52 protein-coding genes, 2 tRNA genes and 1 riboswitch are annotated in these 57,671 nt (G+C 44.1%); of the genes, 27 read left to right on the top strand and 27 right to left on the bottom strand.

Annotated elements, in window-relative coordinates; genetic code table 11:
• The first annotated feature begins 208 nt into the window (after positions 1 to 208).
• Positions 209 to 631, top strand: a complete 423-nt coding sequence (locus tag R7Q46_RS10285; RefSeq protein WP_005380804.1) for a hypothetical protein — start codon at positions 209 to 211, stop codon at positions 629 to 631.
• Positions 632 to 745: 114 nt separating this feature from the next.
• Here the strand turns inward: R7Q46_RS10285 and R7Q46_RS10280 are convergent, their stop codons facing one another.
• The 11 genes from R7Q46_RS10280 to moaA all read right to left on the bottom strand — a co-directional run bounded on the left by R7Q46_RS10280 (position 746) and on the right by moaA (position 10,847).
• Positions 746 to 1,693, bottom strand: coding sequence for a glutathione S-transferase family protein (locus tag R7Q46_RS10280; protein ID WP_213886606.1), 948 nt, complete (start codon positions 1,691 to 1,693; stop codon positions 746 to 748).
• A gap of 167 nt (positions 1,694 to 1,860) precedes the next feature.
• A complete protein-coding gene (gene oppF, locus R7Q46_RS10275) occupies positions 1,861 to 2,874 on the bottom strand; it encodes a murein tripeptide/oligopeptide ABC transporter ATP binding protein OppF (RefSeq protein WP_005387265.1) in 1,014 nt (337 codons plus the stop codon).
• Positions 2,853 to 3,824 carry an ABC transporter ATP-binding protein gene (locus R7Q46_RS10270; RefSeq protein ID WP_005380792.1) on the bottom strand — a complete coding sequence of 324 codons (972 nt, stop codon included), beginning with the start codon at positions 3,822 to 3,824 and terminating at the stop codon, positions 2,853 to 2,855. Before R7Q46_RS10270 ends, oppF begins: the two co-directional genes overlap by 22 nt.
• Before the next feature lie 27 nt (positions 3,825 to 3,851).
• Positions 3,852 to 4,754 carry an oligopeptide ABC transporter permease OppC gene (gene oppC / locus R7Q46_RS10265; protein WP_017633861.1) on the bottom strand — a complete coding sequence of 301 codons (903 nt, stop codon included), beginning with the start codon at positions 4,752 to 4,754 and terminating at the stop codon, positions 3,852 to 3,854.
• Positions 4,755 to 4,769: 15 nt separating this feature from the next.
• On the bottom strand, positions 4,770 to 5,690 hold the full coding sequence (gene oppB, locus R7Q46_RS10260; RefSeq protein ID WP_005380786.1) for an oligopeptide ABC transporter permease OppB: 921 nt from the start codon (positions 5,688 to 5,690) through the stop codon (positions 4,770 to 4,772).
• Between the two features lie 128 nt (positions 5,691 to 5,818).
• Positions 5,819 to 7,495, bottom strand: a complete 1,677-nt coding sequence (locus R7Q46_RS10255) for an ABC transporter substrate-binding protein (protein WP_017633862.1) — start codon at positions 7,493 to 7,495, stop codon at positions 5,819 to 5,821.
• 531 nt (positions 7,496 to 8,026) lie between these two features.
• Positions 8,027 to 8,482, bottom strand: a complete 456-nt coding sequence (moaE, locus tag R7Q46_RS10250) for a molybdopterin synthase catalytic subunit MoaE (RefSeq protein WP_017821374.1) — start codon at positions 8,480 to 8,482, stop codon at positions 8,027 to 8,029.
• 1 nt (position 8,483) lies between these two features.
• Positions 8,484 to 8,741, bottom strand: coding sequence for a molybdopterin synthase sulfur carrier subunit (gene moaD / locus R7Q46_RS10245; RefSeq protein ID WP_005388938.1), 258 nt, complete (start codon positions 8,739 to 8,741; stop codon positions 8,484 to 8,486).
• Positions 8,738 to 9,217, bottom strand: coding sequence for a cyclic pyranopterin monophosphate synthase MoaC (gene moaC, locus R7Q46_RS10240; RefSeq protein ID WP_005380779.1), 480 nt, complete (start codon positions 9,215 to 9,217; stop codon positions 8,738 to 8,740). Before moaC ends, moaD begins: the two co-directional genes overlap by 4 nt.
• 26 nt (positions 9,218 to 9,243) lie before the next feature.
• Entirely contained in the window at positions 9,244 to 9,756 is a 513-nt protein-coding gene (gene moaB / locus R7Q46_RS10235) for a molybdenum cofactor biosynthesis protein B (RefSeq protein WP_005388935.1), read from the bottom strand.
• A gap of 101 nt (positions 9,757 to 9,857) precedes the next feature.
• Positions 9,858 to 10,847 carry a GTP 3',8-cyclase MoaA gene (gene moaA, locus R7Q46_RS10230; RefSeq protein WP_017636052.1) on the bottom strand — a complete coding sequence of 330 codons (990 nt, stop codon included), beginning with the start codon at positions 10,845 to 10,847 and terminating at the stop codon, positions 9,858 to 9,860.
• Positions 10,836 to 10,970: riboswitch (molybdenum cofactor riboswitch) on the bottom strand. Its footprint overlaps the gene before it by 12 nt.
• A gap of 175 nt (positions 10,971 to 11,145) precedes the next feature.
• Here moaA and R7Q46_RS10225 point away from each other — a divergent pair.
• Positions 11,146 to 12,042: a YvcK family protein gene (locus R7Q46_RS10225; RefSeq protein ID WP_171342879.1), complete on the top strand. Its 897-nt coding sequence runs from the start codon at positions 11,146 to 11,148 to the stop codon at positions 12,040 to 12,042.
• Positions 12,043 to 12,179: 137 nt separating this feature from the next.
• On the opposite strand, the gene luxU is transcribed toward R7Q46_RS10225, so the two are convergent.
• The 3 genes from luxU to uvrB form a co-directional block, all read right to left on the bottom strand.
• Positions 12,180 to 12,524, bottom strand: coding sequence for a quorum-sensing phosphorelay protein LuxU (gene luxU, locus R7Q46_RS10220; protein WP_017636054.1), 345 nt, complete (start codon positions 12,522 to 12,524; stop codon positions 12,180 to 12,182).
• Positions 12,521 to 13,927 carry a quorum-sensing sigma-54 dependent transcriptional regulator LuxO gene (luxO, locus tag R7Q46_RS10215; protein ID WP_169644366.1) on the bottom strand — a complete coding sequence of 469 codons (1,407 nt, stop codon included), beginning with the start codon at positions 13,925 to 13,927 and terminating at the stop codon, positions 12,521 to 12,523. Before luxO ends, luxU begins: the two co-directional genes overlap by 4 nt.
• A 291-nt stretch (positions 13,928 to 14,218) precedes the next feature.
• Positions 14,219 to 16,249, bottom strand: a complete 2,031-nt coding sequence (gene uvrB / locus R7Q46_RS10210; protein WP_017636056.1) for an excinuclease ABC subunit UvrB — start codon at positions 16,247 to 16,249, stop codon at positions 14,219 to 14,221.
• A 559-nt stretch (positions 16,250 to 16,808) separates the two neighbouring features.
• Between uvrB and R7Q46_RS10205 the strand changes: the two genes are divergently transcribed.
• The 11 genes from R7Q46_RS10205 (at position 16,809) to R7Q46_RS10155 (ending at position 28,008) form a co-directional block, all read left to right on the top strand.
• Positions 16,809 to 16,884: transfer RNA gene (locus R7Q46_RS10205), tRNA-Asn, on the top strand.
• 350 nt (positions 16,885 to 17,234) lie between these two features.
• Entirely contained in the window at positions 17,235 to 19,532 is a 2,298-nt protein-coding gene (pflB, locus tag R7Q46_RS10200; RefSeq protein ID WP_318077485.1) for a formate C-acetyltransferase, read from the top strand.
• Between the two features lie 306 nt (positions 19,533 to 19,838).
• Positions 19,839 to 20,417 (top strand): electron transport complex subunit RsxA, encoded by a 579-nt coding sequence (gene rsxA / locus R7Q46_RS10195; RefSeq protein ID WP_005380762.1) that lies wholly within the window; start codon positions 19,839 to 19,841, stop codon positions 20,415 to 20,417.
• Positions 20,418 to 20,420: 3 nt separating this feature from the next.
• On the top strand, positions 20,421 to 21,017 hold the full coding sequence (gene rsxB, locus R7Q46_RS10190) for an electron transport complex subunit RsxB (protein ID WP_005380760.1): 597 nt from the start codon (positions 20,421 to 20,423) through the stop codon (positions 21,015 to 21,017).
• A gap of 8 nt (positions 21,018 to 21,025) precedes the next feature.
• Positions 21,026 to 23,890, top strand: a complete 2,865-nt coding sequence (gene rsxC, locus R7Q46_RS10185; protein ID WP_318077484.1) for an electron transport complex subunit RsxC — start codon at positions 21,026 to 21,028, stop codon at positions 23,888 to 23,890.
• Positions 23,890 to 24,936, top strand: a complete 1,047-nt coding sequence (gene rsxD / locus R7Q46_RS10180) for an electron transport complex subunit RsxD (RefSeq protein WP_033907336.1) — start codon at positions 23,890 to 23,892, stop codon at positions 24,934 to 24,936. Before rsxC ends, rsxD begins: the two co-directional genes overlap by 1 nt.
• A 7-nt stretch (positions 24,937 to 24,943) precedes the next feature.
• The gene (rsxG, locus tag R7Q46_RS10175) at positions 24,944 to 25,576 is read left to right on the top strand and encodes an electron transport complex subunit RsxG (protein WP_005380747.1); all 633 of its coding nucleotides are present in this window, start codon (positions 24,944 to 24,946) and stop codon (positions 25,574 to 25,576) included.
• Positions 25,576 to 26,268 (top strand): electron transport complex subunit E, encoded by a 693-nt coding sequence (locus R7Q46_RS10170; RefSeq protein ID WP_005380745.1) that lies wholly within the window; start codon positions 25,576 to 25,578, stop codon positions 26,266 to 26,268. Before rsxG ends, R7Q46_RS10170 begins: the two co-directional genes overlap by 1 nt.
• A 64-nt stretch (positions 26,269 to 26,332) precedes the next feature.
• Positions 26,333 to 26,974, top strand: a complete 642-nt coding sequence (gene nth, locus R7Q46_RS10165; protein ID WP_005380743.1) for an endonuclease III — start codon at positions 26,333 to 26,335, stop codon at positions 26,972 to 26,974.
• A gap of 32 nt (positions 26,975 to 27,006) precedes the next feature.
• Entirely contained in the window at positions 27,007 to 27,423 is a 417-nt protein-coding gene (gene gloA, locus R7Q46_RS10160; protein WP_005380739.1) for a lactoylglutathione lyase, read from the top strand.
• Positions 27,424 to 27,573: 150 nt separating this feature from the next.
• The gene (locus tag R7Q46_RS10155; protein WP_005384886.1) at positions 27,574 to 28,008 is read left to right on the top strand and encodes a DUF2753 domain-containing protein; all 435 of its coding nucleotides are present in this window, start codon (positions 27,574 to 27,576) and stop codon (positions 28,006 to 28,008) included.
• A 120-nt stretch (positions 28,009 to 28,128) separates the two neighbouring features.
• On the opposite strand, the gene motY is transcribed toward R7Q46_RS10155, so the two are convergent.
• The gene (gene motY, locus R7Q46_RS10150) at positions 28,129 to 29,010 is read right to left on the bottom strand and encodes a flagellar protein MotY (RefSeq protein ID WP_318077483.1); all 882 of its coding nucleotides are present in this window, start codon (positions 29,008 to 29,010) and stop codon (positions 28,129 to 28,131) included.
• Between the two features lie 341 nt (positions 29,011 to 29,351).
• On the opposite strand from motY, the gene rnt reads away from it, so the two are divergent.
• Positions 29,352 to 29,996: a ribonuclease T gene (rnt, locus tag R7Q46_RS10145; RefSeq protein WP_005384888.1), complete on the top strand. Its 645-nt coding sequence runs from the start codon at positions 29,352 to 29,354 to the stop codon at positions 29,994 to 29,996.
• 28 nt (positions 29,997 to 30,024) lie between these two features.
• Entirely contained in the window at positions 30,025 to 31,350 is a 1,326-nt protein-coding gene (locus tag R7Q46_RS10140; protein WP_017821192.1) for a Na+/H+ antiporter family protein, read from the top strand.
• 77 nt (positions 31,351 to 31,427) lie between these two features.
• On the opposite strand, the gene R7Q46_RS10135 is transcribed toward R7Q46_RS10140, so the two are convergent.
• The 4 genes from R7Q46_RS10135 to R7Q46_RS10120 form a co-directional block, all read right to left on the bottom strand.
• On the bottom strand, positions 31,428 to 32,057 hold the full coding sequence (locus R7Q46_RS10135; protein ID WP_137282276.1) for a DsbA family protein: 630 nt from the start codon (positions 32,055 to 32,057) through the stop codon (positions 31,428 to 31,430).
• Positions 32,058 to 32,193: 136 nt separating this feature from the next.
• Positions 32,194 to 32,769, bottom strand: a complete 576-nt coding sequence (locus R7Q46_RS10130; protein ID WP_065274720.1) for a hypothetical protein — start codon at positions 32,767 to 32,769, stop codon at positions 32,194 to 32,196.
• A 193-nt stretch (positions 32,770 to 32,962) separates the two neighbouring features.
• On the bottom strand, positions 32,963 to 33,538 hold the full coding sequence (locus tag R7Q46_RS10125) for a hypothetical protein (protein WP_065274721.1): 576 nt from the start codon (positions 33,536 to 33,538) through the stop codon (positions 32,963 to 32,965).
• 417 nt (positions 33,539 to 33,955) lie between these two features.
• Positions 33,956 to 34,291: a Grx4 family monothiol glutaredoxin gene (locus tag R7Q46_RS10120; protein WP_017635833.1), complete on the bottom strand. Its 336-nt coding sequence runs from the start codon at positions 34,289 to 34,291 to the stop codon at positions 33,956 to 33,958.
• A 285-nt stretch (positions 34,292 to 34,576) separates the two neighbouring features.
• Between R7Q46_RS10120 and sodB the strand changes: the two genes are divergently transcribed.
• From sodB to R7Q46_RS10105, 3 genes are all read left to right on the top strand, one after another.
• Positions 34,577 to 35,161 (top strand): superoxide dismutase [Fe], encoded by a 585-nt coding sequence (gene sodB, locus R7Q46_RS10115; protein ID WP_167415367.1) that lies wholly within the window; start codon positions 34,577 to 34,579, stop codon positions 35,159 to 35,161.
• A 154-nt stretch (positions 35,162 to 35,315) separates the two neighbouring features.
• Positions 35,316 to 35,819, top strand: coding sequence for a VC2046/SO_2500 family protein (locus R7Q46_RS10110; protein ID WP_033907342.1), 504 nt, complete (start codon positions 35,316 to 35,318; stop codon positions 35,817 to 35,819).
• A 134-nt stretch (positions 35,820 to 35,953) separates the two neighbouring features.
• Positions 35,954 to 36,697 (top strand): SDR family oxidoreductase, encoded by a 744-nt coding sequence (locus R7Q46_RS10105; protein ID WP_005380732.1) that lies wholly within the window; start codon positions 35,954 to 35,956, stop codon positions 36,695 to 36,697.
• A 143-nt stretch (positions 36,698 to 36,840) separates the two neighbouring features.
• Here R7Q46_RS10105 and adhE read toward each other — a convergent pair whose 3' ends face one another.
• On the bottom strand, positions 36,841 to 39,543 hold the full coding sequence (gene adhE / locus R7Q46_RS10100) for a bifunctional acetaldehyde-CoA/alcohol dehydrogenase (protein WP_005380731.1): 2,703 nt from the start codon (positions 39,541 to 39,543) through the stop codon (positions 36,841 to 36,843).
• Positions 39,544 to 40,193: 650 nt separating this feature from the next.
• On the opposite strand from adhE, the gene R7Q46_RS10095 reads away from it, so the two are divergent.
• Positions 40,194 to 40,832: a YchE family NAAT transporter gene (locus R7Q46_RS10095; protein ID WP_005380729.1), complete on the top strand. Its 639-nt coding sequence runs from the start codon at positions 40,194 to 40,196 to the stop codon at positions 40,830 to 40,832.
• Positions 40,833 to 40,867: 35 nt separating this feature from the next.
• Positions 40,868 to 41,731 carry an ion transporter gene (locus R7Q46_RS10090; protein WP_005380728.1) on the top strand — a complete coding sequence of 288 codons (864 nt, stop codon included), beginning with the start codon at positions 40,868 to 40,870 and terminating at the stop codon, positions 41,729 to 41,731.
• 57 nt (positions 41,732 to 41,788) lie between these two features.
• Here R7Q46_RS10090 and asd read toward each other — a convergent pair whose 3' ends face one another.
• Positions 41,789 to 42,904, bottom strand: a complete 1,116-nt coding sequence (gene asd / locus R7Q46_RS10085) for an aspartate-semialdehyde dehydrogenase (protein ID WP_005380727.1) — start codon at positions 42,902 to 42,904, stop codon at positions 41,789 to 41,791.
• 431 nt (positions 42,905 to 43,335) lie between these two features.
• Between asd and nhaC the strand changes: the two genes are divergently transcribed.
• Positions 43,336 to 44,769 (top strand): Na+/H+ antiporter NhaC, encoded by a 1,434-nt coding sequence (nhaC, locus tag R7Q46_RS10080; protein WP_005380726.1) that lies wholly within the window; start codon positions 43,336 to 43,338, stop codon positions 44,767 to 44,769.
• Between the two features lie 90 nt (positions 44,770 to 44,859).
• On the opposite strand, the gene R7Q46_RS10075 is transcribed toward nhaC, so the two are convergent.
• From R7Q46_RS10075 to yejK, 3 genes are all read right to left on the bottom strand, one after another.
• Complete coding sequence (locus R7Q46_RS10075; protein ID WP_158156751.1) at positions 44,860 to 46,023, bottom strand: chemotaxis protein; 1,164 nt, start codon at positions 46,021 to 46,023, stop codon at positions 44,860 to 44,862.
• Between the two features lie 104 nt (positions 46,024 to 46,127).
• A complete protein-coding gene (locus R7Q46_RS10070) occupies positions 46,128 to 47,456 on the bottom strand; it encodes an Hpt domain-containing protein (protein WP_213872122.1) in 1,329 nt (442 codons plus the stop codon).
• 82 nt (positions 47,457 to 47,538) lie between these two features.
• Positions 47,539 to 48,537 (bottom strand): nucleoid-associated protein YejK, encoded by a 999-nt coding sequence (gene yejK, locus R7Q46_RS10065; RefSeq protein WP_005380723.1) that lies wholly within the window; start codon positions 48,535 to 48,537, stop codon positions 47,539 to 47,541.
• Between the two features lie 85 nt (positions 48,538 to 48,622).
• Here yejK and R7Q46_RS10060 point away from each other — a divergent pair, with 85 nt between their 5' ends.
• The 3 genes from R7Q46_RS10060 (at position 48,623) to R7Q46_RS10050 (ending at position 50,926) form a co-directional block, all read left to right on the top strand.
• Positions 48,623 to 48,850, top strand: coding sequence for a YejL family protein (locus R7Q46_RS10060; RefSeq protein WP_005380722.1), 228 nt, complete (start codon positions 48,623 to 48,625; stop codon positions 48,848 to 48,850).
• 22 nt (positions 48,851 to 48,872) lie between these two features.
• Complete coding sequence (locus R7Q46_RS10055) at positions 48,873 to 50,681, top strand: DUF3413 domain-containing protein (RefSeq protein WP_005380721.1); 1,809 nt, start codon at positions 48,873 to 48,875, stop codon at positions 50,679 to 50,681.
• 154 nt (positions 50,682 to 50,835) lie between these two features.
• Positions 50,836 to 50,926: transfer RNA gene (locus R7Q46_RS10050), tRNA-Ser, on the top strand.
• Between the two features lie 194 nt (positions 50,927 to 51,120).
• Here the strand turns inward: R7Q46_RS10050 and R7Q46_RS10045 are convergent.
• Positions 51,121 to 52,044 carry a histone deacetylase gene (locus R7Q46_RS10045; protein WP_238970013.1) on the bottom strand — a complete coding sequence of 308 codons (924 nt, stop codon included), beginning with the start codon at positions 52,042 to 52,044 and terminating at the stop codon, positions 51,121 to 51,123.
• A gap of 271 nt (positions 52,045 to 52,315) precedes the next feature.
• Here R7Q46_RS10045 and R7Q46_RS10040 point away from each other — a divergent pair, with 271 nt between their 5' ends.
• The gene (locus tag R7Q46_RS10040) at positions 52,316 to 53,005 is read left to right on the top strand and encodes an SDR family oxidoreductase (RefSeq protein WP_238970014.1); all 690 of its coding nucleotides are present in this window, start codon (positions 52,316 to 52,318) and stop codon (positions 53,003 to 53,005) included.
• A 183-nt stretch (positions 53,006 to 53,188) separates the two neighbouring features.
• Positions 53,189 to 53,395 carry a hypothetical protein gene (locus tag R7Q46_RS10035; protein WP_005380717.1) on the top strand — a complete coding sequence of 69 codons (207 nt, stop codon included), beginning with the start codon at positions 53,189 to 53,191 and terminating at the stop codon, positions 53,393 to 53,395.
• Positions 53,396 to 53,439: 44 nt separating this feature from the next.
• Here the strand turns inward: R7Q46_RS10035 and R7Q46_RS10030 are convergent, their stop codons facing one another.
• Positions 53,440 to 55,407: a DNA topoisomerase III gene (locus R7Q46_RS10030; protein WP_137282282.1), complete on the bottom strand. Its 1,968-nt coding sequence runs from the start codon at positions 55,405 to 55,407 to the stop codon at positions 53,440 to 53,442.
• Between the two features lie 103 nt (positions 55,408 to 55,510).
• Positions 55,511 to 56,059 carry an NAD(P)H nitroreductase gene (locus tag R7Q46_RS10025; RefSeq protein ID WP_005380711.1) on the bottom strand — a complete coding sequence of 183 codons (549 nt, stop codon included), beginning with the start codon at positions 56,057 to 56,059 and terminating at the stop codon, positions 55,511 to 55,513.
• Between the two features lie 173 nt (positions 56,060 to 56,232).
• Here R7Q46_RS10025 and R7Q46_RS10020 point away from each other — a divergent pair, with 173 nt between their 5' ends.
• Complete coding sequence (locus R7Q46_RS10020) at positions 56,233 to 57,549, top strand: MFS transporter (RefSeq protein WP_025767195.1); 1,317 nt, start codon at positions 56,233 to 56,235, stop codon at positions 57,547 to 57,549.
• Positions 57,550 to 57,671: the final 122 nt, after the last annotated feature.

Below are 57,671 nucleotides of genomic sequence, written 5' to 3'. Positions count from 1 at the left end.
TTTCTCCCTATCGCCCCCCATACCTAATCGACATTGCTCGTGCTTGTTCTTACACCGATTGACCCACTCCCAAAAAATGCATTGGCTCCAAAGCAGCACGGTCCTGTTCAATTTATCGACATTATTTACGTTTTAGCTAAACTTTTTTGCTAGGAAATACGTAAAAGCTACTGCAATGCAAAAACTCATTGACTGCTAAGGAATATATATGAAGGATTTCATCAATACATCACTGATAAAGTTTGGTTTAGCTGCGTTTCTGATTAGTTTTTCTTCATTCAGCTTTTCCGCCCCGAGTATTAAAGGCGTCGATCAAGATATGTCCGGAGGAACGGTGACCGCTGAAATGGCTCATGCTGATGACAATGGGTGGATGGTTGTCCACCGAACAGACGAATCAATGAAGCCTGGTCCTGTTATCGGCTACGCTCCGTTAAAAATGGGAAAGAATGAAAACGTAAATGCAATTTTGATGGAACCAGTAGAATCAGGCGATATGCTGATGTTAATGGTCCACGGAGAGAAAGGTGGCATGAAGACTGGCGTGTTTGAGTATACGCTCGGCGCTAAAGAGGACGGTCCTGTAAAAGTGGACGGAAAGCTAGTGATGGACATCGTACGCGCTAAGTAAGGTGGCGATGAATGAAAAAGTAAACTTCCTACTCCAGGTATTTAGATGACACAAAAGTACTTAACGGCATTACTAACCGTTAAGTACTTTTTCATTTGCGATGGAAGCAGCAAACTAGCCAATACTTTCTCTTCCATGAGGAGTATTTAAGTCTAAATCAGGCCCTTTGGGTACAACTTGCGTCGGATTAATCCCAGTGTGGCTGAAGTAGTAGTGGCGTTTAATGTGATAGAAATCCGTCGTTTCTTCGACGCCTTCGACTTGATATAACTCTTTTAAGTAGCCTTGTATATTTTCGTAGTCTGCGATGCGCTGCTTGTTACACTTGAAATGCCCCACATACACCGCATCAAAACGAATAAGAGTCGTAAACAAACGCCAATCAGCCTCAGTAATTGTGTTCCCTGCTAAGTAACGATGCGTCGCTAAGTGAGCATCGATTTTATCTAACGCATTAAACAAAGAATCAAACGCTTCTTCATACGCCTCTTGTGTAGTCGCGAAGCCACAACGATACACTCCGTTGTTGACATTCGGATAAACAAAATCGTTCCACTCATCAATAACGTGTTTTAGATGATCTGGATAGTAGTCGTCGTGATTCCCTGTTAACGCATTGAATTCCGAATTGAACATGCGAATGATCTCTGACGACTCGTTTGACACAATAGTATTGGTCTTTTTATCCCAAAGTACAGGCACGGTTACGCGGCCCGTGTAATCGGGTTTGGCCTGCGTGTAAATTTGATACATGCGCGTGTGACCAAACAATGGCTCAGGAAGCCCCATTTGCCAACCTTGGCTGAGCATATCAGGGCAAACGACCGTGACATCAATATGTGGTTCTAAACCTTTCAGCTTGCGGAAAATGAGGGTTCGATGTGCCCACGGACAAGCAAGAGAGACATACAAATGGTATCGACCGGACTCTGGTGTAAACTCCGCATCAGGGTCGTTTTTAACCCAGTTACGGAATCCGGCATCTTCGCGCACAAATTTGCCACCATTTGATTTTGTGTCATACCAGACATCTTGCCAAACACCTTCAACCAACTTACCCATGATTGCTCTCCTCTCGTTCTGTTTGTGTCTATATTAGCGTTTCCTATCAAACAGAGAATCATCGAACTTAGGACATCATGTTCAAGAAATTCGAATGTATAAATCAGACACATAAAAAAAGCGCGACCCGATGAAGGTGTCGCGCTTAAGCCCGTCACAGGCTGAATTTATACACTAACGTGTAAACAAGATACCGCGTGAACGTCATTACCTAAAATGGTTGGCTTTGTCTTCGCACACTCTTCGGTTGCTTGTGGGCAACGAGTTCGGAATACACAACCCGACGGTGGGTTGATAGGTGAAGGAAGATCACCCTCTAGCATTTGGATTTTCTTATTGCGCTCAATATCCGGGTCCGGGATCGGAACCGCAGACATCAGCGCACGCGTATATGGGTGCTTAGGATCAGCAAACAGAGCCTCGGCCTCGCCAAGTTCCACGGCATTACCTAAATACATAACTAAAACGCGATCTGAAATGTGTTTAACGACAGACAAGTCATGCGCAATGAATACCAGAGAAAGCCCTAACTCTTTTTGAATCTCTTTAAGCAGGTTAACAACCTGAGCTTGAATAGATACATCAAGCGCCGATACTGGCTCGTCACAAATGATCATCTTAGGCTTAAGGATAAGCGCACGCGCTATCCCGATACGCTGACACTGACCACCCGAGAACTCGTGTGGGTAACGGTTAATCACGTTAGGTAATAGGCCAACTTTCGCCATCATCTCTTTAACGCGATCTTTCACTTCCTGCTTAGACAGTTCTGGATAGAATGTCTCAAGAGGTTCAGCAATGATATCACCAACAGTCATACGCGGATTCAGCGATGCCAATGGGTCTTGGAAAATCATCTGAATTTCTTTACGCGTCTCACGGCGCTGAACGCTTTTCATTTTAGTAAGGTCTTGACCCAACCAAACTACTTGGCCGTCAGTAGCTTCAACCAGACCAATGATGGCACGAGCAAACGTCGATTTACCACAACCTGATTCACCTACTACACCAAGCGTTTCCCCTTCGTATAGTCGAACGTTCACGCCATCTACCGCTTTCAGGCTCGAAGGCTTTGACCACGGCCATGCCGACTTTGAGGCAATGCTGAAGTGAACTTTCAGCTCAGAAATGTCCAGAATTAGTTTTTTGTCTACTGCGTTCATTTGTTCCAAGCCTCCCATTCAGAAAAACATGCACGCTGACGACCATCACCAAATGGTGTCAGAATTGGCGCCTCGCGCTTACAACGATCCATCACACGGTGACAGCGCTCTTGATAAGGGCAGCCCGGCGGTAGACGAAGCAAGTTTGGTGGATTGCCAGGAATGGTCGGCAGAATTTCACCCTCGGTATCGAGGCGAGGAATCGCCTTCAGCAGACCCTCCGCATAAGGATGGCTTGGATTATAGAAAATTTCGTTTACGTTGCCGTACTCCATGGTACGGCCTGCATACATCACCAGCACCTTGTCACACGAACCTGCAACCACACCAAGGTCGTGCGTGATCATGATGATCGCTGTGTTGAACTCAGATTTCAGCTCATTCAACAAGTCCATGATCTGTGCTTGTACCGTCACATCAAGTGCTGTTGTTGGCTCATCGGCAATAAGCAGTTTAGGACGACATAACAACGCCATCGCGATCATTACACGCTGACGCATACCGCCTGAAAACTCATGCGGGTACATCGTGATACGCTTACGTGCTTCAGGGATTTTTACCGCTTCTAGCATGCGTACTGATTCTTCAAATGCTTCCGCTTTGCCCATGCCTTTGTGCAGCATAAGCACTTCCATCAACTGATCACTCACTTTCATGTAAGGGTTCAGTGATGTCATTGGGTCTTGGAAGATCATTGCGATCTGTTCCGCACGCACTTTGTTCAGTTCTTTTTCTGGTAAGTTTAGGATTTCTTTGCCTTCAAACTTTGCGCTACCAGAAATAATACCGTTCTTAGCCAAAAGGCCCATGATTGCGAATACGGTTTGAGATTTACCTGATCCCGACTCTCCAACGATACCTAAGGTTTCGCCTTGGTTGAGAGAGAAGTTCAAATCGTTTACTGCGGTTACGATACCATCTTGCGTGGTGAATTCGACGCGCAGATCTTTGACATCTAATAAGCTCATCATTGCTTCCTTAATCTTATCTTTTAATTATCTGTCTTTTGGATCCAGCGCATCGCGCAGGCCGTCACCAACGTAGTTGAAGCAGAATAGCGTCACAACCATGAACACTGCTGGGAATGCCAGCTGCCAGATTGCTACTTCCATTGTCTGTGCACCTTCTTGTAGAAGAGCGCCCCAACTTGTCATTGGTTCCTGAACACCAAGACCAAGGAATGATAGGAATGATTCCGTTAGAATCATACTTGGGATAAGCAGCGTAGAGTATACCGCTACAATACCCAGTACGTTCGGTACGATATGACGAGTAATGATTTTCCAGTTGCTTACACCACACACATGTGCCGCTTCGATAAACTCCTTGCTACGTAGACTAAGAGTCTGACCACGTACGATACGCGCCATATCTAGCCATGCGATAGCACCAATCGCAACGAAGATCAGCATGATGTTACGACCGAAGAATGTTACCAGTACAATCACCAGGAACATAAACGGTACCGCGTATAAAATTTCTAGAATACGCATCATTACGCGGTCAACTTTACCGCCGATGAAACCAGATGCTGCGCCGTAGAGCGTACCAATCAGTACCGCTACAAATGCACCCATAACACCTACCATCAACGAAATACGACCTCCAATTAGCGTACGCACGTATAAATCACGGCCTAAGCTGTCAGTACCAAACCAATGGTCAGCATTCGGTGCAACGTGCATCGCGTACCAGTCAGTATCATCAAATGTGTACGGTGCGATCATTGGCAGGATAATAACCGCCAACGTCATTAGAACAAGAAGGAATAAGCTCACCATCGCCGCTTTGTTGCGCATGAAACGGATACGAGCATCTTGCCAAAGACTGCGACCTTCAATCTCCAAGTTTTCGGAGAATTTCTCAATCGCTTCTAGGTTTTCTTTTTTCGTTAACATAACCAAACGTCCCTGTTAGTAGCGAATTTTCGGGTCAATCATTGCAAGTAAAATATCTACAATCGCGTTGAATAGAATGAATAGGAAACCAATCAGAATGGTTACCCCCATTACTAGCGAGTAGTCACGGTTAAACGCAGCGTTAACGAATAGTTTACCAATACCAGGCAGACCAAAAATGGTTTCGATAACAACGGAACCGGTGATGATACCTACGAAAGCTGGACCCATGTAAGAAACAACAGGGAGAAGTGCCGGCTTAAGAGCGTGTTTGATAATGATATAACGGTAACTTAGACCTTTAGCACGTGCCGTACGAATAAAGTTACTGTTTAGGGTTTCGATCATCGAACCACGCGTAATACGAGCAAAGGTAGCAACATACAGTAGCGACATACCAATAACAGGAAGCACTAAATACTGCCAGCTACCATCTTGCCAACCGCCCGCAGGGAAGATATTCCAGTGAAGCGAGAATATGTAGATAAGCGCAGGCGCTAATACGAAGGATGGCATTACGACACCAAGCATCGCAGTCGACATAATGGTGTAATCAATCCAAGTATTTTGCTTGAGCGCAGCAATGGTACCGACGGTAACCCCCATTATCAAAGTAAAGATAAAGGCGATGAAGCCCACTTTAGCCGAAACAGGTAAGGCAACCGCGATCAGCTCGTTTACTGAGTAATCAAGGTATTTAAATGACGGTCCGAAATCACCTTGGATAACATTGGTCAAATACGTGGTGTATTGTTCAAATACAGGTTTATCCAAGCCATATTTAGCTTCGATATTTGCCATTACTTCGGGTGGCAATGGACGCTCTGTCGAGAAAGGGTTTCCCGGTGCAAAGCGCATAAGAAAGAAAGATACGGTGATCAAAACCAACATTGTTGGGATCGCCTCAAATATCCTTTTTGCGATGAATTTAAGCATAAACTCACTCTTTCAGTCTGTGACAGTTAAATTAAAGAAGTCGTCCAATTCTTTTGGACTAAAGATAGGCCCTACATGCAATTTCTCACATGTAGGGCCTCATTTTTATAGTTCTATCGAGTTACGAATTACTCTGTGATGTAGAGATCTTTAGAGTAAATCTTGTCTTCCGCGTTATTTACTGGGAAGCCACCAACTTTCGGTGATAGTAGACGTGATTTCACGTACTGGTAGATAGGTGCGATTGGCATATCTTTTGCCATCAACTTCTCTGCTTCTAGGTAAAGTGCTTGGCGCTCTTCGTCAGAAGTTGAAGCAAATGCTTTGTTCATGATCGCATCGTACTCTTTGCTGTCGTAGTGAATACCACCAGTAGTGTTATTACTCATCATCAGCGTTAGGAAAGATGAAGCTTCGTTGTAGTCGCCACACCAACCTGCACGAGCAACCTCAAAGTTGCCAGAATCTTTGGTAGATAGGTAAGTTTTCCACTCTTGGTTTTCTAGCGTAACGTCTAGACCAAGTGTCTTCTTCCACATTGAACCCAGTGCAACCGCAAGTTTCTTGTGGTTCTCTGATGTATTGTATAGAAGGTTAAATTCAAGAGGGTTGTCTGCGCCGTAACCCGCTTCTTCCAATAGACGCGCAGCTTCTGCGTTACGCTCTTCTTGCGTCATTTTGCCGTATGCAGGAATTTCTGGGTTGAAACCTGCCGTAATTTCAGGTGTTAGGAAGTAAGCTGGCTTTTGACCTTGACCTAAAATCGCATCGGTCACAATGTTACGGTCAATCGCATAAGAAATCGCTTTACGCACACGAACATCATCAAACGGCTTTTTCTTCGTATTGAAGATATAGTAGTAAGTACATAAGTTACCGGTTACAGACACTTCTTGTGGGTGCTCTTTCTTCAGACGCTTGAAGTGCTCTGTAGGCAGCTCGTTCGTGAAGTCGATTTCACCCGCTAGGAAGCGGTTCATTTCCGCTACTTGGTTCTCGATTGGTAGGAAAGTAACTTGGTCAAGCGTCGTGTTTTCGTTGTCCCAGTACTGTTCGTTACGTTTTAGAACCAAACGCTCGTTTACAACCCAGTTGTCAACAACATAAGCACCGTTACCTACAAAGTTCTCTGGCTTCGTCCATTGATCGCCGAACTTTTCAACAGTTGCTTGATGAACAGGTTTCACTGTCGTGTGGCCCATCATCATTACAAAATATGGTACTGCAGTATCTAACTCAACCACTAACGTGTGATCGTCAACCGCTTTAACACCTAACTCGCTCTTATCTTTTTTACCCGCAACAATGTCTTTTGCGTTCTTCATCTTGGTGTATTCCATGTACCAAGCATATGGAGAGGCGGTTGCTGGATCGACTGCGCGTTGGAAGCTGTAAACGAAATCACCTGCAGTGACAGGATCACCGTTTGACCATTTTGCGTCTTCACGTAAGTGGAAAGTGTATGTTTTGTTGTCTTCAGTTTCCCAAGATTCTGCAACACCAGGGATAGTGTTACCGTCCGCATCTTGGTTTACAAGGCCTTCAAGAAGATCGCGAATCACGTGGGATTCTGGAACACCTTGAGATTTATGAGGGTCTATTGTCGCAACTTCTGTACCGTTACCACGCACCAATTCTTGAACAGCAGCAAGTTTTGGCTCTTTAGAATCAGATTTAGCTTCAGGGGCTGGAGCCGGAGCAGGCTCAGCAGCTTGTTTCTCCGCAGGCTTTTCACCACAACCAGCTAGAGCGAGAGAAAGACCAGCACCAATAAATAAAGCGCGCGTGATTTTATTCTTATACATGCGTAAAACTCCAAATTTTTTCGTTAGCATCCATGACTTCTTTGTAAGGGCCTGGAACGGTCAGAGTTTTAGATTTTTTTAGTGCACTTTCTGAGCACAAAAGTCTAAAACCTTACAAAGACTGCGGCACACATTAGCAATCATTGAAGTAATTTGCCATAAAAATGTAGCAAAAAAACCAATAATGCTGACTAAACCACACATATCTAGCAGTAAACTCTAACCCCAAAGCATTCACCAGCCAAATAAAGACCAGAAGCGACATTTAACAGGCGAAACTTTCGATTAATCTGAGTTTAAACCATTTACTAGCATCTTATGCTAGATATTTACACATCATTTAACATTTATGACAAATCAAGTCTAACAAATAATTGTTTATATATTGGGCAAAAAACTTTTATTGTGAAGAATATCACCAGACAAAAGATAGGAAATATTGAAACAAAGTGAGCAATACAATGAAGATAAATACAAAAAAAGCTAAGTACCATTAGCACTTAGCTTTTTTCACTAGAATGCGGGTTAGTTCTATTTTTCCCAACGCTGTGCAGCTTGATGATCGGTGTCGCGCGACTCAACCCAACGATCTTCATTCGTCGTACGCTCTTTTTTCCAAAATGGAGCTTGGGTTTTCAGATAATCCATGATGAACTCGCACGCATCAAATGCCGCGCCGCGGTGCGCACTGGAAACGCCCACAAATACAATTTGATCACCGCTATCCATGTCTCCGACGCGATGAATCACGCGTACACCTAATAGTGGCCAGCGAGACTCAGCTTGATCGCAAATGTCGCTCAAGCTCTTCTCTGTCATCCCCGGATAGTGCTCTAGATGTAAACCAATGACATTATCCCCAAGGTTCATATCTCGAACTTTACCAACGAATGTAACGACAGCGCCGGCAGCCGTCCCTTCAGATAGACGTTGATATTCTTGCTCAACCGAAAAGTCTTCAATTTGTACAGAAACACGAGAATCCATCTTAACCCCCAGTTACCGGCGGGAAAAACGCAACTTCGTCACCTGCTTTTACTTGTGTATCCAGAGGGACGATGGATTGGTTCACTGCAGCAAGTAGCTTTCCTGGCTCGAGCGCTAAATCCCACTTGCCATCTTTCTTAGTGCCTTCTTCCACTAGATGTGCACGAATTGATTCAACCGTTTCAAACGGCCCGTCTAACTCGACACTGTCGATGCCAATCAGCTCGCGAGTTTGAGCAAAGAAAAGTACTTTAATCATGATTCCACCTTAAAGTGACCAGATTTACCACCCGTTTTCTCTAGTAGACGAACTTGACCAATGACCATGTCTTTTTGTACTGCTTTACACATATCGTAAATCGTTAGAGCAGCAACGGAAGCTGCCGTGAGCGCTTCCATTTCCACACCAGTTTTACCCGCAAGTTTACATACTGATTCGATGCGAACTTTGTTTTCTGCTTCGATAGCTTCCAGTTGAACTTCAACTTTAGAGAGTAGTAGCGGATGACAAAGTGGAATCAAATCCCAGGTTTTCTTCGCAGCTTGAATACCAGCAATACGAGCCGTCGCAAATACATCACCTTTATGGTGCTGGCCAGAGACAATCAGTTGAAGTGTTTCTGGTGCCATGTGAACAAATGCTTCAGCACGAGCTTCACGAACCGTCTCCGTTTTTGCTGACACGTCAACCATGTTTGCTTCGCCAGAAGCATTGATATGTGTAAATTGGGTCATTGTTTTTCCTTCGCTTTTAGGAAAGGTTATACAGATAGGTGTGGCATGAAGTTACAAGGGCGATGACTTGCATCCAACTGCTGTTTAATAATTTTTGTCCAGCCTGTGCGGCACGCACCAGTTGAACCTGGCATTGCGAAGATCACGGTGTGGTTAGCAAAACCAGCAATCGCACGAGACTGAATCGTAGACGTACCGATCTCTTCGTACGACACCATACGGAACAACTCACCAAAACCTTCAACTTCTTTATCAAATAGAGGCTTAAGTGCTTCTGGCGTGCTATCACGTGAGGTGAAACCTGTACCGCCAGTAATCATGATCGCTTGTACGCTTTCATCAGCAATCCATTGAGAAACAATCGCGCGGATCTTGTACATGTCATCAATAACAATTTGCTTGTCTACTACGTTGTGACCCGCTTCTTGAGCATGTTCAGCAAGGTAACGACCAGAGGTATCGTTTTCTTCAGTACGAGTGTCAGATACCGTTAGAACGGCAATATTTGCAGGTTGGAATTTGCTTTCAGCGTGACCCATTTGTTCACCTATTCTCTTAATTAGCTTTGATACGCTTGGTATCGATTCGGAAAAAGTTAGAGCCAGCTTATCACTAAGCTCACTCTAAAAATTGAATGAAGTTAGCCGCCGATAGACGCGAGGTGTGGCGTCATACCAGTATTGCCATCATGCAAGAAATGGCTTACCGACTTGGTTTGTAACTGAGCCTGGATACGTTCAATAAGCTCACTCTCTTGCTCATCACGTTCCAAAAGATCACGCAATTCTACACCGTGGTCTCCAAACAGACATAGGTGCAGCTTACCCATCGCAGAAACGCGCAGTCGGTTGCAGCTTTCACAAAAGTCTTTTTCATAAGGCATGATAAGACCTATTTCACCCTTGTAATCAGGATGAACAAATACTTGCGCAGGACCATCATTATGCGAGCGCACTTTCAGCAACCAACCATTTGCAATTAGCTGGTTACGAATTGCCACTCCGGATACATGGTGCTTATTAAATAGCTCATCCATCTCACCCGTTTGCATCAACTCAATGAAACGCAGTTGGATTGGACGATCTTTTATCCAGTTAAGAAACGCTGGCAGCTCGTGATGGTTCAGATCTTTCATCAACACCACATTAACTTTTACTTGCTCATAACCGACCTCGAACGCACGTTCGATACCATTCATGACTTCAGTAAACTTATTTTCACCTGTGATTTGATGAAACATACGCGGGTCAAGGCTATCCACACTGACATTAATGTGGGTTAAACCCGCTTCACGCCAGTCTGCGACTTGTTTTGCCATGCGGTAGCCATTGGTTGTCGTTGCAACTTTTTGAATGCCAGGCGTCGCCGCTACTGAATGGATAATGTCGGTAAAATCTTTGCGTAAGCTAGGCTCACCACCAGTGATGCGCACTTTTGACGTGCCACAATCAGCGAATGCTTTTACGACCCGTTTGATTTCAGGGAGAGATAAAAAAGACGAGTTTTTATTGCCCGAAGGCTTATAGCCATCAGGAAGGCAATAGGTACATTTGAAATTACACACGTCGGTCACAGACAGACGCAAGTAATAAAACTTACGATGAAATTTGTCTTCGAATTGTTGCGCCACGGAACACCTTTCCAAACACGGGAGGCATGGCCATTTCCAATCATGCCCTTGTGACAGTATGCCACTGGCTCAAAACGCTTATCCAAGGACTTAGCAATAGTGAGCTCGGAGTTATGGCAACCAGAGATATGAAATCTCTGATAGCTTTGCGGTGTAAAATACTTAATATTTGTAATGGAATCCAGACTTGAGTGATAAAAAACTCTCTAGAGACACAATTTACCGCTAAGTGAGTACCTTTAAGACACTCCTTAAGATAAATTGTAGCCGTTTTTTATTAGATTATTAGAAGAACATAATGAATATCTACACAGATAAAAAAGTGGTCGCTGTTGGCGGTGGTCATGGCTTAGGTCGAATGCTGGCCGCATTACGAGATTTTGGCAGCAATGCAACTGGGATTGTTGCCACGACTGACAATGGTGGTTCAACAGGAAGAATTCGTCACTGCCAAGGAGGAATCGCTTGGGGAGACACACGTAACTGTATTAATCAGCTCATTACAGAGCCTTCGATCAGTTCTATGATGTTTGAATATCGCTTCAAAGGCACTGGCGAACTTGATGGTCATAATCTTGGTAATTTGATGCTTACTGCACTCGATAACTTATCGGTCAGACCTTTAGATGCCATTAATCTGATTCGCAATATGTTAAAAGTCGATGTTAACATCCTTCCTATGTCCGAACACCCTTCCGATCTTTCCGCGTTATCCGTAGATGGGAAGTGGGTTACGGGAGAAACAAATGTCGACGAAATGAAAGCAGACTTGCGACGTTTGGATCTTTCACCAGAAGTGCCTGCTACCAAAGAAGCCATCACAGCTTTGGCGGAAGCGGACGCGATTATTCTTGGCCCTGGCAGTTTTTTAACTAGTATCATGCCTCCTTTATTGCTGCCTGAACTCGGCAAAGCGATTGCAGCAAACACAAAAGCAAAAGTCATTTTTGTTGCTAACCTGAGTCCAGAATACGGCCCAGCGGGACGAATGACGATGGCTCAAAAATTAGAATGGTGTGAACGTGCCTGTCAAGGAAGAAAAATAGACGTGGTTCTAGCAGAGAAAACCGAGCAAGACATCTTAAGTCAATGGAATGTAGTGACGGAGTCACTCGCCTCCTCTAACCGAGACTGGCGTCACGATAGAAACAAGCTCAAACTAGCGATTGAAAATCAGCTACAACTTTCTATTTAAGAGCACGTTACCTGGCTAGCGCCCTCTTTTAAGGTGTTTATTGATAATGAAAACCCTTCTGTCATCGAAGGGTTTTAGTTCAGGCATCCAGTAAAAACAGATGTTTACTAAGAAAAAATGGTTAATAGAAAAAATAGCTACTGTCGCCAAGAGCGATAAGCATCTCGAGTTTCGTGCAAAAGATCGAACATAGCCTCTAACTCCTCAGACTCCGCAGTCAACTCACCGGCTTTCGCTTTTTTGTCTATGGACATAGCCAGTTCACAAAGGCGATCTGCCCCAAAGCTCGCAGCACTACTTTTCAACGCGTGGCTGATTTCTTTTGAGTAAGCTAATCGCTCTGCCCCCTGCAGTTGGGATAAGTTCTCGATATAGGTATCCATTTCTCCTAGGAAGATATCGAACAGTACAGGTACGTTGTCACTGCCAATTTCCATCGACAGTTCATCTATTTTTTGCTGATTTAATACATTTACACTCATACTTTTTGCCGCTCTTCCTTGCCGTTCCATGCCTGTAACTTGCGGTAAATCGTCGACGGACTGACATCAAGGTATCCCGCCGCTCGAGGAATATTGCCATCACATGCTTCAATCGCTTGCTCGATTGCCATTTTTTCCGTCATCCATAATGGCATAATCTCAGATGCGGTCATCGCTTTCGGCTCAATTAATTTAGTCACAGACGACGGACGGTCAAGCGGTTGATTCAACGGTGGCGGTAACATGTCCAACGTAATCTCTTTACCGTTGTTTAGAACAACGATATTGCGTAGCACGTTTTGTAACTGACGAACGTTACCCGGCCACTCATAGTTGTTGAATCGCTCGATGACATCAGGCGCAAAACGTATGAAGCTTTTTCCTTCTTCGTGTGACATGTAACCTAACAGTGAGTATGCAATTTCAATAACATCTTCGCCTCGTTCGCGTAAAGGCGGTAAATGCAAAGGAATGACATACAAACGATAGTACAAATCTTCACGGAATCGACCTTCTTGTACCTCTTTCCAGGGATCACGGTTAGTGGCACAAACAAAGCGCACATCCACGCTCTTCATTTTTGAGGAACCCACTTTTTGGAATGTGCCCGTTTGAATAAATCGTAGCAACTTGGTTTGTAAATCCAAGTCCATCTCACAAAGCTCATCTAGAAAAAGTGTGCCGCCATCCGCTAACTCAGCAGCACCTTGACGATCATTCGCAGCACCAGTAAAGGCCCCTTTTACGTGACCAAACAATTCACTCTCAATCAAATCTTTTGGAATTGCAGCACAGTTAATTGCAATAAAAGGTTTGTCACCACGTTTACTTGCTGCGTGAATAGCCTCGGCACACACCTCTTTACCAGTACCACTTTCACCAGTGATAAAAATACTCGCTTTACTGCTCGCAGCTGAATCTATCGTACGGTAAACCTGCTGCATGGTTTGGCTACTGCCGATAAACCCCTGATAGCTCTGATTACCTGGATTATCGGCTTCATTTTTTAGCTTAGTCGCTTTACGAATGGCATTGTTAACCGTGACACGTAAACGGTCTGCTTCACACGGTTTAATTAGAAAGTCTTGTGAGCCATGACGCATGGCCTCGACAGCGGTATCGATAGAACCGTGAGCGGTCATAAAGATTATAGGTACGTCGGGATGACTCTTTTTAACGGCATGTAAAACGTCCATCCCCGTCATATCTGGCAGACGGAGATCGAGTAAAATAAGATCTGGAATTCGATGATTTAGGCTCTCAATGGCATCCCTACCTGTGCCGACAATATTGATATCTATGCCAAGCGGTGTCAGGTATGAGCGGTACAGAGCCGCAACAGATGCGGTGTCCTCGACCATTAAAAGGTAACGAGACTTTGGGCCTTCGGGTTTTTGTTGCATAACCTAGCTATTATTTTGTTGTGTTTTAAACAATAATCGCATTACGCTTTGCATTTTGCAAATGACATTAGCTAAATTATGGGCAAAGGAAAAAATTCAAAAATAATATCAATTATTTAAAAAGTGGCACAAACCATGCTGTAACGATAGTGACCCCTCGGGTCACCTAGCCAACTGACGTTGTTAGTGAACGATATGTTCACAAAACAAGCCAATAGACCCGACTGCCTATTGGCTTCTTTTTTTTACAAGCGACCTAAAATGCTTGGATAGCTAAATCGGTAAGTTTGTTCAACTATTTGCGATGAACTGCGCTCGTAGTTTTTCAATCTCATCACGCTTTTGTGCCGCTAACTCAAATTCTAAATCTTGCGCATGCTGATACATCGCCGCCTCCAGTCGACTGATTTCTTTTTCTAGCTGCTGAGGGGACAGTGCCTCGTAAGTTTGCGAAGGCTCCGCCACTTTCGATAATGGTACCTGTTTAGTGTTACGCTGGCGTTTAGACTTAGTGATATCGCCAAGTTCCATGATGTCTTTGATATTTCGTTTGAGCGCTTGTGGCGAAATACCCATTTCTTCGTTGTACGCTTCCTGCTTCTCGCGACGACGGTTAGTTTCATCCATCGCCTTTTTCATTGAGTTGGTGATTCGGTCAGCGTATAGAATCGCCTTACCTTCGATGTTTCGCGCAGCACGACCAATGGTCTGAATGAGTGAGCGTTCAGACCGCAAGAAGCCCTCTTTATCCGCATCCAAAATTGCAACTAACGAGACCTCTGGCATATCCAGGCCCTCTCTCAATAAGTTTATTCCCACCAGCACGTCAAATTCCCCAAGACGAAGGTCACGGATAATTTCCACACGCTCAACAGTATCAATGTCTGAGTGTAAATAACGTACCTTAACATCATGTTCGTGAAGGTATTCGGTGAGATCTTCAGCCATTCGTTTGGTCAGTGTTGTAACCAGAACTCGTTCATCTTTAGCTGCGCGAATACGGATCTCAGACAATAGGTCGTCGACTTGGGTCGCTACTGGGCGAACTTCCAACTCAGGGTCAAGCAAGCCTGTAGGACGAACGACTTGATCCGCTACATCACCCGCCGATTTTTCTAGTTCGTAATTTCCGGGCGTAGCAGAGACGAAAATCGTTTGTGGCGCTAGTGCTTCAAACTCCTCAAACTTCAGTGGACGATTATCCAAAGCTGAAGGTAACCGGAAACCAAACTCCACCAGCGTTTCTTTACGCGAACGGTCACCTTTATACATGGCACCTATCTGCGGTACTGTCACGTGAGATTCATCGATGATCAACAAGCCATCATGAGGTAAGTAGTCAAACAGGGTTGGTGGCGGCTCACCTTCCGAGCGTCCACTGAGATAACGAGAATAGTTTTCGATACCGGAGCAAAAGCCCAACTCATTCATCATTTCGATATCGAATTGAGTGCGCTGGCTAATTCGCTGCTCTTCCAGTAGCTTGTTGTTATCTAGAAGCTGCTTTTTGCGCACTTCTAGTTCGACTTTAATATTTTCAATCGCTTCAAGAATGCGATCTCTTGGCGTCACATAGTGCGTCTTGGGATAGATGGTATAGCGCGGCAAGTCTCGTTGTTTCACCACGCCTGTCAATGGGTCGAACACACTGATGCAATCCACCTCATCGTCAAACATCTCAACGCGCACAGCGTCTTGGTCTGATTCAGCAGGGAATATATCAATCACTTCGCCACGTACACGGAACTGCCCTCGCTCAAAAGCAACATCATTGCGCGAGTATTGGAGCTCCGCTAGGCGACGAAGCATATCACGCTGATCAATCACATCTCCACGTCGCAAATGAAGCATCATTTGTAAGTAGGATTCCGGATCACCCAAACCATAGATAGCTGAAACCGAAGCAACGATAATAGCGTCTTTCCGTTCCAATAAAGCTTTAGTGGCAGACAGTCGCATTTGCTCAATGTGGGCGTTAACCGAAGCGTCCTTTTCAATGAAAGTATCTGTTGTGGGAACGTATGCTTCAGGTTGGTAGTAATCGTAGTAAGAAACAAAATACTCAACCGCATTATTAGGAAAGAATGACTTCATCTCACCATATAACTGAGCAGCAAGCGTTTTGTTTGGCGCAAGTAATATTGCAGGTCGTTGGGCTTGAGCAATCACATTCGCTAGTGTGAAGGTTTTACCTGAGCCTGTGACCCCCAACAAGGTTTGATGTGCTAGCCCAGCATCGAGCCCCTCAAGCAACTGATTGATCGCTCCTGGTTGATCGCCCGACGGCTGATAATCGGAGACCAATTCATAGACTTTACTCATACCCTTCCTCAATTTTACTGCGCTTTGGCTGTATATATATACACCTTAGCTAATGAAATCTACGTCTATCGAGAATTTAACCATCATTGTTAATAAATTTTCTTGTTTGTCTAGAATGCTATAGCCATACAAAAGTGACTCTGATATAGTACTTCGCCCTAGTTGAAGAGCTACACACATTCTTTACATTATAGTTTCCACAACTTTTCCCCAAAAATTAGCTTAAAACTTTCTTATCCCCAAAAGATTGATTTTTATCCACTTTGAATACCTTTTGATTAACATCGATAAATCTCTGTTTTATTTGCTTATTTTACTCATAACTCCGACTAAAAATTCATTAAATAAAAACTTAGTTGCATATCAATTTTCTTTACCCAGATCTCATCAACATACTTATCCACAAATTTAGTGGATAACTAACCTCGAGCCTTTACTGGCAAGCCATACAGAAAAGTAAAGCCCTTAACTCAATATTTTTTGCTAAAAATGTATTTTTTTACTGTTGACAGTAGTTTGAGTGCTCGGTAAGATTCTTCCCGCTTTCAAGCAAAGCAATTCCTCCTTAGCTCAGTTGGTAGAGCGACGGACTGTTAATCCGCAGGTCGCTGGTTCGAGCCCAGCAGGAGGAGCCAGATTATAGAAAAGCCGTGTCGCAAGACACGGCTTTTTTGTATCTTAATCACCATGAAATCTAAGCCAATCTAGGCGCCATAAAATCACACCGAAATAAGTTCAAATTACAGAACTCATAACATTGTCATAGATAGTGTTCTCACAGCACCACACATTTAATTCTGTCTCTTTTCTAGTAAAACACAATCGTAAATATTTGAATCTATTATTAATGCAATTTAATCATTGAAAAAATGAAAAGCATTCATTTTACTCATACCAAATAAATCCATACGATTAAAAGGGTTAAGAATGGTTCCGTCCTACTCGTCGCCTCCATTCTAATTATCAATAACTTAGGGATTTACTTATGACTATTCCGACAACTGACATGCTAGATGCATGGGCTGGATTTACTGCTGGTGAATGGCAAAACTCTGTCAACACTCGTGACTTCATCCAAAAAAACTATACACCCTATGAGGGAGACGAGTCTTTCTTAGCCGAGGTTAGCAAATCCACTTCAGCATTATGGAACCAAGTGCTTGAAGGCATAAAACAAGAAAGCCGCACACACGCCCCTATTGATTTTGACACAGACTTGCCCTCAACAATCACTTCCCACGATGCAGGCTACATCAACAAAGATCTGGAAAAGATCGTTGGCTTACAAACTGATCAACCGCTAAAACGTGCAATCATCGCCAATGGCGGGATTCGCATGGTAAAAAACTCGTGCGAAGTTTATGGCCGCGAATTGGATCCAACGGTTGAAAAGATCTTCACTGAATACCGTAAAACTCACAACAAAGCGTGTTTCGACCTTTACACCAAAGAAATTCTAGCCTGTCGTAAATCAGGCATCATCACGGGTCTTCCTGATGCCTATGGCCGTGGTCGTATCATTGGTGACTATCGCCGTCTCGCCCTATACGGTATCGACTTCTTAAAAGCAGACAAAAAAGAACAATACAACTCAACACAAACGTTCTTAGAACAAGGCAACGATCTTGAGAAAACACTTCGTCTTCGCGAAGAAATAGCTGATCAAGTTCAAGCGCTTGAAGACATTCATCAAATGGGTCTGAAATACGGCATTGATATGTCGCTACCTGCAAAAACAGCACAAGAAGCGATCCAATTTACCTACTTTGGCTACCTAGCGGCGGTTAAATCGCAAAACGGCGCAGCAATGTCACTGGGCCGTACTTCGACTTTCCTAGACGTCTATCTAGAACGCGATATCGCAAACGGTTTGATTGATGAATCACAAGCGCAAGAAATGATTGACCACTTCATCATGAAGCTACGCATGGTTCGCTTCCTACGCACACCAGAATACGATTCATTGTTCTCTGGCGACCCAATCTGGGCAACCGAAGCCATGGCTGGTATGGGCGTTGATGGCCGTACGCTAGTATCTAAAACGACATTCCGGTACTTACATACACTACATACTATGGGCCCTGCTCCTGAGCCAAACATGACGATTCTTTGGTCAGAGCAATTACCTGAAGCGTTCAAGCAATACGCTGCAAAAGTGTCGATTGATACCTCTTCGGTTCAATACGAAAACGACGATCTAATGCGTCCTGATTTCAACAATGACGACTACGCGATTGCATGTTGTGTGAGCCCGCAAATTGTTGGTCAGCACATGCAATTCTTTGGTGCACGTGCCAACCTTGCAAAAGCGCTGCTTTACACCATCAATGGTGGTATCGATGAAAAATCGAAAGCGCAAGTGGGTCCGGTAGTGGACAAAGTTCAAGATGAAATTCTCGACTTTGACGCTTTGATGCCTCGTTTCGACAACATGTTGGAATGGTTAGCAACGCAATACGTCACAGCGTTGAACATCATCCATTACTCACATGACCGTTACAGCTACGAAGCGTCACTGATGGCATTGATGGATCGCGACGTGCACCGCACGATGGCGTGTGGTATTGCAGGTCTGTCTGTTGTTGCAGACTCTTTAGCAGCAATTAAATACGCAACCGTGAAACCCGTTCGTGATGAAGATGGCATCGCCGTTGATTTTAAAATCGAAGGTGATTATCCAAAATTTGGTAACAACGATGCCCGTGTTGATGACATCGCTTGTGATCTAGTTGAGCGCTTCATGAAGAAAATTCAGAAGATGCACACCTACCGCGAAGCAGTGCCAACTCAATCGATTTTAACAATCACATCTAACGTGGTTTACGGTAAAAAAACGGGTAATACACCAGATGGCCGTCGCGCAGGTATGCCTTTTGGACCGGGTGCAAACCCAATGCACGGTCGTGATGAAAAAGGGGCGGTTGCGTCTCTGGCATCGGTTTCTAAACTACCGTTCGCTTACGCTAAAGATGGTATTTCTTACACTTTCTCAATTGTGCCTAACGCATTGGGTAAAGATGACTTGAGTCAGAAGAAGAACCTAGCTGCGCTAATGGATGGTTACTTCCATCACGAAGCAAGCAACGAGGGCATTGCGATTGAAGGTGGTCAACACCTTAACGTCAACGTTCTGGACCGAGAGATGTTATTGGATGCGGTTGAACATCCAGAGAAATACCCTCAGTTGATGATTCGAGTGTCTGGTTATGCGGTACGTTTTAACTCTCTAACGACAGAGCAACAGCAAGACGTCATCACTCGTACCTTCACAAGTAAGATATAAACACAGTCTATCAAGCACTCAGAAAGTTTAAATAATTAGCTTGTTAATATGCATTGCCCGCCTCTCTTTTCTACCTGGGAGAGGCGGGCTTTTTTTTAAAATCACACATTAGATGAAAATTAATAGGTAGTATCCTTTCGCTAACAATACATTCAGCAAACGATTCAATTTCTTATTGATTCATCAAAATACATCAATTAGACGACTATTTTTCCATCGTGTATGTAAAACCACATCGTTCACTGGTTGTTATTGGTGTCACAAAACACGATAATATCAAGATCGGATTTTAAGAACGTAATAACTATGACCGAATATGTTTTGTTGTTGGTCGGCACTGTGCTGGTGAACAACTTTGTACTGGTGAAGTTTTTGGGCCTATGTCCTTTTATGGGTGTGTCCAAAAAACTGGAAACAGCAATAGGTATGGGCTTAGCGACAACTTTTGTGCTAACGCTCGCGTCAGTGTGTGCGTATTTAGTGGAAAGCTACATCCTTCGTCCACTGGGTATTGAGTACCTTCGAACCATGAGTTTTATTTTGGTGATAGCCGTTGTGGTGCAGTTCACCGAAATGGTTGTGCACAAAACCAGCCCGACGCTTTATCGCTTGCTTGGCATTTTCTTACCGCTGATCACAACAAACTGCGCAGTATTGGGCGTGGCACTTCTTAACATTAATGAAAACCATAACTTTATTGAATCGATCATCTACGGCTTCGGCGCCGCTGTTGGTTTCTCATTGGTGTTGATACTTTTTGCATCCATGCGAGAGCGCATAGCCGCCGCCGACGTTCCTGTACCTTTTAAAGGTGCATCAATAGCAATGATTACAGCAGGTTTAATGTCACTCGCCTTTATGGGCTTTACAGGTTTGGTGAAGTAAGCGATGAGTACGATTTTAATTGCGATTATCGCGTTAGCGGTTCTGGCTGCGATTTTCGGCGCGATACTTGGTTTTGCTTCTATTCGCTTTAAAGTTGAAGCGGACCCTATTGTGGATCAAATCGACGCCATTTTACCGCAAACTCAATGCGGTCAATGTGGCTACCCTGGTTGCCGCCCTTATGCTGAAGCAATTGCAAATGGCGACCACATAAACAAATGTCCCCCTGGTGGTCAGGCAACAATCGAAAAGCTCGCCGACTTAATGGGTGTTGAGCCAGAAGAATCTGCGCACGATCTCGACAGCAAAATTCCAACCGTTGCGTTTATTCATGAAGACATGTGTATTGGCTGCACTAAGTGTATTCAGGCGTGTCCGGTGGATGCAATTGTAGGCGGAACAAAGGCGGTCCATACCGTAATCAAAGATGAATGTACGGGCTGTGACTTGTGTGTTGCCCCATGTCCGACTGATTGTATTGAAATGATTCCTGTGGCAACGACCACAGAAAGCTGGAAGTGGCAACTTCACTCCATTCCGGTACTTAACATTACGGATGCTGCCGACAATGCAGCGAACGTGAAAGATTCAATTAAGTAAGGTTTCACATGTTGTCTTTGATTGAACAAATTCGTACAGGCGCGCTTTGGGATTTCCCAGGTGGTGTGCATCCGGCAGAAAATAAAAAGCAGTCCAACAAAACTGAACTCGCTCATGCGGCTATCCCGTCAGAAATTGTATTGCCGCTAAAACAGCACATTGGTAAAGCGGGTAACCTACTGGTTGCCGAAGGTGACTACGTATTAAAAGGTCAGCCATTAACGCAATCGGAGACCGGCTTTACGGTTCCAGTGCATGCTCCAACATCAGGTACGCTCACCGCGATTGAGCCACGAACTGTCGCGCACCCTTCTGGGTTAAGTGAGTTGTGCGCAGTCATCACGCCTGATGGGAAAGATGCATGGTGTGAAAGAAACCCCGTCGCAGATTACCAACAAGAAACCCCTGACGCACTGATTGATATTATTCGTCTCGCTGGTATTTCTGGTATGGGTGGCGCAGGCTTCCCTACTGCAAAAAAAATCCAATCAGGTTTTGCTCGTACCGAGATTCTTATCGTTAATGCAGCAGAGTGCGAGCCATACATCACGTCTGATGACAAGCTCATGCAAGAACATGCCGAAGAGCTTATTCAAGGTATCGAAATTGTCGAACATATCCTGACACCAAAGCTCACGATTATTGGCATTGAAGACAACAAGCCAGAAGCAATCAAAGCGCTAGAAGCTGCGGCTATAAACAAAGATATCGTTATTCGCGTTATCCCGACTAAATACCCTTCTGGCGGTGAAAAACAGCTGATCAAAATTTTAACCAATAAAGAAGTACCAAGTGGCGCGATTCCAGCCGATATTGGTATTTTGGTTCAGAATGTTGGTTCTCTTTACGCTATAAAACGCGCAGTCATCGACGGTGAACCGATGATAAAGCGCATCGTGACTCTCACTGGTAAAACCTTCAAACAACCACGCAACGTTTGGGCATTGTTAGGGACACCAGTACAAGCACTGTTGGATGAGTTTGGCTATAAAGCAGATAAGAAGTTACAGCGTTTAATTATGGGTGGGCCAATGATGGGCTTTACCCTTCCTCACTCCCAAGTGCCGATTACCAAGACAGCAAACTGTATCCTTGCTCCGACTCGTCGTGAGATCTCTCCGCACCAGTATGAGATGGAATGTATTCGCTGTAGCCAATGTGCAGAAGCGTGCCCTGCTTCGCTGCTGCCTCAACAACTGCAATGGCATGCAAAAGCTGAAGAGTATGACAAACTCGAAGAATTAAACTTAAAGGATTGTATCGAGTGCGGCGCTTGTGCGTTTGTATGTCCAAGTGAAATTCCGCTCGTACAGTACTACCGCCAAGCGAAAGCAGAAATTAGAACTAGAACACAAGAAGCGGAAGCTGCAGAGCGAGCAAAACTGCGTTTTGAAGAGAAAAAAGCGCGTATGGAACGCGAAAAAGCAGAACGTGAAAATCGCTTCAAGAAAGCTGCCGATCAGCGCCGTAAAGAGATGAAGTCTTCTGGCGGCGATGATGCGATAGCAGCAGCAATCGCACGAGTGAAAGCTCAAAAGACAGAAACCACAGAAAAAACAGAGCCAGCAGTAAAACCAGCCGTAGCGGCAGCCATTGCCAAAGCGAAGGCGAAACAAGCGGCAGCAGCTAAAGCAGGCTCTAGTGAACCTGATAACTCAGAAATGGCAAAACTGCGCGAAGAGCGCAAACGTCTTGCTCGCGAACGGAAAGCGCAAAAAGAACAAGGCGAAACGCCAGACAATAACGCTGATGATAAAAAGTCGGCAGTTGCGGCCGCCATCGCCCGAGCTAAAGCGAAAAAAGCACAACAAGAAGATTCAACTGAATCTGTAGAATCGGAAACGTCTGCACAGCAAGACAGCGATCCGAAGAAAGCCGCGGTTGCTGCTGCCATTGCACGTGCCAAAGCACGTAAAGCGAAGCAAGCAGACTCAACTGAAGCGGAAGAAGCTGACGCACCTGCTGAGCAAACCGACGATCCGAAAAAAGCCGCAGTTGCCGCTGCAATTGCTCGAGCCAAAGCGCGCAAAGCTAAGCAAGCAGACTCAACCGAAGCGGAAGAAGCTGACGCACCTGCCGAGCAAACCGAAGATCCGAAAAAAGCCGCCGTGGCTGCTGCGATTGCACGTGCCAAAGCACGTAAAGCGAAGCAAGCAGACTCAACTGAAGCGGAAGAAGCTGAAGCACCTACTGAGCAAACCGACGATCCGAAAAAAGCCGCCGTGGCTGCTGCGATTGCACGTGCCAAAGCGCGAAAAGTGAAGCAAGCAGACTCAACTGAAGCGGAAGAAGCTGACGCACCTGCCGAGCAAACCGACGATCCGAAAAAAGCCGCAGTTGCCGCTGCCATTGCACGTGCCAAAGCGCGCAAAGCGAAGCAAGCAGACTCAGCTGAAGCGGAAGAAGCTGAAGCACCTGCCGAGCAAACCGAAGATCCGAAAAAAGCCGCCGTGGCAGCTGCCATTGCACGTGCCAAAGCACGTAAAGCGAAGCAAGAAACGCAAACTGAGCCTGTTGAAGAAGCAACTTCTGAAGAACCAGAAGTGGATCCGAAGAAAGCCGCGGTTGCCGCAGCAATTGCGCGCGCGAAGGCTCGTAAAGCGAAACAAGCAGACTCAACTGAAGCGGAAGAAGCTGAAGCACCTGCCGAGCAAACCGAAGATCCGAAAAAAGCCGCCGTGGCAGCTGCCATCGCTCGAGCCAAAGCGCGCAAAGCGAAGCAAGAAACGCAAACAGAGCCTGTTGAAGAAGCAACCTCCGAAGAACCAGAAGTGGATCCGAAGAAAGCCGCGGTTGCCGCAGCAATTGCGCGCGCGAAGGCACGCAAAGCGCAACAAGAAGCTAATAAAAATAATACTGAGGAGAACGAGTAGTGTCGTTTTTTATTGCCAGTTCACCGCATACCCACAGTCGTCGTAATACGCCAGACTTAATGAAATGGGTGGCACTTTGCGCACTTCCAGGTTTAGTAGCTCAAACCTACTTCTTTGGCTGGGGTACGCTGATTCAGCTGATTTTTGCCATTGCAGTCGCTGTATCCCTTGAAGCCTTAGTCATGATCTGTCGTAAACGCTCACCAATGAGAGCGCTACGTGATAACAGTGCAATAGTTACCGCTTGGTTGTTAGCCGTTGCTATACCACCATGGTCTCCGTGGTGGATTATGGTGATCGGGCTTATTTTTGCGATAGTAATCGCTAAACACCTCTATGGTGGCCTTGGACAAAACTTATTCAACCCTGCAATGGTCGCTTATGTGGTCTTGTTGATCTCTTTCCCAGTACAAATGACGAGTTGGAGTGCACCGACATCACTCATACCTGATCATGTAAATTTTGCAGATACACTCTCTTTAATTTTTACGGGCTATGATTACGACGGCTTATCACTTCAGCAAGTTCGCTCAGGTGTTGACGGTGTGACAATGGCGACACCACTTGATGCATTTAAGACTGGCATTCTTACAGGTGCCACTCCAAGCGAAGTAATGTCGCAGCCGATATTTGATGGCTTAGGTGGTATTGGTTGGCAATGGGTAAACCTTGCTTACCTTCTTGGCGGCATAGTCATGATCAAAAAGCGTATCATCCAATGGTATATTCCAGCAGGTTTCCTTGCGAGTCTGACTCTGTTTAGCCTAGTGTTCACGTTGCTGACGCCAGGGGAAACTGCGTCGCCAATTTTACACTTGTTATCTGGTGCAACCATGCTTGGCGCATTCTTTATTGCAACCGATCCCGTTTCGGCGTCTACCACCGTCAAAGGACGTTTAATCTTCGGTGCGCTTATTGGTGCTTTGGTTTTTATCATTCGCAGTTGGGGCGGTTTCCCAGATGGTGTTGCATTTGCAGTGTTGCTTGCAAATATGTGTGTGCCACTGATCGATTACTACACCAAACCTAGAACTTACGGTCACTGAGGTAAACATGTTAACCGCTATTAGAAAAAATGGTCTGACACTCGCGATATTTGCATGTGCAACAACCGGATTAGTCGCCCTTACTCAGTACCTAACAAAAGACCAAATCAAGGTACAAGAGCAAAAACAATTACTTTCTGTTTTGAATCAAGTCATTCCAGAAAACATGCATGACAACGCACTCACGCAAGCTTGTACAATGGTCACGTCTCCAGATCTGGGGACATTACGTGCGATGCCAGCCTACCTCGCCACGAAGAATGGTGAACCAACAGCAATCGCAATAGAATCTATCGCGCCAGATGGCTACAATGGTGAGATAAAAGTGATTACTGGGATTGATAATCAGGGCAATATTTTGGGGACACGCGTCCTAAACCACCAAGAAACCCCTGGTCTGGGCGATAAAATCGATCTTCGTGTCACCGACTGGATCCTGAGCTTTACAGGAAAACAAGTCACGGAAAACAATTGGAATTCTTGGAAAGTTCGTAAAGATGGCGGCGATTTCGATCAATTTACTGGTGCAACGATCACGCCAAGAGCCGTCGTAAAAGTGGTGCGAAATACCGTTAACTACGTAAACCAATCTCGTGAAGACATTCTTAGCCAGCCGTTAGGCTGTGAAGGAGAGCAGTAATGAATGAGAATAAATTACTGATGAAAAACGGTATGTGGAGTAATAACCCCGCTCTCGTACAACTGCTGGGCTTATGTCCACTGCTAGCGGTTTCTTCCACGATAACCAATGCATTAGGTCTTGGTATTGCAACCTTACTCGTGCTAGTTGGATCCAACGTAACAGTTTCTCTTATCCGTAACTATGTGCCAAAAGAGATCCGTATACCTGTATTCGTTATGATCATTGCCTCACTCGTTACCTGCGTTCAGTTGTTAATGAATGCCTATGCGTACGGTTTGTACCTGTCTCTAGGTATCTTTATTCCTCTGATTGTAACGAACTGCATTATTATTGGCCGAGCAGAAGCTTACGCGTCAAAAAATGATGTTGCACCCGCTGCGCTAGATGGTTTGTGGATGGGCCTTGGTATGACGAGCGTCTTGGTTGTTTTAGGTGCCATGCGCGAATTAATTGGTAATGGCACACTATTCGACGGAGCAGACCTTCTCCTAGGAGACTGGGCTTCAGCTCTACGGATTCAAGTTTTCCAATTTGACAATAGCTTCCTGTTAGCGCTTCTCCCACCTGGTGCATTTATCGGTGTTGGGCTGTTGATAGCGCTCAAAAATGTCATAGATAATTCAATTCAGGCACGTCAACCAAAAGAAGAAAAACCAACCATAGAACGTGCTCGCGTCACTAACGCATAACAAGATAAGGCTCTGTCATAGGAGCCTTTTTCATAAACCGCAGAGACGGTATTGGAAGTCAGCAATGAACAAAATAAAAAGAATCGAAATTCTTGAGCGATTACGAGAAAACAATCCGAATCCTCAAACTGAGCTTAACTGGAGCTCCCCTTTTGAGCTGCTAATCGCTGTATTACTATCAGCTCAAGCAACCGATGTAAGCGTCAATAAAGCCACCGACAAGCTTTTCCCTGTAGCGAATACACCTCAAAGCATTCTTGATTTGGGAGTCGATGGCTTAAAAGAATACATAAAGACAATCGGTTTGTTTAACTCAAAGGCAGAAAACACAATCAAGACTTGTAAGATCTTGTTGGAAAAACACAATGGTGAAGTTCCTGAAGATCGTGCAGCGTTAGAAGCGCTGCCAGGCGTAGGTCGCAAGACCGCAAACGTCGTGCTCAACACCGCTTTTGGTTGGCCAACTATTGCCGTCGATACGCACATTTATCGCGTGTCGAATCGCACTAAATTTGCGATGGGAAAAACGGTTGATGATGTCGAGCAGAAGCTATTAAAAGTTGTGCCAAAAGAGTTCAAACTCGATGTGCACCACTGGCTCATTCTTCATGGTCGTTATACGTGCGTAGCAAGAAAGCCTCGCTGCGGTAGCTGCATTATCGAAGATTTGTGCGAATATAAAGAGAAAGTATACCCAGATAGCTAACGCTATTTGTAAATCAAAGCTAGGAGCAAAAAATGTCAAACGGTCGAATTCTCCACACTATGCTTCGCGTAGGTGATCTAGACAAATCCATCAAGTTTTACACTGAAGTTATGGGCATGCAGCTGCTTCGTACTAACGAAAATAAAGAGTACGAATACACGCTAGCGTTTCTTGGTTATGGTGACGAATCCCAAGGTGCAGTGATCGAACTGACTTACAACTGGGGTAAAACTGAGTATGACCTAGGTACTGCTTTTGGTCATATCGCCATTGGTGTTGATGATATCTACACAACTTGCGACGCTATCAAAGCGGCGGGCGGTAATGTGACGCGTGAGCCAGGTCCAGTAAAAGGCGGAAGCACGCACATTGCATTCGTAAAAGACCCAGATGGTTATATGATTGAGCTTATTCAAAACAAGCAAGCTTCAGCAGGTCTTGAAGGCTAAGCGGCACTTCTAATAATCACTTGTACTGCAAGTTGAACTCCGATTACAGGCAGGTCTGCGATCTGCCTGTCCTTTTATAAACAAAACTCTTTACTTGATAATAGTTATCGTTTAGATTTGTACGCAACTTCGATATGCGGGATTACGATAATGATCAGTGAATGGGAAAAACACACACTTCTAGCCGATACGGCACTTCAACTAGATGACCCTGTTCGCAGCATTCTTCATTACCAGCAAGCCCTAAGCCTGAGTGAAGATATCAGCGAATGTGTGGAAATTGAGGCGGACGAGCGATTATTAATTTCTGTGATTTCTTGTCATAACTTAGCTCAGTTCTGGCGTTGGGCTGGAGATACTGACTATGAACTCAAATACCTTCAACTGGCCTCTGAGAAAGTCTTAACACTTATCCCACAATGCCCAAATAAAGAGTGTGCAAGCTTTATCGACTCGATAGGATGCTGTACTAAGGCGTTGATAGACTTTATGAAGCGTCACCCTAATCCGGCTATTGCCAAACAGGTTGAAAAAATAGATACCGCAACCAATTGCGAAGTCATTGCCAAATTCCGCTTAAACTAACATTCAAATTATACAGTAGGAATCACCGAAAGGTGCTTGGCAAAATACCACTAAAATATTATTAACAACGTCAGTAAATCAAAAACGCCGAAGCTTTCAGCTTCGGCGTTTTTATAAGCATCACACTTGGGTTCGCCCTAGAGATATCACGACTCGGCGGTTTTTGTCTTTTCCTATTGGCGAACCGTTATCTGCAATAGGACGACGCTTGCCGTACCCTTGCACTTGAATTCGATCTTCCGGTAGCCCTAGAGACTGAAAATAATCACGAAGTGACTCTGCACGTCGCTCTGATAAACTTTGACTCGCACTTTTACCATCGGTTGAATCTGTGTACGTCGCCACCAGCACGAGATCGATATCTTGATTATGTCGGATATAATCTGCAATTTGTGATAAACGCTTTTTAGAAGCCTTGGTTAACTGATCACCTTGTCTTTCGTAGTGCAAAATCGTAAAAGCAATGTCCTCGAAACGGTATTTCAATAAGTTGGAAATACAGTCGCTAAACGCGTTGTACTTGTTTTGAAACAGTACTGATGACAATGCGACTTCAATTCTCTGATCTCGGCTCTGCCAATCTTGGTAACTAAAAGTCGGATAACGGCCTTTTTCCAGCTCAGACAAAATGCCCCATGCTGTTTGCCCTCCGACATAACCATCAAACTGTTTAAAAAACTTTAGGTTTGTAATTCGATCGGCGTGTTCACCTGGTCGCCAAGGTGGCGGCATAGAAATGAGACTGACGTTACGTGTTTCTCCCATCGGGCGACGCATTTTTAACTCAAAGTCTAAATTGATTTTTTTATTTGCACGAGATGAAAATACCGCATCTCCAAAGCTTGGAATGGGGTGTACAAGCTGACATTCTAATGGTGTATTGACCACCATTTCCCATTGAGATTGCTGTGGAGTTGCAGCATAACGTTTGCCCATCAAAGCGAAGCTGCTTGTGCTAAACAACGAAAATACAACACCACTGGTAATCAGCCATTTCTTCATCTAATACTGTCTCTTAAACGGCAGTCTGTTGCCGTCAATTTGCATCAATAAAACCACTTCAACCAGCATGCAAAAATCTCGCCAATATAGGGTTATCTGTCACACTGCCATTAATGTGAGCCACCGTGTTACAATCACCTTAACCGCCACTTAGCGTTTTACTTCCTCATGTTTTATCGGTTTACATGATGCAAAGTATGGCGAATAAACGTCTACATAATATGCAATACAAACTTATTGATTGGATGCAAAATAGAATTCCGGTTTTCTCTTAAATTGCGGTTTTTCTCATCGGTATAATCTGCAATAATGCAGCCTTCGTCACACAAAAATAAGCCAACATGACACTAGAAAATGAAGCTCTAACCTTGAAAAAACGCTTTCGTGGTTATTTCCCTGTGGTAGTAGACGTTGAGACCGCTGGTTTCAATGCTCAAACTGATGCACTTTTAGAAATCTGTGCCGTTACGTTGAAAATGGACGAACATGGCGTGTTGCATCCGGCCTCCACCATTCATTTTCATGTGGAACCATTTGAAGGCGCTAACTTAGAAAAAGAAGCGCTTGAATTCAATGGTATTCGTGACCCTTTCAGCCCTCTTCGTGGTGCTGTTTCTGAGCAAGAGGCGCTAAAGGAAATTTATAAGCTTATTCGCAAAGAACAAAAAGCCGCAGATTGCTCACGTGCAATTATGGTTGCTCATAACGCAGCATTCGACTTGGGTTTTGTAAATGCAGCAAATGAACGCTGTAAACTAAAAAGAGTCCCTTTTCATCCCTTTGCTACTTTTGATACGGCTACATTAAGTGGCCTTGCTTATGGCCAAACAGTTCTCGCTAAAGCATGCAAAACAGCCGGGATGGAATTTGATAACCGTGAAGCACACTCTGCGCTTTACGATACACAAAAAACAGCAGAATTATTCTGCGGTATTGTCAACAAATGGAAGGCCCTCGGCGGTTGGCCGCTTGTCGACGAAGAATAATAAGTAAACACAACATATTAGGAAAAGTATGAATCCTGTCGTTATATCAGTGTGTGTCATGCTCGTGTTAGCATTGATGCGCGTAAACGTGGTGGTTGCCCTCACGTTTAGTGCCATCGTAGGCGGCCTAGTCGCAGGCATGAGCCTTGGGGATACGGTTGCCGCATTTGAAAGTGGTCTAGGTGGCGGTGCAACTATTGCGCTAAGCTACGCCATGTTAGGTACTTTCGCTGTTGCCATCTCGAAATCAGGCATCACGGATCTACTGGCCAAAAGTGTTATCAAGCGCTTAAATGGTAAAGAAAACTCGGCGTCAACTACCGGGTTAAAGTACGCGGTGTTAGTCGCGCTCGTTCTTGTCACTATGTCATCTCAGAACGTAATTCCGGTCCATATCGCCTTTATTCCAATTTTGATTCCACCTCTTTTGGGCGTATTTGCGAAACTTAAGCTCGATCGACGTTTGGTCGCGTGTGTTCTTACCTTCGGTTTGATCACACCTTACATGATCTTGCCTGTTGGTTTCGGCGGTATTTTCTTAAACAACATTCTGTTAAAGAACCTACATGACAACGGTTTGGAGAATGTGGTTGCAAGCCAAGTCCCAACCGCCATGTTACTGCCTGGTGCAGGTATGCTGTTTGGTCTATTACTGGCTATCTTTGTTAGCTATCGTAAACCGCGTGTCTACAAAGAAACTGAGTTGACTGTCGTTGACGAAACCGATCATGTCATCAATAAAAAGCACATCTTGGTTGCGGCACTTGGTATTGTCGCTGCATTGGGTGTTCAGCTTTACACGGGTTCAATGATTATCGGTGCTCTAGCTGGCTTTATGGTGTTTACTTTCGGCGGCGTTATTGCATGGAAAGAGACGCACGACGTGTTCACTAAAGGTGTACACATGATGGCAATGATTGGCTTCATCATGATTGCAGCGGCAGGTTTTGCAGCAGTAATGAAGCAAACTGGCGGTGTTGAAACACTAGTACAATCGCTATCAACCAGCATCGGTGACAATAAGCCTTTAGCTGCACTACTGATGCTGATCGTTGGTCTGTTGGTAACAATGGGCATTGGTTCATCGTTCTCTACGATTCCAATTCTTGCAACTATCTATGTGCCTCTTGCGCTAGCATTTGGCTTCTCGCCGATGGCAACGATTGCACTGGTAGGTACTGCGGCGGCGTTAGGTGATGCAGGCTCTCCAGCTTCTGACTCTACATTAGGCCCTACATCTGGTCTAAATGCCGACGGTCAACATGAGCACATTTGGGAAACAGTCGTTCCAACCTTTATCCATTACAATATCCCTCTAATCATCTTTGGTTGGATTGCAGCAATGGTGCTTTAATACTATTGTTTGGATGGATATACATTAGTTACGAAAAAGCCGCTCAATGAGCGGCTTTTTGTTATTCATAACTGTGGTTATTGCGCTGGCATATTGTCAATAATACGCTCACGAATCAGCTTCAAGGTTGGTTCTGTCGACAGGTAATCGATGGCAATCGGAAAATAAGCGTCGTTAATTTTAAGAACCAAGCTAGGGTAAGAGCTCACACCTAGGCTCTTTGCAAGGCTCAATTGATCTTCGAACACACCTTCTAAGAAAGAGCCATCCATGTCATTCTTGAATTGCTGAACATTCAAGCCAATTTCTCTCGCTAGTTGCAAGTGAGTGGCTTCTTCATGAGGAGGCATCGCACGTAAGTAATACGCATGCTGAACCGCTTCTAGCATCTGCTCATAAGAGTCTTGAAAGCCGGCTGCAATAACCGCACGACAAGATTGGTAAGTGCTTCTAACTGGCGTACAAAGCTTCCAGAAATCGTAGTTAAACTTAGTGCCTAACTGGCGCTCAATCTGCTTCCAAATACCTTCGAGTTTTTGTTGCATCTCGGGCGGCATCGGTAAATTAGTATCTGGCGCAAGACCACCAACCACATACTCAAACTGAATCACACCTGGCAGTTGCTGTTTTAGTTTATCCAGCGTTGGTTTGTAACCCCAACACCAACTGCACATTGGGTCATGCACGTAGTAAAGCTTTATATCCACTTTAATAATTAAACCTTTAAAATCATTTCAAAATCTCAGAGTAATTATACAGTCTCATAAGTTGAAAAACTGCTTTATCTTAATAATTCGCTCTAAAGCCAGTCTATACGAGGCGTGTTAAGTTTCATTGTAGATCTTAGGTTAGATAAACAAGTCTGTCAGCTGAGAACTCTAGCCCACCTAGCTCATTTTGTTCGCACAAACTCTTAAAATGTTCAGTACAATACAGAAAGCTCGCTCCTAGCATCTTTGACTTGAAAACAACCTTTTCTGCAACGTCGCTTTCATTAAATACTAACACCTCTACACCTGCTAAGCTGCCATATTCAATTTTTTGGACGCACTTATCTTCATCTTCTTGCCCAAACTCCAACGGTGTATACAGGTACCATTCCTCTCCTTTATAACGAATCGATAAGAACTCGCCTACTTTGCTCAATGGCTCTTTTAAAGATGCATAAGCTTTAGGGGAAAGCACTAAGAAAACCCGTAACCATAAACTGATATCAGGAAGTAATGAGTCTTTCTTGAGAACATCTTCAAACTCAATATCTACTTCACCCCATATACTTTTGAAAGAAAAGTTTTCTAATGGCTGCACAACGATTTTTTCTATTAAATCAATGTCACCTAACTGCCTAGCTACAGAACTAGGCGTAGTGCTCACGATTTTATATTCATTGTGACAGTCGAAAATTTTATAAACCGTCATTAATCTATCAACTCCTCATGTTTTACTACCAGGTGCTACCTATGGGTAAGTTACTTTTCAAATCATTCTTCATGAAGGAAACAGGCCTAAAAAAGCTGCGTTTTAGAGGAGAAAGCTAATTTTCTCGTCGACCATTACAGTGCTTCCAAACCCCAGTATCAGAGAAATAGTATTTTCATATTAATAAAAATCACTAATTAAATGGGTCTGTCAAATTAGAAGAAAACATGATGCCATTGAGCTGATTTTGTTCACACAAAGCCTTAAACTTATCTGTACAGTACAAGGTGCCTGCTCCTTCTAGCCGAGACTTGAAAACCATTTTGTCTTTAACATCATCGTCAATAAAAACAAGGGTATCTAATTCATCTCGGCTCCCATATGCAATTTTTTCTACGCACTTTCTCTTGTTTTCTTGTCCAAAAGTCAGTGATGCATATAAATACCATTGCCCACCTTGGTAGTTAGCAGGTAAAAACTCTCCGTGTTCAGTTAGATAATCATTCAATATTTCATATGCCCTCGGAGATAAAACAAGATATGTTCGCGCCCACAAACTAATATCAGGCAATAGAGAATTGTGCTTAAATACATCTTGAAACTTTACCTCCACAGGCTTCCAAATATCTTGCAGAGATTGATTTTTAATTGCCTGTAACAAGATCCTCTCAAAATAGTCGAAGTCACCTAACTGGCTAGCGATTTCATCGGGACCAGAGCAGATCGTTTGAAATTCTCTTAAATTATCTATTATCTTGTAAACTGTCATAATCCTTCCAAAACTTGATTTTTAGCGTCCAATGCCGATTTATGATGGGGCTTACTCTTCGAGTGCATTTTGTACCGAAATAAGTTGGCCTCAAAATTCTGGGGGACTTAAATTGCCTTTAGTGTAATTCCTTAACCAAATACCATTTGTAGCAACTCCCTTGTCAAGACCTGTAAGCAATGATGTTTGAAAACGACTTTACGAAATAGATGGCGGCATACATCGTAATTACGCGCCAAAATGCATTAAAATGCATTTTGAAGTTTTTGTATACACTAGGCGGAATTTACATGGCTTCGCGAGGTTTACGAGATAGGCAGTCAGAACAAAGCTTTATGTTCATTCCACTAACCTAAAAAGAAAAAGGAGCCAGTACGGCTCCTTCGTATTCTATCGCTAAATGTGAGTATTTACGAATTACTCAGCTTGATCTTCAGCGCGCGCTGCTGCTTCTTTGATTAGAGGCTGCAGTTCACCTTTTTGGAACATTTCTAGAATAATGTCACAACCGCCGATAAGCTCACCTTCAACCCATAGTTGAGGGAAAGTTGGCCATTGCGCGTACTTTGGTAACTCAGCACGGATATCTGGGTTTTGCAGAATGTCTACGTAAGCGAACTTCTCACCACATGCCATTAGTGCCTGTGACGCTTGAGAAGAGAAACCACAGCTAGGTAGTTTCGGTGATCCTTTCATGTACAGCAGGATTGAGTTTTCAGAGATCTGCTGTTTGATTTTGTCGATAGTTTCCATCGCTTCCTCATTCATGGGTTTGAACTTTATTTATTTGCCACATTCTACTCAATAACGACAGAATAAAAACCATATAATTAATAAGGCTTAATTTTAGGTTGCTCATTGGCGAGCAATGCAGCACTTCACCACTGCTAACCTCTTAAAATATTTTCATATCGGGGTTTTAATAAAGTAAAAACTTGCTAAAATACTTAGCAAGTCAGCCTTAAAGGCGACATAGCTATAAAAAAACACTGGAAGCAATCGAAAGGTCATCCTTTCAAATCAATGGAGAATCGAGTAATGGCATTTGAACTACCAGCTCTTCCTTACGCGAAAGACGCACTAGAACCACACATCTCAGCAGAGACTCTAGACTACCACCACGGTAAGCACCACAACACTTACGTTGTTAAGCTTAACGGTCTTATCCCTGGTACTGAGTTCGAAGGCAAAACTCTAGAAGAGATCATCAAGACTTCTACTGGTGGCGTATTCAACAACGCAGCGCAAATCTGGAACCACACGTTCTACTGGCACTGTCTTGCTCCAAATGCGGGCGGCGAGCCAACTGGCACAGTTGCAGACGCTATCAACGCAGCATTCGGTTCTTTTGAAGAATTCAAAGCGAAGTTTACTGATTCAGCAATCAACAACTTCGGTTCTTCATGGACTTGGCTTGTTAAGAAAGCTGACGGCTCTCTAGAGATCGTTAACACTTCTAACGCTGCTACTCCTCTAACAGAAGAAGGTACAACACCACTTCTAACTGTTGACCTATGGGAACACGCGTACTACATCGATTACCGCAACGTACGTCCTGATTACATGAACGGCTTCTGGGCTCTAGTAAACTGGGACTTCGTAGCTGAGAACCTAGCGAAGTAATATACTTCCCCCTAAGTTCAATTTAGTCTTATTCAAAAGCTCGCTATTTAGCGGGCTTTTTTGTTTCGCCTTCCCTAGCACCTTTAAATAATTCCCTCTTTTACTAAAGTTCTTCTTATCCACGCCGTTAAAAGAGCATCGAGCGAGGAACATCATGCAAATTCATACGTTAGACAAAGCTGCAATTATCAACGAACTTCAGTTCGGTAATGGTATTAACCATGCCGTACACGAAGGTCGTCGTGCGGATTTCTCGCTGATTCTGTCTATGTTCTCTAATGATGTTCGCGATGTGGTCCCAGTTGAAGAGGTCCAGGAAGTCATCACCAGTGACAGTATTCTTCGCCAACAATTGGGTTTATCGCAACCTCAAGCTCTTCGTTCTGATAGCAGCAGCTATGAACTCGCAGCTGAACAAGCGAAACAGTTTCACGATGCAGGATTGCCTTCCGCAAAGCTGAGCCATTACCTAAAACCAGATGCGCTGACTTACCTGCCTGAAGACACATTCAACCTACCAGAGGAGGTTTATCACAACCTATCTGGTCATGAGCGACGCAGATTGGGCGAACGCAACAAACAACTGATCCCAGATGCTGGGCTATATAATCAGCTAGTGACGGCTCAACGTCAGCATCAAATTCAAGCTAAAGCATAGAGATCCGCTTTTTATCCAATAGCTTGCAATACCTACACGTCAGAAATGTGACGTCTTACAAATTACCGCACAATAGTCCTCACTCGAAAGCGTTAGTTTGAAGCCTTTCACACTGAACCCAACGAATTTCAACCATGCTATTAGCACAAACCACTGGTGTATTGTTTTTCACATATGGATACAGTGAAGGTGCTATGGATATCAAAGAATCAATTATTCTCGTCACGTCTGCAGGTTCGGTTATAGGAAGAACCTGTGCAAATCACTTTGCTCATCTTGGAGCAACGTTGATTCTTTGTGACCAAAATTCTAGCGCTTTGAGAGCGAGCTATGAGCAAATCAGCGCTTTCACTGACAAAGTGTATGCGATGAATGTGTGTAGTGATAACACAACGTCCATTAACTTATTGTTTGACCAGATAGAATCACAGCTACGTGCGACACCAGATGTGATTGTTAATTGCTGGACCAGCTCCCCTATGCCTGGCTTAATGGCGCCAGAACCAATGAGTACTTACATTGATCACTTGTCGTCTGCGGCACGCTTCCTTTATACCTACGGCCAAGTAGGAGCAGAGCGCTTTCGAGCCAGAAACAAGAAAGGCGTCATTGTTAACGTCATTTCTCATGACAACCATGAAGACTTTACGGGAGTTGAAAGCATGGCGGCGTTGGTGTCAGGTTTTACGCACAGCTGGGCAAAAGAACTCACACCATTCAACATTCGAGTGGGCGGCGTTATTCCCTCGGTAAATCATACAAAAGAAGAGCTCAACGAGAGGCACTGGGCTGAGATCCAAGACGAACTAGTCCGCAACACAGCATACATCGTCGCGAATGAATACTTCAGTGGCCGAGTAGTTGCGACCGAAGTGTAAGCATACACAGCAACTCTGTTTTCCCAAGCCAGATGTAACTCCTGCACCAAAATAAAAAAAGCCCCAGTCATTTGACTGGGGCTTTAACCTTTTCCCGATTAAGGTTCCGTGCTAGCGAAAACCTTGCTCACTCGATTTTTTAATTACGCGTCAGCTTTTTCTTTCTTTGCTTTAGGTGCTGCTTTTGCTGCTTCTTGGTCTGCTTTCTTCTTGATAACAGTTGTACCTTCGAAAGTTTCGCCTTCAACAAATGCTTTACCGTAGTAAGAAGCCATCAACACATCTTTAAGTTCGCTGATTAGAGGGTAACGTGGGTTCGCACCAGTACATTGGTCATCGAACGCTTCTACCGCTAGCTCATCCAGTTTCGCTACGAAATCTGATTCAGCAACACCTGCCGCTTGGATAGACATTGGGATGTCTAGGTTAACTTTTAGTTCATCCAACCATGCTAGTAGACGTTCAATCTTCTGAGCAGTACGGTCACCTTCTTGGCTTAGGCCTAGGTGGTCAGCAACTTCAGCGTAACGACGACGTGCTTGTGGACGGTCGTATTGAGAGAACGCAGTTTGTTTAGTTGGATTGTCGTTCGCGTTGTAACGTACCACGTTAGAGATAAGTAGTGCGTTAGCTAGGCCGTGTGGCAAGTGGAACTCAGCACCCAGTTTGTGAGCCATTGAGTGACAAACACCTAGGAATGCGTTCGCAAATGCAACACCAGCGATAGTAGCTGCGTTGTGTACTTTCTCACGAGCGATTGGGTCATTTGCACCGTTCGCATAGCTTGATGGTAGGTACTCTTTTAGCATCTTAAGTGCTTGAAGAGCTTGGCCATCTGAGTATTCGTTAGCAAGAACTGATACGTAAGCTTCTAGAGCGTGAGTTACTGCATCGTAACCACCAAATGCTGTTAGAGACTTAGGCATGTTCATTACTAGGTTCGCATCAACGATTGCCATGTTTGGCGTGATTTCGTAGTCAGCTAGTGGGTATTTCGCACCAGTCTTGTCGTCAGTAACAACCGCGAATGGAGTAACTTCTGAGCCAGTACCTGAAGTTGTAGTGATACATACAAGCTCAGCTTTTTTACCCATTTTAGGGAACTTGTAGATACGTTTACGGATGTCCATAAAGCGCATTGCTAGTTCTTCAAAGTGAGTTTCTGGGTGTTCGTACATTACCCACATGATTTTCGCTGCATCCATTGGTGAACCACCGCCTAGCGCTAGGATAACGTCAGGTTGGTAGCTAGCCATTTGAGCCGCACCTTTTTCTACTACAGACAGTGTTGGGTCAGCTTCAACATCGAAGAATGTTTGAACTTCCATGCCTTGAGCTTTCAGTAGGCTTACTACGTCATCTGCGTAACCGTTGTTGAATAGGAAACGGTCAGTTACTAGGAATGCACGTTTCTTACCTTCTAGGTCGCCAAGCGCGATTGGAAGGCTACCACGACGGAAGTAGATTGACTTAGGTAGTTTATGCCACAACATGTTTTCAGCTCGCTTCGCTACAGTTTTCTTGTTGATTAGGTGTTTAGGACCTACGTTCTCAGAGATAGAGTTACCACCCCAAGAACCACAACCTAGCGTTAGAGATGGCGCAACGTTGAAGTTGTACAAGTCACCGATACCACCGTGAGTAGTCGGGATGTTGATTAGGATACGAGCTGTCTTCATCTTGTCACCGAAGTAACGGATACGATCAGCGTTAGTATCTTGGTTAGTGTAAAGACCAGATGTGTGGCCGATACCACCAATCTCAACCATAGTTACCGCTTGAGCAACCGCGTCTTCGAAGTTGTCAGCACGGAATAGACCTAGAGTTGGAGATAGTTTCTCGTGAGCGAATGCGTCATCGTGAGATACTTTACCCAGACCTTCACCAACAAGAACTTTAGTGTCTGCTGGAACTTTAACGCCTGCCATTTCAGCGATTGCTGCTGCTGGCTGACCTACGATTTTCGCGTTTAGCGCGCCATCGATAAGAAGAACTTTACGAACTTTATCAGCTTCTGCTTTGCTTAGGACATACGCTTTGTGAGAAGCAAAACGCTCTTTCACTTCGTCGTATACTTCGTCAACTACGATTGCAGCCTGCTCAGAAGCACATACTACACCGTTGTCGAAAGTCTTAGACATAAGGATAGAAGCAACAGCACGTTTGATGTCTGCTGTTTCATCGATAACAACAGGAACGTTACCTGCACCTACACCGATTGCTGGCTTACCAGAAGAGTAAGCGGCTTTAACCATGCCTGGACCACCAGTTGCAAGGATAAGAGCGATGTCATCGTGTTTCATTAGAGCGTTTGAAAGCTCAACAGAAGGCTGGTCGATCCAACCGATGATATCTTTTGGTGCGCCTGCTGCTACTGCTGCATCTAGAACGAGTTTAGCTGCATCGTTAGTTGAGTTTTTCGCACGTGGGTGTGGTGAGAAGATGATACCGTTACGAGTCTTCAAAGAGATTAGAGATTTGAAGATCGCTGTAGAAGTTGGGTTAGTCGTTGGTACGATACCGCAGATGATGCCTACAGGCTCAGCGATAGTCATAGTACCTAGGTTGTCATCCTCTTCTAAGATGCCACACGTTTGTTCGTCTTTGTATTTGTTGTAGATAAACTCAGAAGCAAAGTGGTTCTTGATTACTTTATCTTCAACAATACCCATACCAGATTCTTCTACCGCTTGTTGAGCTAGCGGGATACGGGCCTGGTTAGCTGCAAGCGATGCTGCACGAAAGATTTTATCTACTTGCTCTTGAGAGTAAGTAGCGAACTCTTCTTGCGCTTTCTTAACGCGAGCAACCATTGCATCTAGTTCAGCCATATTAGTTACAGGCATAGGGAATCTCCTAAAATTAACAAATATTAAAAACTTTTTACTAAGGCTATTACTTATCGTTTTTACTGTTTATCAGTCACTTAGAAAACAAACGTCTTAGTAAATTGCTTTCAGGACTGAGTATAATATTTCAGAGTGTGAAAAAAATTGACTTGGATCAGTTCTCACCACCTAAATACTACCAAAGTGGTGCCTCATCACACCAAAATGACATAAATCACTGATAAACAAATAAATTAACTTTCATTTTTTATTGAGTAAAAAAGAAGCAAATGGACAAATAAATAAAAGAAACTACAACAACCTGTAAAAAAGTTTCATTTTTGACCAACAAAATTACATGTAGGCCCAATTCTTTGTGCTACTGAGAGTATATCGAACCGAATACATCTCTCTACAAACCACCTTGGTTTTTATCAAAAATGTGCGAATGTTAACGTTTATGTAAAACAGTGCAATTTATCAGCAACTTTATACGTAACATTTCCTTTCCAGATTAGATACAGTTTATTAAAGAATTAGTTTTTCTCACTTAAATGGCAGGGAATGCGTTAGTTTTTTTCATTTCTTACAACCTAACTTTTGCCTTACATTACGCCCAAATTACCCCTTCTCCTTTTCACTAATGTGAACTTTGATGAGTACGCAACATGCAAACTTTTGAACTTGCTATCTTCTTGCAGTTTTTTCTCGGTTTGGTCGCCGCAGTAAACCCTGTTGGTATCATGCCTGTGTTTGTGTCACTAACCGGGCATATGACACCAGACGAAAAGCGCAATACGGCAACAACAGCAAATGTGGCTGTTGCGATCATCCTGATCATTTCGCTTTTTGCTGGTCAGTTACTGTTAGACATGTTCAGTATTTCTCTGGATTCGTTTCGTGTCGCTGGCGGGTTGCTATTACTTAGCATCGCATTCTCGATGATGAGCGGTAAACTGGGGGAAGATAAGCAGAACAAACAAGAGAAAACGGAATACGTCAGTCGTGAACAGATTGGTGTGGTCCCTCTTGCAATGCCTTTAATGGCAGGTCCTGGTGCAATCAGTTCGACTATTGTTTATGGTGCACGCTACCCAAGCATGTTCGATACCGTGGGCATTAGTATTACGATTGGTTTGTTCTGCCTTTGTTCATGGCTATTGTTCCGCTCTGCCCCATTGATCGTACGATTTTTAGGTCAAACTGGAATCAACGTCATTACTCGTATCATGGGTTTGATATTGGGCGCGCTTGGCATAGAGTTCATTGCGAATGGCTTACGCAACTTATTTCCAGGATTAGCCTGAGTTTCTATAAAATTGTATGATAGAGCGATTCAACAATGGATCGCTTTGTCATGACGACTGACTCTCTTAAACATACTCTATATGTCACCATTTTTGGTACTCATACCAAAGCTGGTAAAACGTTCGATATTGCTCTCATTATCGCGATCATCAGTTCGTTAATCGTACTGGTGTTAGATTCGATACCCTCCGTTCGGGCCGAGTGGGAAAAAGAGCTGAAGTTTATTGAATACACATTTACTGGCCTATTCACGATTGAATACCTTCTAAGGCTTTATTGCTCTCCTAAACCTGCCGCCTACGCAAAGAGTTTTTATGGTGTCGTCGATTTACTTGCGATTTTGCCCACCTATTTAGCACTCTTCTTCCCATCCGCTTCGTTTATGGGTGTGATCAGGGCGCTGCGAGTGATGCGAATATTCCGCATACTCAAGTTAGTCCGATACCTCCAAGAGTCCAATATCCTCTTACGTTCACTGCTTATGGCGCGCAGAAAGATTTTTATCTTCTTTAGTTCCGTCGCCATTATGGTAACGATTTTCGGCTCGTTGATTTTTATCATTGAAGGACCTGAAAACGGATTTACTAGCATTCCTAAGAGTATTTATTGGGCGATCGTGACCATCACAACGGTTGGGTATGGTGACTTGGTCCCTCAAACAGACCTAGGTAAAGGGCTTGCATCACTCACCATGTTACTGGGTTATTCCATTTTGGCGGTACCTACAGGTATTTTCACTGCCGAACTGCACCAAGAGATGCAATCGCACAAAGTATTGGTGAAATGCCCAAACTGCTCCCACGCAGGGCACGACTCTGACGCAATTTACTGTAAACATTGTGGTAGTGAACTGGCCGATCCAGACAAAAGAGTCGTTCGAACGGAAGACGACGCATGAAAAAAGAGCTCCCTACGGAGCTCTTTTACTTTGTCATCAAATAAAGGATTGATGTGATTATGCTTTCTCAGACAGAATAATTCTCAGAGTACGACGCAATGGCTCCGCAGCACCCCAAAGCAGTTGGTCACCAACAGTGAAAGCATTTAGGAAATCATCACCCATTGCCATCTTACGTAAACGACCCACTGGTACAGACATTGTGCCCGTAACTTTTGCCGGCGTTAGCTCTTGAGCAGTGATGTCACGGTCGTTAGGAATCACTTTCACCCAATCGTTATGAGTGGCGATGATTTCTTCGATTTCGTCCATTGGTACATTTTGTTTAAGCTTGATAGTAAGTGCTTGAGAGTGACAACGCATCGCGCCAATACGCACACAAGTACCGTCAATTGGAACAGGTGAACTTTGAGAACCCAAAATTTTATTCGCCTCAGCGCCCGCTTTCCACTCTTCTTTACTCTGACCATTATCGCGCTTCACATCGATCCATGGGATCAACGAACCAGCTAGTGGCACACCGAATTTATCAGTAGGGAAAGAGCCGCTGCGCATTGTATCCGCGACTTTCTTATCAATATCTAGGATAGAGCTTGATGGGTTTGCAAGTTCAGAGCTCACAGAGTCATTGATAACGCCCATTTGCGAGATCAATTCACGCATATTTTGCGCACCGGCACCAGATGCGGCTTGGTAAGTCATTGCGCTTGTCCACTCAACAAGGCCTTTCTCAAATAGACCACCTAGCCCCATTAGCATTAAACTAACCGTACAGTTACCACCGACAAATGTGTTCGTGCCACCGTGGATGCCTTGTTGGATTTGCTTTAAGTTCACTGGATCAAGTGTGATGATCGAATCTTCAGCCATACGTAGCGTAGAGGCCGCATCAATCCAGTAGCCTTTCCAACCAGCCTGACGAAGTGCAGGGAAAACTTTTTCTGTGTAGCTACCACCTTGACAGGTGATTACCGCATCAAGCTGTTTTAAGCTTTCAATATCATACGCGTCTTGCAGTAAGCCTGCGTCTTTTCCTAAGTTAGGAGCAGGAATACCAACTTGAGAAGTACTGTAGAATACTGGTTCGATTAGGTCGAAGTCTTTCTCTTCAACCATACGCTGCATAAGGACTGAACCAACCATACCGCGCCAACCAACTAAACCAACTCTCATCGTATTAACTCTCCATGTATTAAAAAACCTACCCCATAGTTAATTTTTCACAGCAAAATCTCAACCCCTATTTTGTAAATAAGCGCGTTTTTTAACCTTTTCCTCTGAAAAACCGGGTTACACGAGATTTTTTAGTGTTTGGTTTGCGGTTTTAACCATTTTTCAAGTAGGGAAAGCACTTTAGTCCCCTAATTGGTCTTACCACTCAATGAGAAAATAACACATGAAGCACAATAATTTCACATTACACAACATTTAAAACCAAAAAAGTTAAAACAAACTAACAGTTAATTTCACAAGCAAACGTTTTTACCGACGAACATCAAGATAAAACACCAAATGTTCGAAATATAATTTTTGTTAATGTATGTTATGCGCGATTACAACAAGGAGCGCCTTCCTCTATTGCTCCAAGATTGACAGAGGCACATATGAAGCAAGTTACACCACGCCTACCAAGCTTGATACAGGTATTTATCTCGCTCGGTTTATTTCTCCTGCTGGCATTTTCGTTCACAGCCAAGCTAGACCTACCGATTCAGCTAGCGCTATACATAGGTTGGTTCATTGTCATGATATTGGGCATAAAGCTTGGCCACCAGTATAAAGATCTGGAAAAAGCAGCACTAAATGGCATTTCCAATGGACTTGGAGCCGTTTTAATCCTTTTGGCCGTTGGCGCGCTTGTAGGTACTTGGATCTCTGGTGGTATTGTTCCAACCATTATTTACTACGGCCTTAAAGCAATCCACCCTTCCATCTTTTTGCTCGCGACCATGATCATCTGTTCATTGACTGCGCTAGCGACTGGCACATCTTGGGGTGCGGCTGGCACGGCAGGTATTGCAATGATGGGTATCGGTCAAGGTCTTGGTGTTCCTGCGCCAATCACTGCAGGTGCCGTACTTTCAGGCTGTTACTTTGGTGACAAAATGTCGCCTCTATCGGATTCAGTAATCCTTGCTTCATCTATGTCTAACGTTGAAGTGATGGAACATATTAAAGGCATGTTGCCGATAGCACTCATTAGCTACATTATTACAGGCATTATGTTTACTGCATTTGGCTTCCACTACGCAGGTCAAGTTGACATGAGCCAGGTAGACTCTGTCATTAAAGCGATGGAACAGCAGTTCTACATCACCCCTTACTCATTTGTTCCTGTGATCATCGTATTGTCACTTCTAGCGATGCGTATGCCTTCATTCCCAGTGATCAGTTTTGGTTCTCTGCTAGGTATTATTTGGGCAGTGATGATCCAAGATGTCGATTTCCTAACCGCGTTCAACACGGCTTGGGCTCCGTTTGCAATCTCATCTGGCGTAGATTTCATTGACTCAATCCTTAACCGTGGCGGCATGTCTTCAATGCTTGGGTCGGTAGCGGTTATCGTATTCGGCCTTGGTTTTGGCGGTCTACTAGATAAAGTAGGCGTGCTAGAGACTATCGCGAAGCTGTTTGAAAAACGCGTTCAAAGTGCAGGTTCATTGGCAACAAGCACAATTGGTACGGCCTTTATGGGCAACGTATTTGGTTCAGCGATGTACGTTTCACTTATTCTGACCCCAAAAATCTGTGCGAAGAACTATGACCGTCTAGGCTACAAACGTAAGAATTTGTCTCGTAACGCAGAATTTGGCGGCACGCTAACCTCAGGTATGGTCCCTTGGAGTGACAACGGTATCTACATGGCCAGTATTTTGGGTGTTGCTACACTGTCTTATGCCCCGTTCATGTGGCTGAGTTTTGTATGTATCATCGTAACGATCTTCACTTCTTACATGGGTTGGTTTGTTGATAAGTGCGAACCAACAGCAGAAGCAGTTGAAGAAGCTGAAGGCGAATTAAAGCAGCAAACCGCTTAACTTCGCAGAGATAGGAAGAACCTCCCTTCCGAATTCAATACTAAAAAAGAGCGCTTTAAAGCGCTCTTTTTTTATTTCCAAAACAAATCGTTAGCTTTGTTTGACTGGCGCTTTCACGGCTGCACGCTTCCCAAACCAATAGCCCAATCCAAGCGGTGCAAAGAATATAACGGCAATGAACAGAATAAAGTAGATGATGGTACTTTTGACAAGTTCAATCAGCTTAGTCATGGCGAGATTCACAACCTCTTGCGACACTCGATCCATATCTTGAGCAAACTTCTCGCGCTCATGGGTAATGATCTGTGCGATTTCTTGGCGCTCTCTGGCAACCATCAGCTCTATAGCTTGGCGTTCTTCACCCAACTGAGATAAACGCGCCTCCGTCCTTTGATCGATATCGTCAACCAAAGGTTGTAACTCCAGCGCCATTTGTTCTGCCAAATAACGCATGTACTCTGGGTTGTTATCGATAAAATCCCTCATCGAATCAGCGGTAACTTGCAAACTATTGAGCGCCGCATTGACTTTTTCGATACTGGCAGAGCTATTCAAGGCCAACAACTGCGCTTTCCACGTCATAATTTTTGGTGTCTGCTCTGATACCAGACTTAGACGATCAGAGACATCCCCGAGTGCTTCTGGCATCGTGCCTAGCGTTGTAACGGCTTCCTCTTCGCTAATTTGGTTTGCATCTAACCACCTACGGTAAGCCGGAGTCCTAATCATGCTTAAATCAGCGAATGGATGCTGCTTGGCGAACTCTGCAACAAACGTTTTTGTCTTGATGTATGCTTCTTTCTTCAATAAAGATTGAGCCAGTTTATCTACCTCTTTCGCTAAATAAACGGAAACTAACTTAGCCTCATCAGACGCAAAGAGCTCATTACCAGAAGCGGTAGTAAAGAACTGTTCCATTTGTAGCGTGAAAGTCCATGTATCAATCAGTGCAGCCATTGGGGACACTTGGTATGCAGAAGCTTGGATGCCTTCTTCAGCATTTATCTTCCAAAGTAAAATATAAGATTGATGAACTTTATCATGAGGCTCATATTGTTCGTGTAGTGCGTCTGCTGCTTGCTCAACCTGAGCAAAAAACTGCTGCGCATACTCACGAGTCAAAAGACGCATATTGAGCTCTTGTTTGGTAAGAGGGACGGTTTGACTCTCGATCTTGACTTCGAGCAGGGAGCACCCTGAAAGCATCATAACCAGCCCTATCAACATCATTGAAGACATTCGGCGAACGGACATGAAAACACCTTTAACAAATTGTATAGAACAGGAATAAAGCGAACTAAGTCATATAGTTCGAACCTTTATTACCTCAACTCTTATGACATTAAGTCAGAGCAATATCAATCTGTTAGCGCTTCTGTTATCTTTTCACTATTGAGAACATTATTAGCAAAAAGTATGGTTTGTTTTAGGACATCATCTAAACATGCCAACTTCTCTTCCGGCACTTTTTGCCCTTGTTTAATCAACAGTTCAATATCACCCGAAATACAGTGCAATGGCATTGCACCTAAACTCCCTGAGACCCCTTTAAGACTGTGCGCGGCTCTTTGCGCTTGCTCTTTATCCTCTTCTAACAGCTGATACATTTTAGTGCCATCGCCAGAGTGGTCCTGAATAAAGACCTCCAGTAACATCCGCACAGCGCCCTCGTCACCAGACAGAGAATCTAACATTTTATTGATATCTATGTACGGCTCACGTTCCACTACTTCCACTTGTGATGAATTCACCTCATTACAACTTTCTTCGTTCATTTGGACGTTTTGAAAATTTTCTGACTGAGCTGAGGGAACAGCGTTAGCTCCATTTTCATCATCGCCAACTTGCTCTGACTTTTTATCATCGGTTCTGGGTAGTCGTATCGGTTGACTCGTTTTTGGGGAGAAGGCTCCCCATGAAATGAGGAAAAGGAGCAAACCACTGATTACAGACAACCAAACAATAAAAGTCATTAGCTTCTGTTCCAACTGATCATTTATCGAAGTTAACTGGTTCGGGAAATCTGGATTAAGCAGGTGATTGGATAAATAACTGCCCTGTGCCTGAGCAGATAGTGCGCTTGAGGTTTGAGCAAGCTGGCGCTGAAGAGCGCTTCGCTCTTCGGGAGAGAGCGTCTCTGATTCAATAAAAAGTCGGTCTAAGTCACGGTAAGTATCGCTATTCGTTGCAGAGTCACTAAAGACAGACTCAAAAACAAGCGCACCTAAGCGATAGTACATTGCCTGAATTTGCTCAGAGTTTTCTGTTCGAGCACGGCTGCTTCGTAACTGTTCTGCTAACGAAACCAATTCACTGTCACTTCTTACAAAAGCTCGAGCACTTTCTAAAAATCGGTCGGTCGTATAAAGTAATTGAGTGATGTCTGGTGTGATTTTCCCTTCAGAAAACTCACTTTCAAGCTGTAAGCGAACTGCATAAGCCAACTGAAGTTTCAGTGAAATTTGATCGACGTGTTTAACACGGTAAGGCAGATCGAAGTTAAAAAAGTGCCTGACTTCTTCAACTTTACTTCCTAACTCATTTACAGTCGAAATCGTTTGAATCGTTTGTTTGGCTTGCAGCCAAATGCCAAGTGCTAAAACACACCACAAAACGAACCAGAACCAAACAAACCGCCGTATTCCTTCTTTTAGCTTCAGCAACACTTGCCCCTCGCATATCTCCATTAATTACAAGCATATACTATGGATGTTTCTTATTCACATAAAAAAAGAGAGCCGTTTGCTCTCTTTATTTAACGATATGATTTTAATTGCGACTTAACTGATCTTTTAGATTTGGAGGCGTCCCTTTAATCGTTAAGGTATCCGTCTCTGGATCATAAAAAATACGCTCGCCAAGTAAGAGACTATCGAAGCTAATATTCAAACCACCACCAGCTCCAACAAATTTAGTCAGTTTGCGAACCGTCGCACGATCACCTGGGAAAGACTCTTCAAGCTCGTACCCTTGCTCTTTGGTGAAATCCATAAAGCTCGTGCCATCTTGGCTTTGAGGAAGCTCTCCGGAAAGCTCTGAGATTTGAACCTCATCACCGGATTTAATTTGCTCATTGCAGTAGTCGTAAACTTGTTTCTTGTACTCGTTCACTTCTTGCTTTTCTAGCTTCGAGTCAGCACAAAAATCATCCACCGCCTGCATCAACACTAAGTTTTGTTGTTTAGTATCTAAGCCAATATCCGCTTGCAGAAAATCTAGGAAGAAGTCCGCCACTTTACGGCCAACGCGTCCTTTAATGTATTGCAGATAACGATTGGATTCCTTGTCGGTCTCGTAGCTCGACAGGTCGATGCGTGCGGCAATATCCATTTTGGTGATATCAAGGTAATCTGTCGCACTGATGTCCAAACCTTCGGTCACTTTTAAACTCTGATTCATTGGTAAGATACCGATGAACAAGTAGTCCGTTGCTAAACTCTGATACTCAGCGAAAACCAAGATACCTTCATCCGCAAATGGGTACTTAATCAACTCTTCTTTCAAGCGATTTGCACTAATTTGTGAGAAGTCGTAAAAATCTCGCTCTCCTTTGCGCATTTCTTGAAGCCAAAATTGAAATTCGCTGTCTGACTGGAAAGCGCCAAAACCTTTACCAGCTTTAGAATGGAATACTCGGTGAAGCTCAGCGACTAAGTTTTCTGTAGATGCATCGTTCTCTAATGATGCTGGACGAAAGTTTACAACCAGCTCGTCCTGATCGTTTTTGCACAGTTGATGCAGAATAACGTTTGAAAGATGAAGACTCATAGTGATTTTATCTTGCTACAAGGTTTTAGTTGATGAGCATTGTAGGTTATCATAAGCCGCTTTTACTATCATTATTAGAGTCTTTATGCCGATTACATCTAAATATACTGACGAGCAAGTAGAAAAAATTCTTGCTGAAGTAGCAACAGTTCTTGAAAAACATGCTGCTTCTCCTGAGTTGACGCTAATGATTGCCGGAAATATCGCAACCAATGTCTTAAATCAACGTGTTGCTGCTTCACAACGCAAAGCGATTGCTGAAAAATTTGCTCAGGCGCTAATGTCTTCTTTAGAAACACCAAAAACACACTAATCACGGACAATAGAACACATACATGGTAGACAGCGGAAACTCATACGGCGAACGTGTATCTCGACTAGTTGGTTGGGGTCACTGGTTTGCATTCTTCAATATCGTTGCATCGATGTTGATAGGCACACGCTACATTGTTCAGTCTCCTTGGCCCGAGACGTTACTTGGTCAGTTTTATCTGGCGGTTTCTTGGGTTGGTCACTTTGGCTTTCTAGTTTTCGCACTTTACTTGCTTGTTCTATTCCCGTTGACGTTTATCCTGCCATCGCGGAAATTGTTCCGTTTGGTGGCAGTGATTTTCGCAACCGTTGGGCAAACCATATTATTAATTGATACCCAAGCGTATCAGTCGATCAATTTGCACTTAACTCCCGTCGTCTGGGAGTTACTATTCAGCGAAGACAAAAGTGCACTCAGCACTGACCTACAACATTTATTTGTTGTGATGCCGCTGATCTTCCTTATTCAACTCGCACTATCCGAATGGGTATGGCGAAAACAGCGCAAACTATCTCATAAGCACGTAGGACGCCCTCTCGCGGCCGTCTTTTTCCTCAGCTTTATGACCAGCCATTTGGTTTACATTTGGGCAGATGCGTATTTTTACAACCCAATTACTAGCCAGCGTTCAAACTTCCCGTTGTCTTACCCGATGACAGCGAAGAGTTTTATGGAAAAACATGGTCTACTTGACCGTGAGGAATACCTAAAACGTTTAGCAGAAAACGAAGGCAACGTAGAGTTAGTCAACTACCCTCTTGAAAAGCTTGAGTTTAACCGCCGAGTTAATAAGCTCAATGTGTTGATGATCAGCATAAACAATTTACGAGCGGATGCGCTGAACCAAGAAGAGATGCCTAACCTCTATGAGTTTGCTGAAAACAATCAGAACTTCCGTAATCATTACAGCTCAAGTAATGATACATACGGGGCCTTTGGTTTGTTCTATGGCTTACCGACCAGTTATGCATCAAGCATCAAGGCGCAAGGTGCTTCCCCAGTATTGCTCGATGTACTGAAAGATCAGGGCTACAACTTTGGTTTATTCAGTGGCAGTGGGTTTGAAGATGATCTCTACTCAGAAATTATTTTCCGCGACTTGAACTTAGCGGAAGACCTAGATGGCACGCAAGCTCATACCGATAAACAATCTATCGCAAACTGGAATACATGGTTAGCAGAGAAAGCAAGTCAGCCATGGTTTAGTTACATCGAAGTCACCACCGTTGATAATTTTGAATCGATTCCTTCAAATAATGACGAAGAAATGCCCGCAAGTGAGCGATTCAAGAAAGCTTATGAATATGCAGTGAAGTCGGCGGATAGAACTATCGCCGGTATTATTGATGAACTAGAAACGACGGGACAACTGACAAACACCATCGTAATCATCACTTCTAATCACGGTAGTGAATTTAACGAAACCAATACGAACAGCTGGGGAGCAAACAGCAACTACAGCCGTTATCAATTACAAGTTCCGATGGTGATCCATTGGCCTGGAATGCTAGCTGGCGAATTTAATCACAGCACAAGTCACTTGGACCTCTCAGTTACACTGTTGCAAGATATGCTCGGCGTATCTTCCAACCCATATGATTACAGTAGTGGTCGCAACCTATTCGATGAAAGTCGTCGTCGCTGGATCTTGGCGGGCGATACTCGCGAGCTTGCCTTAATTACTAGCTCACAAACCACAGTGATCGATAAGTTTGGCAACTACAAGCTGTATGACAAAAACTACAAACGACTTCGAGATGATGCACCGAAGTTGCCAGTTTTGATGCAAGGTTTAACTGAGTTACAGCGTTTTTATTCTAAAAACGATTAATACCTAGCAATCCATATACTATTCAAACTCCCCTTTTTGGGGAGTTTTTGTTTATTTAAACAACACAAACCACAAATTTGCGCAGTAAACATCCAATCAGTTCAACTAGGGGTTTACAACATTTTCAAAGCCTTATATTATGCGCCTCAACAACGGAGAGATGGCTGAGTGGTTGAAAGCACCGGTCTTGAAAACCGGCATACGTTAATAGCGTATCTAGGGTTCAAATCCCTATCTCTCCGCCACTTTTAGAAAAAGCCCGCTAAGAAATTAGCGGGCTTTTTCGCATCTCCAGACTTAAAAAGATTTGTACAAATCACTTATCACTTCTTGAACGCAACTAAGCACTCCGCCACACTCAGAAAGAACCCACAAAAAATTAATGCCCTTTTCGTTCGTTCCAGTGTTGAATCAATTTGATATTTACGTCTAGTTGTATCTACTCATCAATAAAGACTTCTTTAGCGGCATTGATAAGCTGCAAATGAATTGGGACGAGGTCAGCATGATTCGTTCGATATCCACCTCCAACGACAGCTGCGACAGGGATACCTCGAGATTTCACTGTTTGCATTAAAAATCTATCACGTTCTAAAATCCCTTGCGTCGACACATCAAAATATCCAAGCTCATCGTCTTGATGTATATCGACACCAGCATCGTAGATAACCAAATCAGGGCGATGAAGATTAAGTGCCATATCGACCACTTCTTTAAACGCCATTAAAAAATCCTCATCACCTGTTCCTCGCACCAAAGGCACATCGAGGTCAGACTGAGGCTTCCTCGCTGGGAAGTTTTTATCACAGTGGAAAGAAAGCGTGATGATATCTGGCTCATCGTCACATAAAGTTGCTGTTCCATCCCCATGGTGAACATCACTATCAATGATCAATACTTTATCGACATGCTCGACTTCGAGCGCTTGCCTGGCCGCGATCACTAAGTCATTAAATAAACAAAAACCACTGCCAAACTCTTTGTGTGCGTGGTGATACCCACCACTCAAATGAATGGCCACACCGTACTCAAGTGCCTTTTTTGCGGTCAGAGCCGTGCCCGCTGCTGAAGTTAGCGTTCTGGTAATGAGAGACTCACTCCAAGGAAAACCTATTCGGCGCATCTTCGCAGCTGGCATGTTTCCACTAACAAGTAACTCGACGTATTCCTCGTCATGAACACGTTTTACTTCCCCAACAGTTAATGCTTCGGGCTGGAAAAACTGCGCGTGCTCTTTCCAGTTATCTTTCTCTATATGCACCAATACCGATTCATAGAGGTACTGGTATTTCATAATTGGGTAACGATGCCCCTCTGGCAACTCAAGTTGAGAATAAATCGGGTGGTAGATAAGTGGCAGCATGAGAAATTCTTAATAACAATGGTAACGAAATAGTATCAACTTCAAGGGTTGAATAAAATGCAATTTAATTGATAATGATTTTCAATATCAATTAAATTTAATATACATATGAATTCTACTTTCTTTGCTATTCTCGGCGCACTGTTTGGCTCTCTTTGTGCTCTGTCCCTATTTTCATCTCTCGTTGTTGGTGCGTGGTGGTTGGTTGATTTTATTGTGCTTAGCTAACACAATGACTTTCAACTGAAATCAAAAAAACATAGGTGTTTGTATGAGTCAAACCGTCTTTATTACCGGAGCAAATCGCGGCATTGGCCTTAGCTTAACTGAGCTGTACCTGAAGCAAGGCCACCAAGTACATGCTACTAGCCGTTCCTTAGAGAACAGTTCAGAACTACAAACTCTAGCCTCACAATTCAGCAATCTGGTTTTGCACGAACTGGATGTCACTCACTACGAACAAGTCGCTAAGCTTGCCGATAAACTCCCTGCCATCGACTTACTCATCAATAATGCAGGATATTACGGCCCCAAGGGATATGGCTTTGGAAACACTGACGTAGAAGCATGGCGTAAAGTCTTCGAAGTAAACACCATTGCTCCGTTAAAACTGGTTGAGTACTGTTACCCTCGCTTACAACAAGGCAAGATGAAAAAGATTGCTTGTATCTCATCAAAAGTCGGCAGTATGACCGAAAATACGTCCGGCGGCGGCTATGTTTATCGCTCATCGAAAGCGGCGCTTAACTCGGTTGTGAAAAGCTTGAGTAATGATTTAACACCTGAAGGATTTACCGTTTTAGCGCTTCACCCTGGTTGGGTAAAAACGGCGATGGGTGGGCCAAATGCATTGATAGATACGCAAACCTCCGCACAGGGCCTCGCGAACGTGATAGAACTGAGCACACCGCAGCTTTCAGGTCGATTTATTAACTACGATGGTACTGAGTTACCTTGGTAGCAGCATTAAGACACAACCATCACTAAACCAAATACCATCAAAGCCAGGCTTCATAATCGTGACTTGGTTGGCAAACATAATGTTCATCAGTGATCCACCAGCATAATTCGCGCAATCTAACTTGAATTTATCTACATCCAATCCAGACTTAGGAAAAAGTAGAACAAATAAGGAGAAAGCACGATGGCAGCAGATAGGGATTTGGTTAATTTTAGCGAAGAGCACGAACTAAATTACTGCTTGAGAAGTGCTGGTAAACGCCAAACTCAAGCGAATCGAGATACATTAGTTGACTTGGGCAACCAGGTGAAAGAGGTACTGGACAAACGCGTGTTAACTCAAGGTGAAGTAAGAGGTGCGATCCAAAACCACGGTGATCTGTTCGAGTAATCTATTTTCAAGCATGCGCGGAGTTTAATTACGCCGCGCTTGTCCTATGCCTGCTTACCTTTGGTTGCACGAGATTTAGTCGCGCCACCATTCTTTGAATAACTGCGCTTTTTACGTTTAAACGCAGGACGTTCCACCTTGGGTAGATGACGTAATGAATCAGGGATAGGGCCTGCTTTTACTTGTGCCATCAAGCTATCAATGCGTTGTTCCAGTGCTTGCATGAACGGCTGATATGCTTGATTTCTCTCTGCCATACCTTGTAACTGGTGCTCCCAATGAGCCGTCATATCAGGGTATGTTGAATCTTCTGGCAAGGCATGAATGAGACCTCTTCCCGCAGGAGAACTGAGAATTGACTTACCTTGACGCGTAAGCAGTTGGCGTTTGAACAGCGTGTCCAAAATACCAGCGCGAGTCGCTTCCGTGCCTAGCCCATCAGTGTCACGAAGGATTTTTTTCAGTTCTTTATCCGCAACGTAACGGGCGATCCCGGTCATCGCTTGCAACAACGATGCCTCGGTAAAATGCTTTGGTGGCTCGGTTTTTCGGTCTTTTATTTCCCCTTCACGACAAGTTAACACGGTGCCTTCGGGTAGCGGTGGCACGGCATCAATACCTTCATCTTCCTTGTCAGTTTTGCCCATTAGCGCTTTCCAACCCGGCGAAACTAACTGACGACCTTTCGCGACAAACGTACCACCAGCGATATCGAAAACCAATTTCGCTTCTGCGTAAACCGCCGCCGGATAGAACTGCATGAGGTACTGGCGCGCAATCAATTGATACACCTTCATCTCATTGCCGGAAAGCGCATTCACATTAGCTTGCTTCGGTGTAGGGATAATCGCATGGTGCGCATCCACTTTTTTATCGTTCCAGGCTTTGGACTTTAATGTTAAGTCTGCTCCCTGAACCGCACCTTGCAACTCTTTTGCGTTGTTCGCAATAGCAGTTGTCACCGTCCCTGCTTGTGAGTAGTGTTCCATCGGTAAATAGCGACAATCTGAACGCGGGTAAGTGATCAGCTTGTGCTTTTCATACAATGCCTGACAAGTATCTAGTACTTGTTGCGCACTCATACCATAGCGCTTCGCTGCATCGATCTGTAAAGCAGATAATGAATAAGGTAATGGTGCTGATTGCTTGGTTTGCTTTTGTTCCGACTCCGTCACTTTCGCGGGTTGATTTGCAATACGGTTTGCAACGTTTTCCACTAACTTACGGTTTAACACTCGCCCTTCTTCATCCTGCCAAGGCTTGCATGCCTCACTTGGCTTCCAACGAGCACGAATATCAAAAGTACCATTGGCATCTTGATATGGGATCAGAGCATGTAGGGTAAAATAGTCCTTCGGGACAAAGTTTTCGATTTCCTCATCACGACGCACCACTAAGCCAAGAACTGGCGTTTGCACTCGCCCTACCGAGAGAACACCTTGATACCCTGCTTTTTGACCAAGCAAGGTATAAGCACGAGACATGTTCATGCCATACAACCAATCAGCCCGAGAGCGAGCCAATGCAGAAACTGAAAGTGGGATAAACTCGCGATTACTGCGCATAGAACTGAGTGCGCGTTTCACCGCAGGTAAGTTCAAGTCGGAAATCAGCAAACGCTGTGTGGATTCCTTCTTGGTTTTAGATAACTTGCAATAGTCCAGAACTTCATCAACTAACAGCTGACCCTCTCGATCTGGGTCTCCTGCATGAATGACTTCTTTAGCTTCTTTGAGCAATTTACGAATCACTGTTAATTGCTTACTTGCACTTTTCCTCGGTCTGAGCTGCCATTGCTGCGGAACAATTGGTAAATCTGCCATATTCCACTTTTTGTAACGCTCATCGTAAGCGTCGGGTTCGACCTGTTCGAGTAAGTGGCCGATACACCAAGTAACGATATCCCCGTTCCCACAGCGGATGAATCCTTGATCTTTCTTTTGAGGGTTTGGCAGTGCAGCGGCAATCGCACGGCCTAAACTTGGTTTTTCAGCAATAAACAGACGAGACATAACGTTTTGGAAATAAATATAATTAGGGCCACATTATCGAATGTAGCCCTAATAAATCAAGAAAAACTGTATAAATAAACAGTCAGTATATTCGAGTTTTCAGTTATAGAAACTCAACAAACTGAGAAAGATCACGCTCAGGAACTTTCATCGGTGTACAACCAGGCGTGCCTAAGTACAAGAAACCAACAATCTCATCGTCACCTTCTAAACCAAATGCTTGATGAACTTCTGGATGGAACATCCACTTACCTGAGCGCCAAAACCCTTGAAAGCCTTGCGCTACGGCTGCCATTTGCATCGCTTGTACAGCACATCCCGCAGATAAGTGTTGCTCTAGTGCTGGTACTTTCTCATGTTCTGTTACTTTAGCAATAACAGTGATCACCATTGGTGCGCGAAATGGGGCATTCTTTACCTTTTCTACCACCGCTTCATCACTATTTTCAGCTTCTGCCGCTTTTACCAAGATATCTGACAGTTTTTTCAAACCATCGCCCTGTGCGATAACGAAACGCCAAGGGGTTAATCCCGCATGGTCAGGCGCACGAAGGCCTGCACGAATGATGTTCTCAAGTGCTTTACCTTCTGGTGCAGGCGCGGATAACTTCGCGATAGATCGGCGATTGAGCAAAAGATCGAGAGCGTCCATGAAAGAATCCTTATTGAATATCGTTGTTATTTTGTTTACGCCACTTTAGCACAATCTGCTCCTGCGAATAACAACCGGTTTTCTGGGGGCTTGATAACGTGCTTCACTTAACATCAAACTGGGTTTAATGTTAATTTATTCGCGAAATGAATAAGTTGAACATAGGCAGGTTGATGAACAAGGACAAACAAAACAGCATTTACGAAAAGATCGTTAATGACGAAGATGCCCGTGCCTGTAAGGCGATTCCTGAATCAGCTTGTCATCAAGTTCCCGGCAACTTTCTTAAAATCATTCTCGCTCAGTTTTTAACGAAGGTCGGCGATGCGTTAATCAACCCTAAAGTCACGTTGCCGTGGATACTACAAAGTCTCGGGGCTCCGGTTTACTTAATTGGTTGGCTGGTTCCTATTCGTGAGTCAGGATCCCTTATCCCACAACTTAGCATCGCGCACTACATCCGACGCATTCCAGTAAGAAAATGGGTCTGGGTAATTGGCAGCATCTTGCAGGCTCTTTCCATATTTGCAATCGGATTGGTCGCATTAACTCTAACAGGAGCAGCTGCGGGTTATGGTGTGATTGCATGTCTTGTGATCTTCAGCCTCTCACGCGGTTTAAATTCCGTCGCATCAAAAGATGTATTGGGCAAAACCATCCCTAAAAACCAACGAGGTCAAGTCAACGGCTGGTCTTCAAGCGCTGCTGGCCTGGTTACGCTGCTTTTCGCTAGCCTTCTGGCACTAGCCTGGTTATGGGACGTAGAGCCGACAGAGCGCTTTTACGGTCTGAGTTTAGGCTTAGCGGGCGTCATATGGCTCATCGCGGCATTCGTCTATGCGCGAATTAATGAGTATGCCGGTGAGGTAGACGGTGGTCGAAATGGCGTCCTCGAAGCATTTAAACAACTCGCGTTACTTAAGACAGACGTGACCTTTCGTCGATTCGTTATCACGCGGACACTATTTTTATGTTCTGCGCTGAGTGCACCGTACTACGTTGTGCTGGCACAGCAATCTCTGGGTGGACAGCTCTGGGTGCTAGCTCTCTTTATGTTTGCGAGTGGCTTAGCCTCCTTTGTGTCAGGTCCTTTCTGGGGAAGAATGTCCGATCGCTCTAGCCGCAGTGTGATGGTCATAGGCGCAATGATGAGCGCGCTACTTGGTGTTGTGTTATTTGTTTACGATACATGGGTCACCGCTAGCCAAAGCTTCCTATTCGTGATTCCTCTGCTTTACTTTTGTGTTTGTATTGCCCACGACGGAATACGAGTCGGACGAAAAACCTATTTAGTTGATATCGCAGAAGGTGACAAACGGACGAGCTATGTAGCCGTGAGTAACACAGTGGTTGGGATAATGCTGCTTCTAATGAGCTCTCTTGGTGTTATGTCGAACTTCTTGAGCCTTTCAGCTGTGGTGTTAGTGTTCTCTTTTATTACTTTTGCTGGCGTGGTAATGGCCAAACAACTGCCAGATATCAGTGACTAGTTCTATACAAAAAAGCTGCGCTCAAAGCGCAGCTTTTATGGTAAACACTGTGCCGTCCTAAATAAGGTTGACACTTTCTACCCCCAAAATTGGAGAGTGTTATGAAATCAACAACTAAAAGA

It is taken from the genome of Vibrio sp. 811, assembly GCF_033339195.1.
Note: the sequence above shows the minus strand (reverse complement) of the source record. Positions and strands in the feature narration are given on the sequence as shown.

What these genes read in the sequence shown, in the direction of transcription:
- R7Q46_RS10285 (WP_005380804.1), top strand. Translation starts at nt 209, where the DNA reads ATGAAGGATTTCATCAATACATCACTGATAAAGTTTGGTTTAGCTGCG.
- R7Q46_RS10280 (WP_213886606.1), bottom strand. Translation starts at nt 1,693, where the DNA reads ATGGGTAAGTTGGTTGAAGGTGTTTGGCAAGATGTCTGGTATGACACA.
- oppF (WP_005387265.1), bottom strand. Translation starts at nt 2,874, where the DNA reads ATGGGAGGCTTGGAACAAATGAACGCAGTAGACAAAAAACTAATTCTG.
- R7Q46_RS10270 (WP_005380792.1), bottom strand. Translation starts at nt 3,824, where the DNA reads ATGAGCTTATTAGATGTCAAAGATCTGCGCGTCGAATTCACCACGCAA.
- oppC (WP_017633861.1), bottom strand. Translation starts at nt 4,754, where the DNA reads ATGTTAACGAAAAAAGAAAACCTAGAAGCGATTGAGAAATTCTCCGAA.
- oppB (WP_005380786.1), bottom strand. Translation starts at nt 5,690, where the DNA reads ATGCTTAAATTCATCGCAAAAAGGATATTTGAGGCGATCCCAACAATG.
- R7Q46_RS10255 (WP_017633862.1), bottom strand. Translation starts at nt 7,495, where the DNA reads ATGTATAAGAATAAAATCACGCGCGCTTTATTTATTGGTGCTGGTCTT.
- moaE (WP_017821374.1), bottom strand. Translation starts at nt 8,482, where the DNA reads ATGGATTCTCGTGTTTCTGTACAAATTGAAGACTTTTCGGTTGAGCAA.
- moaD (WP_005388938.1), bottom strand. Translation starts at nt 8,741, where the DNA reads ATGATTAAAGTACTTTTCTTTGCTCAAACTCGCGAGCTGATTGGCATC.
- moaC (WP_005380779.1), bottom strand. Translation starts at nt 9,217, where the DNA reads ATGACCCAATTTACACATATCAATGCTTCTGGCGAAGCAAACATGGTT.
- moaB (WP_005388935.1), bottom strand. Translation starts at nt 9,756, where the DNA reads ATGGGTCACGCTGAAAGCAAATTCCAACCTGCAAATATTGCCGTTCTA.
- R7Q46_RS10225 (WP_171342879.1), top strand. Translation starts at nt 11,146, where the DNA reads ATGAATATCTACACAGATAAAAAAGTGGTCGCTGTTGGCGGTGGTCAT.
- luxU (WP_017636054.1), bottom strand. Translation starts at nt 12,524, where the DNA reads ATGAGTGTAAATGTATTAAATCAGCAAAAAATAGATGAACTGTCGATG.
- luxO (WP_169644366.1), bottom strand. Translation starts at nt 13,927, where the DNA reads ATGCAACAAAAACCCGAAGGCCCAAAGTCTCGTTACCTTTTAATGGTC.
- uvrB (WP_017636056.1), bottom strand. Translation starts at nt 16,249, where the DNA reads ATGAGTAAAGTCTATGAATTGGTCTCCGATTATCAGCCGTCGGGCGAT.
- pflB (WP_318077485.1), top strand. Translation starts at nt 17,235, where the DNA reads ATGACTATTCCGACAACTGACATGCTAGATGCATGGGCTGGATTTACT.
- rsxA (WP_005380762.1), top strand. Translation starts at nt 19,839, where the DNA reads ATGACCGAATATGTTTTGTTGTTGGTCGGCACTGTGCTGGTGAACAAC.
- rsxB (WP_005380760.1), top strand. Translation starts at nt 20,421, where the DNA reads ATGAGTACGATTTTAATTGCGATTATCGCGTTAGCGGTTCTGGCTGCG.
- rsxC (WP_318077484.1), top strand. Translation starts at nt 21,026, where the DNA reads ATGTTGTCTTTGATTGAACAAATTCGTACAGGCGCGCTTTGGGATTTC.
- rsxG (WP_005380747.1), top strand. Translation starts at nt 24,944, where the DNA reads ATGTTAACCGCTATTAGAAAAAATGGTCTGACACTCGCGATATTTGCA.
- R7Q46_RS10170 (WP_005380745.1), top strand. Translation starts at nt 25,576, where the DNA reads ATGAATGAGAATAAATTACTGATGAAAAACGGTATGTGGAGTAATAAC.
- nth (WP_005380743.1), top strand. Translation starts at nt 26,333, where the DNA reads ATGAACAAAATAAAAAGAATCGAAATTCTTGAGCGATTACGAGAAAAC.
- gloA (WP_005380739.1), top strand. Translation starts at nt 27,007, where the DNA reads ATGTCAAACGGTCGAATTCTCCACACTATGCTTCGCGTAGGTGATCTA.
- R7Q46_RS10155 (WP_005384886.1), top strand. Translation starts at nt 27,574, where the DNA reads ATGATCAGTGAATGGGAAAAACACACACTTCTAGCCGATACGGCACTT.
- motY (WP_318077483.1), bottom strand. Translation starts at nt 29,010, where the DNA reads ATGAAGAAATGGCTGATTACCAGTGGTGTTGTATTTTCGTTGTTTAGC.
- rnt (WP_005384888.1), top strand. Translation starts at nt 29,352, where the DNA reads ATGACACTAGAAAATGAAGCTCTAACCTTGAAAAAACGCTTTCGTGGT.
- R7Q46_RS10140 (WP_017821192.1), top strand. Translation starts at nt 30,025, where the DNA reads ATGAATCCTGTCGTTATATCAGTGTGTGTCATGCTCGTGTTAGCATTG.
- R7Q46_RS10130 (WP_065274720.1), bottom strand. Translation starts at nt 32,769, where the DNA reads ATGACGGTTTATAAAATTTTCGACTGTCACAATGAATATAAAATCGTG.
- R7Q46_RS10125 (WP_065274721.1), bottom strand. Translation starts at nt 33,538, where the DNA reads ATGACAGTTTACAAGATAATAGATAATTTAAGAGAATTTCAAACGATC.
- R7Q46_RS10120 (WP_017635833.1), bottom strand. Translation starts at nt 34,291, where the DNA reads ATGGAAACTATCGACAAAATCAAACAGCAGATCTCTGAAAACTCAATC.
- sodB (WP_167415367.1), top strand. Translation starts at nt 34,577, where the DNA reads ATGGCATTTGAACTACCAGCTCTTCCTTACGCGAAAGACGCACTAGAA.
- R7Q46_RS10110 (WP_033907342.1), top strand. Translation starts at nt 35,316, where the DNA reads ATGCAAATTCATACGTTAGACAAAGCTGCAATTATCAACGAACTTCAG.
- R7Q46_RS10105 (WP_005380732.1), top strand. Translation starts at nt 35,954, where the DNA reads ATGCTATTAGCACAAACCACTGGTGTATTGTTTTTCACATATGGATAC.
- adhE (WP_005380731.1), bottom strand. Translation starts at nt 39,543, where the DNA reads ATGCCTGTAACTAATATGGCTGAACTAGATGCAATGGTTGCTCGCGTT.
- R7Q46_RS10095 (WP_005380729.1), top strand. Translation starts at nt 40,194, where the DNA reads ATGCAAACTTTTGAACTTGCTATCTTCTTGCAGTTTTTTCTCGGTTTG.
- R7Q46_RS10090 (WP_005380728.1), top strand. Translation starts at nt 40,868, where the DNA reads ATGGATCGCTTTGTCATGACGACTGACTCTCTTAAACATACTCTATAT.
- asd (WP_005380727.1), bottom strand. Translation starts at nt 42,904, where the DNA reads ATGAGAGTTGGTTTAGTTGGTTGGCGCGGTATGGTTGGTTCAGTCCTT.
- nhaC (WP_005380726.1), top strand. Translation starts at nt 43,336, where the DNA reads ATGAAGCAAGTTACACCACGCCTACCAAGCTTGATACAGGTATTTATC.
- R7Q46_RS10075 (WP_158156751.1), bottom strand. Translation starts at nt 46,023, where the DNA reads ATGTCCGTTCGCCGAATGTCTTCAATGATGTTGATAGGGCTGGTTATG.
- R7Q46_RS10070 (WP_213872122.1), bottom strand. Translation starts at nt 47,456, where the DNA reads ATGGAGATATGCGAGGGGCAAGTGTTGCTGAAGCTAAAAGAAGGAATA.
- yejK (WP_005380723.1), bottom strand. Translation starts at nt 48,537, where the DNA reads ATGAGTCTTCATCTTTCAAACGTTATTCTGCATCAACTGTGCAAAAAC.
- R7Q46_RS10060 (WP_005380722.1), top strand. Translation starts at nt 48,623, where the DNA reads ATGCCGATTACATCTAAATATACTGACGAGCAAGTAGAAAAAATTCTT.
- R7Q46_RS10055 (WP_005380721.1), top strand. Translation starts at nt 48,873, where the DNA reads ATGGTAGACAGCGGAAACTCATACGGCGAACGTGTATCTCGACTAGTT.
- R7Q46_RS10045 (WP_238970013.1), bottom strand. Translation starts at nt 52,044, where the DNA reads ATGCTGCCACTTATCTACCACCCGATTTATTCTCAACTTGAGTTGCCA.
- R7Q46_RS10040 (WP_238970014.1), top strand. Translation starts at nt 52,316, where the DNA reads ATGAGTCAAACCGTCTTTATTACCGGAGCAAATCGCGGCATTGGCCTT.
- R7Q46_RS10035 (WP_005380717.1), top strand. Translation starts at nt 53,189, where the DNA reads ATGGCAGCAGATAGGGATTTGGTTAATTTTAGCGAAGAGCACGAACTA.
- R7Q46_RS10030 (WP_137282282.1), bottom strand. Translation starts at nt 55,407, where the DNA reads ATGTCTCGTCTGTTTATTGCTGAAAAACCAAGTTTAGGCCGTGCGATT.
- R7Q46_RS10025 (WP_005380711.1), bottom strand. Translation starts at nt 56,059, where the DNA reads ATGGACGCTCTCGATCTTTTGCTCAATCGCCGATCTATCGCGAAGTTA.
- R7Q46_RS10020 (WP_025767195.1), top strand. Translation starts at nt 56,233, where the DNA reads ATGAACAAGGACAAACAAAACAGCATTTACGAAAAGATCGTTAATGAC.